The following is a 57,101-nucleotide window of genomic DNA, read 5'->3' as shown; positions in this document are numbered from 1 at the left end:
CGTCGGTCATCGCGACGGCAGGCATTTTGGCTTTGGCAGCGGCGGCAACGAGATTCGGAACGGAAATCGTCGATTGGAGCACCGAAAATTGTGTGTGATTGTGAAGATGCGCGAAAACGGCATCGGTCAAATCGGCCGAAACCGAAATGTCGTCGAGACCGGCATCGGCTTCGTCCTGCTTTTGACGCAATCTTTCACGGATCGCATCCGAAGCCGCTTTCAGGTTGACGTGGCGCAATCCTATCGATTTGATTTCCGATGGATTCTGCGTCTTGAAATTTGCGTAATAATCGGTTTGGACGCCCAATTCCTCTTTCGTGAAAATCTCGCGTCGGATCAATTCGAGGAAACAGCGCGTCGTGGCTTCAACGTCGGCAGTCGCGTTGTGCGCTTCGGCAAACGGCGTGTTGAAAAGATACTGGTGCAATTCGGTCAAGGTCGGAAGCTTGAATTTTCCGCCACGACCTCCGGGAATCTTCAACAATTCCGCAGTCACTTCGGTACAAGTATCCAAAACCGGCAATTCCGCGAGTTTGTTCGCGACGCCCAAACGGTAGAATTCGCACCCCATGATGTTCACGTCGAAACCCACGTTCTGCCCGACGATGAATTTGGTTTTGGAAAGCGCTTCGTTGAATTTCTCGAGAGCGTCCGAAAGCGAAATCCCGTCTTCGATCGCAAGTTCGGTCGAAATCCCGTGGATGCGTTCGGCGTCGTACGGAATGTTGAATCCGTCAGGTCTTATCAGAAAATCCTGATGTTCGACAAGGTTGCCCAACTCGTCGTGCAGCTGCCATGCAATCTGGATGGCGCGCGGCCAATTGGATGTGTCCGAAATCGGGGCGTCCCAACGCTTCGGCAAACCGGTTGTCTCGGTATCGAAAATTAAGTACATAGCTGTAAACGTGGAAGTTTTGGGCGATTGGATTGCAAAACGCAGAATGCCCAAAAATAGTTTTTTTGGAGCTTAGTCAAAAGCCAAAATTATCAACAAAACGCGACGTTTTTCCACTTTGAAGATTTAACAAAATGTACATTTTTTCTGTACTTCGGCAAGTGGTTTTTTCCGCAGGGACACACTCGCCCCTTCCCTGAAGGTAAGATCGGATTTTAAAGGACACGGCCAATACAGAAAAACCGTACTTCTTGTTAAAAGTAGCGACGACAACCCTATCACTAAATCCAGACCATAAAAAAAAGCCACCTTTTCAGATGGCTTCCAAATAGTTTGAATCGCTTTACAAAGCGGGATAAACCGGCACTTTATAGAAATGTCCTTCAATGAAATTCGTGGTTTCGGCCGCGGTAGGATTCTCGGGATCAACAGCATCTTCATCGATAGCGTTGAAACGGAACGTTCCTGTAATGGTCCTTTTGACTTCATCGTACACTTCGATTTCTATCTCTCCGTTTCCGATTCCGGTGCCGGTCGCAAATGTCTTGGTTCCCGAGTCGCCAATCACGACAAAAGTCGCTTTTTTGTTTTCGCTTGTGCCCAAAGTATAGGTTGCAGCGTTGGCCGACGGTACGTTCAACGTCAACGTTTCGAACTGGTTTCCTCCAGAAATCGTAAGGTCGCCTCCAGAACCCAAAGTTGCGGTAACTCCCGGTGCGCGCCAACGGCTTCCGTTTCTCAAACCTTCGAGGGACGGACTGTTGTCGCGGATATCTTCTGTACAAGAACTAAGCGCAACGGCCGTGAACAGGAGTAAAAATATCTTTTTCATGCTTGTAGGTTGTGTTTTTTGTGTGACAAAAATAGCGTTTTGGTCGAAAGACGGACAAAGTAATTAAAAAAAACAAAAGGCCTCATTTTTTTAACATCGCAAAAAACGAGACCTAACTTCTTTGTTTTCAAAAAAAATGTATCTTTGCTCCCTTATTTAACCGGGTCGAGTACCCAAATTTAATCATACGATTATGTCAGTAAAAATCAGATTACAAAGACATGGTAAAAAAGGGAAGCCTTTTTACTGGGTTGTAGCGGCTGATTCCCGCTCAAAAAGAGATGGTAAATACCTAGAGAAAATCGGTACTTACAATCCGAACACTAATCCTGCAACCATCGATTTGAACCTCGACAAAGCTGTCGAATGGCTTCACAACGGTGCACAACCGACAGACACAGCTCGTGCTATCCTTTCTTACAAAGGTGCTTTGTTGAAACACCACCTTGACGGAGGCGTTCGCAAAGGTGCTTTGACTCAAGAAGCTGCCGACGCTAAATTGGCAAAATGGCTTGACGAGAAAGCAGGAAAAGTAACTGCCAAGAAAGACAATCTTGCGTCTGCGAAAGACAAGGCTAAAGCCGAAGCTCTTGCTGCCGAGAAAAAAGTAAACGAAGGCCGTATCGCTGCCGCAAAACAAGCTGAAGCCGAAGCTGCTGCCGCTGCAACCGCAGAGGAAGCGACTGAAGAAGCTACAGAAGAAGCTGCCGAGCCGGCCGCAGAAGTAGACGCTACTACAGAAGCTGTTGCCGAAGAGACTCCTGCTGCTGAAGAAGCTGCTGCCGAAGGCGAAGAAAAAGAAGCTTAATAGTTCGGCGAATGCGCAAAGAAGAATGTTTCTATTTGGGCAAAGTCGCCAAAAAATTCAGTTTCAAAGGTGAAGTTCTGGTCTATCTGGACAGCGACGACACCGAAATGTATGAACAAATGGAATCAGTTTTTGTCGAAATCGGCAAAAATCTGGTTCCATTTTTTATTCAAGACGCCCGATTGCACAAGAACGATTTTCTTCGCGTGAAATTCGAGGATGTCGATTCTGAAGCAGACGCCGAGGCACTTCTCGGAAAAGCGCTTTACCTTCCACTCGATTTATTGCCGAAACTCGAAGGCAACAAATTCTATTTCCACGAAGTCATCGGATTCCATATCGAGGACAAACGTCTTGGCAACGTCGGGACGATTATTTCCATCAACGATTCCGCGGCTCAACCGCTTTTTGAAGTCAAAAAAGGCTATACCGAAATCCTGATTCCGATGATTGACCAATTCATCGTCGAGGTCAACCGCGACCAGAAAAAAATCGTGATGGATTTGCCCGAGGGACTTATCGAGATGTATCTCTAATCAAAAGTTCAACATTCGTTGTTCGTTATTCAACATTCGTTATTCCCGTTTTTTGAAGTCAGAACAACGATTAACGATTAACGAATTTTGAAGTTTCAGTTCAAACAATTTGCCGTTTCCCAAGACCAGACCGCGATGAAAGTCGGCACGGATGGCGTTCTGCTCGGCGCTTGGGCAAAAATCGACCATAATCCTTATTCGATTTTGGACATAGGAACGGGAACAGGTTTGATTGCTTTGATGCTCGCCCAACGTTCATCGGCTGAACAAATCGACGCGCTCGAAATCGACGGAAACGCGTTCGAGCAAGCCGTCGAGAACTTCGAGGAATCACCTTGGAACGACCGCCTTTTCTGCTTCCACGCGTCTTTGGACGACTTCATGGACGATTTGGAAGACGAAGAATACGACCTGATCGTCTCCAATCCGCCGTTTTATTCGGAAAATGTTTCTTCGGGAGATGATGCGAGAGACAAAGCGCGGCAGAACCAATCGTTACCGTTCGAAGATTTGATCGAAGCGAGTGCGGTCTTGCTATCCGACGAAGGAATCCTGTGCGTCATCATCCCATTCAAAGAAGAACAGAGATTCATCGATCTGGCCGAAGCCGAAGGTCTGTTCCCGATAAAAATCACACGCGTAAAAGGAACTCCCGAATCCGAAATAAAACGCAGCCTCCTTGCCTTTTCGAGACAAAAATCCGAAGTTGAAACCGACACTTTCGCGATTGAAAATACGCGTCACGACTACACCAAAGAATATATCGGTCTGACGCAGGATTTCTACCTCAAAATGTAATCAATCCCCAAACTCGACTTCCATCGCAAGCGAATAATTGCGCTGACGCGACCAATGACCGCCAGAATTCGACCAACTTTCTGTGTTGTCGGGATTTTCAAAAGCCGTGATTCCAGGCTCCCAAAACGTGAACGAAGTCGAATTGTATTTCGATTTGGGCGAGCGCTTGTTTTCGTCTATAATCAGCCATTCGATTGCCACGAAAATCCCGTCTCCAGGAACCGGAATGCGCAATTTCTCGAGATTTATCGTCTTGTTCAACGCCAAAGAACCGACAGAAATGATGATGTTCTTGTCGTACAAAAAATCTTTTGGCGAACCGTCTTCATCTACAGAATAAAACCGCAGATTGAACGTCGCATTTTCTGAAGCGCTTGGCTTAATCTTGACTTTCTTTAGGAAAATCGGCTTGTTGCACGTGTTCGGAAAATAACGCGCCATAATCATGGGCGAACCGTTCTTGCCGTCTTTCGAATATTGCAGGAACGAGACTTTCCGGCCTTTGAGCTTGCCGAGTTTGAGCTCGCAACCCTTACCCTTCCCGACTTTGACTTCAGACAGTTCCAAAGGCTTTATCGCGAGAAAAACCGTGTCGTTGTGCTTGATTTCGAGTTTTTCCGTCTCGTAACCGACGGCACTCAAAATGACGTTTTCACCGTTTTTGACCGTTGGCAGCTCAAACGTTCCCAATTCAGTAGTCGTCGTTCCGAAATCGCCGAATTCTTCCCAGACATTTACGAAAGGAATCGGCAATTTCGTTTCAGCATCGACGACCACACCCGAAACTTGAGCGTGTACAAAATCAGTCAACAATAGGAAAAGGAACGCGACAATCCGGATCATCAATTCGGCGATTCTTCCATCACCTGATAACGCTTCATTTCCTCAAGAGGCTCGATCGCGCCGTATTTCGTCCAAAGCGAAGCATCGTATTTCTTGATTTTCTTGTAGGCGAAATCTTCTTCTTTGATACCCGAGAAACTGTCGTCCGAAACTGCCGTGCGCGACATGTTCAGGAATTCGCTTTTGCTCAGAATGTTGCCTTCTATCTTGAAATCGAACGCGACGACATCTTTCTCTTCGTCTGTCAATTCGATGAATTTGAGCGGACGGTTCACGTAGAAATATTGACCCGAAGTTTGGGACGCGTATTGCAGGTAATACCCTTCGGCAACCGGATCTTTCTTGAAAATCACCGTGCCCGAACTCACGTTTTCAGAGTATTTGATGCCCAGAATCAACTTCACGTTCAAGCCTTCGACTTTCCGGCCCGGATACAAATCGTAATCGGCGCGCAATACGGCATAATCGGAATCGGAAACGTAGATTTTACCGCGATAAAGCGCCCGCCCTTTGCGTGGTTCGAATTTGAGGACGTAGGCATAGGAACCGTCCGATAGCAAAACCGTTCCTTCGTAAGTATAGCGATAAATGCTCGGATCGGTCACGAATTCAAGCTTTTGGGAATACAGGAAATTAGAATTCGTACGGATTGACGACAAACGTGTCTTGGCGTTGCTCACATTGCTGACTTTGCTCTTTGCGCTCTTTTTCTTATTGTAATCCTTGCGCAGCGAAACGGTGTCCTTAGAGCCGAACCAGCCGCTTTTTATGCGGTAATATTTGGTCGTGTCGAGGTGTTTGAGCATGAGTTTCGTGGCTTTTTCCTGCATGTCGTCGAGTGAGGACGAGCGGTTTTCGTCTTGCATTTTCGTGGCCTGGACAACGTCGAGCTTGGAGTAATACGACACTTTTTTGGGGTCTTTCGCGTCTGGATCGGTTTTCGGAGACGTGTAATAATTGCCGAGCACGTCGGTGAATCCTTTTGGCGGATGCGTGACCAAACTTTGCATATATCCTTTTATTTCGGAATTCGCTTCTTTGAGGTTTCCTTTGGTAAACCCTGTCGATTTCGTGATTTCGACTTCGAATTTGGACGGATTGAACTGGTTGATCTCGCGCAAAAACAACTGGTCTTTGGCCAAAGTCGGATGCAAGGAATAATTCGCTTTAAGATTCGCCTTGACTTGCGCCATGATGGATTCGGCCGTCGGACGTTCGGCGAGGTTTACGTTATTGAGCTCGTATGAAACTTCGTCCAATTTGATTACGGAATCCCTTGATTGAAGCTGTCCGACGGTAATCTGGATGCCGCCGTAACCCATACACGTAATCTGCAGAACGGTTTCTTCGGATGAACTCGAGGCGGGAATCGTGAAATAACCTTCGCCGTTCGAAATCTGGTTGTCTGAATTGTTGATGAGGATGTTGGCGTACGGAATCGGCTCACCCGATTTTACGTCTACGACACGTCCGCGGATTTGTGCAAAAGCGGCCTGTCCGAAAAGGAAAGCGATAAAAAGCAAGAGTAGATTTTTCATTTTGATCGATGTGTTTGTTTGGTAGACGAAAGTAAATGGGATTTCGTTGCATGCAACTTAAAAAAAAATTCGTTTGGGCTGGATTGGAATTTGGTGAGTGGATGGATTTTAGGATTGGGCGGAGGTTTTGGATTTTAATGTTCGGAATTTATTGGGGATGTTGATTTTAACAATATGTGTAGTTTTTCTGTATGGGAGCCGATGTGAATCGAGGTAAATTGTGGGTGGGCGGTGGTGGTAATTTCTGCCGGGAAAAATCGAATTTCGAACAACGCAAACGAAATCGGTTTCGTAAACTTGCCAACCCAAAAAATCTCCCTACTTTTGCCGCGCAAAAATCACGTAAACAATGAAACCAGATTTGTTCCAAGCGCCTGATTATTATCTTCTCGACGAATTGCTTAACGACGAGCACAAACTCGTACGCGATTCGGCTCGTGAGTGGGTAAAGCGCGAAGTTTCCCCAATCATAGAAGATGCTGCACAGGACGCGAAATTCCCGATGCACCTGATTAAAGGACTTGCCGAAATCGGTGCGTTCGGACCTTATATCCCCGAAGAATACGGTGGCGCAGGCCTTGACCAGATTTCGTACGGATTGATCATGCAGGAAATCGAAAGAGGTGATTCAGGCGTGCGTTCAACGGCTTCGGTACAATCTTCTTTGGTTATGTATCCGATCTGGAAATACGGAAACGAGGAACAACGCAAAAAATACCTTCCGAAATTGGCTTCGGGTGAATTCATGGGCTGTTTCGGCTTGACCGAGCCCGACTTCGGATCGAATCCCGGCGGCATGGTCACCAACTTCAAAGACAAAGGCGACCACTATCTTTTGAACGGCGCCAAAATGTGGATTTCGAACGCTCCGTTTGCCGACATCGCCGTCGTTTGGGCGAAAGACGAATCGGGACGCATCCACGGACTCATCGTAGAACGCGGAATGGAAGGCTTCACAACACCTGAAACCCATAACAAGTGGTCGTTGCGCGCTTCATCTACAGGTGAATTGATTTTCGACAACGTGAAAGTTCCGAAAGAAAACTTGCTTCCGAACAAATCTGGACTTGGCGCACCGCTAGGCTGTTTGGATTCGGCTCGTTACGGCATCGCATGGGGCGCAATCGGAGCGGCAATGGATTGTTACGACACGGCTTTGCGTTATTCTAAAGAGCGCATCCAGTTTGACAAACCAATCGGTGCGACCCAATTGCAACAAAAGAAACTGGCCGAAATGATCACCGAAATCACGAAAGCGCAATTGCTGACTTGGCGTTTGGGCGTTCTTCGCAACGAAGGCAAAGCCACGTCAGCACAGATTTCCATGGCGAAGCGCAACAACGTGAACATGGCAATCGAGATTGCTCGCGAGGCACGTCAAATCCTTGGCGGAATGGGCATCACGGGCGAATATTCAATCATGCGCCATATGATGAACTTAGAATCTGTTATTACCTACGAAGGCACGCACGACATCCACTTGTTGATTACAGGTATGGACGTGACGGGTTTCGCTGCGTTCAAATAATAGAAAATACAGCATATCAGAATCGGGAAGCGCTATCGTGTTTCCCGATTTTTTTATGGGTTGATTTAACAAAAAGTACATTTTTTCCGCACCTGCCCTATTCCGGGAATCGTGAACTTCGCTGCGGGGAAGGGACACACCGTACCCTGTGTGGAAATCAGGATTAATGTCGGTATAGAAAAACCGTACATTTTTGTTAAATGTGTCGATAAGAAGTTTTCCTGCCGACCCGCTACTAGCATTCTTTAAAACGGCTTGTCCCGAAGCTTCGGAAGGGCTAAAACCCTAGTTTCCAAAACCTCGTATCTGCAAAAAAGAAATCATGGGCTGGGAAGAACGAAATCGATTAATGTTAATCCCACACAAACACATCCGATTTTACATCATCATTTCTACATTTGCGATTCCACAACAAACAACGCTATTTCAATGTCGACCCTAGAAATAAACCAGGCCATCCAGCCTCAAAAAGAAATCCTGCTCCAACATTCGCTTTATAACAAGATCAAGACCGTAGAAGATTTACACGTTTTCCTCGAAAACCACGTGTTTGCGGTATGGGATTTCATGTCGCTTCTAAAGGCTTTACAGCAAAAATTGACGTGTACGACAACGCCTTGGTTCGCTTCTAAAAATCCCGAGACACGCTATTTGATCAATGAAATCGTACTGGCCGAAGAATCGGACGTAGCTTTGGACGGAAGCCGCAAAAGCCATTACGAAATGTACCTGTCGGCCATGGAAAGTTGCGGAGCCGACACGTCTGCAATCAAACGTTTCATAGACGACGTACTCGCTTTGAAAAATGTGTTCGTGGGCATCCGACATAGCCATCTGCATCCCGACGTGAAGGCGTTCCTCGAGTTCACATTCCGTGTAATTGAGGAAGGAAAGGCGCACAAGATTGCCGCGGCTTTCACCTTTGGGCGCGAAGATTTGATTCCGGATATGTTCACGCAAATCCTCAAGAATTTCCAACGACAATTTCCCGAAACCGATTTGAGCGAATTGGTCTACTATTTCGAAAGACACATCGAACTCGATGCCGACGAGCACGGTCCGATGGCGATGAAAATGATAGACGAGCTTTGCGGACAGGACGAAATCAAATGGCGGGAATCCGAAGAAATTTCGATTGAAGCACTCGAAAAACGCATCGGTTTATGGAATGCAATCGAGGAACAAATCCTCATGAAACCGGAACTTGCGTGATTTACCTTAAAAATTCTCCATTTAGCCTCATTTACTGCATTTTATTGTGAGAATTGTGTTATTTTCGCCGTCCGTCGATAAAAAACGGGCGCTTGTAGCGAGAATCACGCATTGCGCCTATTTTGGTTTGACGCAATACGTTTAACATTTAGGTTTGCCAAAAAACTAGAAAACTATGAAAAAAATTACTCTTGCCACCTTGGCCTTGTGCAGTTTTGCCGTTTCCCAGGCTCAAACGGGACGTACCGTTTTCGGAAGTCCTGTCAGAAGTGTGAATCCTGCAACAGGTCAGATCCGTTGCGTTTCGGATGAATACGAAGCGTCCCTTCAACAAAAAAATTCTAACCGCGCCAATACAGAAGCTTTCGAAACCTGGATCGCAGCAAAAGTCGAAGCCGCGAAGCAACGCCTCATGAATTCGAAAAGCGTAGCCGAGGTCGTTCACATCCCGGTCGTCGTACACGTAATCCACAACGGTGATGCCGTAGGTACGAACGAGAACATTTCGGATGCGCGCGTAATTTCACAAATCACGGTATTGAACAACGACTTCAGGAGAATCCTTGGAACGCCGGGTTACAACACCAATGCGGTCGGAGCCGATGTAGAAGTAGAATTTTGTCTTGCCCAGAAAAAACCGGACGGAAGCGCCACCAACGGTATCGACCGCGTCAATTTGAATACGGCACAATGGTCGACCGAAGCCAGTATAGAAAACAACCTGAAGCCAAACACGATTTGGGATCCGACGCAATACTTCAACATTTGGGTATGTCAGTTCAGCTCATCGCCTTCGGCCGAAATGTATGGTATTTTGGGTTACGCTCAATTCCCGAGCAACTCTGGCTTAGGCGGATTGAACGCAGACGGCGGATTGGCCACTACCGACGGCGTAATCATCGACTGGCATTGTTTCGGATCTTCCGATTACTCGACCGGAAATTATTATTCGGGTTACGACAAAGGCCGTACGGCTACGCACGAAATCGGACATTGTTTCGGATTGCGCCACATCTGGGGCGACAGCTCGTCTTGTACGGTAAACGCTACCGACAGTTTCAAAGATTTCTGTCCTGATACGCCTGCCGCAGCCGAAGAGAATTACGATTGTGACGCCGTTTACAATTCGTGTGCGTTGTCTCCAGGAAACGATATGGTCGAAAACTACATGGATTATACGTACGATACGTGCATGAACATTTTCACGTTGAACCAGAAGGCCCGTATTTTGGCCGTATTGCAGAATTCGCCGAGACGTTCGACACTTCCGGCATCGACGGCTTGTCAGGCTTTGGCTACTCCGGATTTCGATAAGTTCGAAGGATTGAACTTGTATCCGAACCCGGCCGATTCTTTCGTGACGATTGGAATTTCGGGCGATTTGCCACAGTCTTACGAAGTCGTGAACGCTTTGGGCCAGATGGTTGCCGTGCGCAACATTTCGAACGATTCAGATTTGACGATTTCGACTGCCTCTTTCGCAAACGGTGTCTACTTTGTAAAAGTGACCAAAGAAGGAGCTACCAAAACATTGCGCTTTATCAAGCAATAAAAATACGCATTGATTAATTTCGGGAAGAGGACAGATTGATTTCTGTCCTTTTTCTATTTATGGAAATGACTTATCGGAATAGACTGAAGGAATCCGAAAAATATCGATTGCCTATTCCGGCGCCAATTCTATCTCAAGCCCTTCTATTTCGGGCGTGATATTGATTTGACAACCCAAACGGCTGTTGGGTTTTACATTGAAAGCTTCCGACAGCATCGCTTCTTCATCATCGGATTTTTCGGGAAGCGGCACATCGTTCACGACATAACACTGGCACGAAGCGCACATGGCCATTCCGCCGCAGATACCGATTGTGCCTTCGGGCGCAAGTTCGTAAGCGCGCACGAGTTCCATGATGTTCATGTTCATGTCGGTAGGCGCGTCTACCTCGTGTGAAACGCCTTCGCGGTCGATTATGGTGATTTTGATGTCGGACATTTTGGAAAGGCTTCTTGGAAACCGAAGCAAAATTAGGGTTTAGGGAGGAAACCTCAAAGGTTTTGGAAACCTTTGAGGTTTATAGCATCAATCGATTGATTTCACTACGGCTTTTTCTGCTTCTTTACGCGTACCGTCAAATCCGTCGATACCCGAAACCGTCGTGTATTTAAGCACATATTTTTTCCCAGGATTCATGCGTTGGTACACCGATTGGCACATAAGCGTCGCCTCATGGAATCCACACAAAATCAGTTTCAATTTGCCTGGATACGTATTGACGTCACCAATAGCGTAAATGCCTTCTACATTGGTTTGATAGTCGAGAGCGTTGTTGACCTTGATCGCGTTCTTCTCGATTTCAAGTCCCCAATTCGCGATTGGGCCGAGTTTTGGCGTCAATCCGAAAAGCGGAATCAAAAAGTCAGTTTCTAATTTGCGGTGCGCACCGTTTTCGTCTATGTCGATCGATTCGAGTCGCTCGGCTCCGTTAAGACCGACAACTTCGGCCGGTGTGATAAGCCTGATTTTACCTTGATACTTGAGTTCCTGTACTTTCTCTACCGAATCGAGAGCGCCACGGAATTCGTTTCTTCTGTGGATCAACGTGACTTCGGAAGCCACATTCGCCAAGAAAATGCTCCAATCGAGTGCCGAATCGCCTCCGCCCGCAATGACAACACGCTTGCCTCTGTATCTTTCGGGGTCTTTCACGAAATACTCTACACCTTTGTCTTCGTAAAACTCCAGGTCTTCGATGATCGGTTTACGTGGTTCGAAGCTACCCAATCCACCGGCAATCGCGATGGAATTGCAATGGTGTTGCGTGCCTTTGTCTGTAGTGACGATGAACGTGCCGTCTTCCTGTTTCTCGATGGTTTGGGCTTGTTCGCCAAGCGTAAATCCAGGTTGGAACTGCTTGATCTGCTCCATAAGATTGTGGATCAAATCGCCTGCGAGTACTTCCGGAAATCCCGGAATATCGAAAATCGGTTTTTTTGGGTAAAGTTCGGTCAACTGGCCGCCGGGTTGCGGAAGCGCGTCGATGATATGGCATTTGAGTTTGAGAAGGCCGGCTTCGAACACGGCAAAAAGACCGGTCGGGCCGGCTCCGATGATGAGTATGTCGGTTTTGATCATATTTTAGGGTCCGGTTCTTATCCGGACAATCTATTCAACTTTCGTATTTTATTGTTGCCTTCGGTCGGCTTCCGACGGACGGATTTTGAAGTTTTACGGAAACGACCGCAAGAAGGATGCGATCCCGAGGCATCGCAACTTGAGTCCTTCGGCTCCTCGACTGCGCTCGGAGCCAAAAACAACCACAACCCAAAAAAATCAAGCCACGTTAATAACGGTCTCTATTTGGGGCGCGTATTTTTTTATGGTCGTCTCGACTCCGGCCTTGAGCGTCATTTGGTTCACGCTGCAATTCGTGCAAGCGCCTTGAAGGCGTACCGTGACGTGCTTGTCGTCTTCGATCGAAACCAACGTGATGTCGCCTCCGTCGCTGTTCAGGAACGGACGGATTTCCTCGAGTGCTTTTTCTATGGTTTGCGTTAGCTCTGTTGTGTTCATTGTTCTAATTTGGAAATTTGAAAATTTGGAAATTTGAAAATGCGTGCACCATCAAATTCCCGATTTCAAACATTACACATTTGAATGGAAACGAAAATTTGAATTTCTACAGGTATGAGCATTTTCAAATTTCCAAATTTCCAAATTATCTTAATTCTTTTTGACTGCCGAACATCCGGCCATTGTCGTGATCTTGACAGCTTCGGTAGGTGGCAGGGTTTCGTTGCGGTTCACGGTTTCCTGTACGACGTTTCGCGTGATTTCCTCGAAAACCGATTCGATTTTAGACGCCGTTTGCATCGCGGCAGGACGGCCGTAATCTCCGGCTTCGCGTATCGATTGTACGAGCGGCACTTCGCCAAGGAACGGAACGCCAAGGTCTTCGGCGAGGTTTTTCGCACCTTCTTTACCGAAGATATAATATTTGTTGTCAGGAAGTTCTTCTGGCGTGAAATAGGCCATGTTTTCGATGATTCCGAGAACGGGTACGTTGATCGCATCCGAAGTGAACATCGAAACGCCTTTTTTCGCATCGGCAAGAGCCACGGCTTGAGGTGTACTTACCACGACCGCTCCCGTGATCGGCAGCGATTGCATGATGCTCAAGTGGATGTCGCCTGTTCCCGGCGGCAAGTCGAGCAACAAAAAGTCGAGTTCGCCCCAGTTGGCGTCGAAAATCATTTGATTGAGCGCTTTGGCAGCCATCGGCCCACGCCAGATAACGGCTTGAGACGGTGCCGTGAAAAATCCGATGGACAACATTTTGATGCCATAACTTTCGATCGGCTTCATTTTCGATTTGCCGTCTACGACTTCAGAAACGGGTTTTTCCATTTCCACGTCGAACATGATCGGCATCGACGGACCGTAAATATCGGCATCGAGCACGCCAACCTTAAAGCCCATTTTAGACAAGGTCACGGCCAGGTTCGCGGTCACGGTAGATTTCCCGACGCCTCCTTTTCCGGAAGCTACGGCCACGATGTTCGAGATTCCCGGAATTTGCTTGCCTTTGATTTGGTTTTCGGCTTTTTCGGGCACTTCTACTTTCGAATTCACTTTTACGGTGACATCTGGAGAGAACGTCTCGTGGATCAATTTTTTGATGTCGTCTTCGGCTCTTTTGCGGATGTGCATCGCCGGTGTGGAAAGTACCAGATCGACGACGACCTCATCGCCGAAGGTCAGTACGTTTTTGACGGCTCCGCTTTCTACCATGTTCTGGCCTTCTCCGGCTATGGTGATCGTTTCGAGCGCTTTGAGTATTTCTTTTCTGTCGAGTTTCATAATAATGGGACAGCCTTTATTAAGACTGATTTCAGATTGCAAAGATAACGGACAAAACCCAAACCGCAATGCATAATCGACAATCGGAACGGGCAAAAACCGACAAATTATCGTTAATGTTTAAACGTGCGGGCGATGCGAATCGGTTGGTTTGGAAAACCCGTTCAAGAACCGGCACTTCCCGTTGGGATGAAAGCCGCAGCCCGGACAGCAGCGGTTAGCCCACAGGCTTTTTGGCGTGGTTTTTTGAGGATTTGCGCGGCGACCGTAGGAAGCCGTGGCAAAAGCTGCAAAAACCCGCCGAAAAACGAGGACTAAAAGCGGATGGCCGGAATTGCTGCCATAAAAAATTTCGCCGAAAAAAATCACAAAAATTTCAAAATGAGCCTTTTGTACCATTTAAGAAATGTTTAAGAACTTCTGTTTGGCAAGAAAAAACCTTCCCGATACTTTTGCGCCATCATCAATCAAAATCAATCATCATGAAACAAATCATTTGTGCGGCAGTACTTGCCGTATGCACTTTTGGTGTGCAAGCCCAGGAAAAGAAATTCCATTTCGGCGCTAAGGCCGGAGCCCAATCTACTACCATCACCGGAGACGAAGAAGACGTAAGTGCGCGAATCGGCGCCCATGTGGGTGTATTCGGTGAATATATGATCAACGACAAATTCTCTATCCAACCTGAACTCGTATTTTCTATGCAAGGTGCAGACAGCGACGTAGAGGAAAACGTTTTTGGCGAGAACTACAAAGGCGAATGGGTGAAATTGAACTACCTGAATCTTCCTGTCTTGGTGAAATACCATTTTTCTGGAGTGAAAGGACTTAGCGTAGGCGTCGGGCCTCAGGTTGGATTCCTTTTGAGCGCGAAGCAGAAATACACGACGTCTGTAGAAGGCGTGACGACCGAGCACGAAGACGATGTGAAGGACAACCTAAAATCGATCGATTTCGGTTTGACGGCCGGTGCGGAATACGAGCTTCCGGTTCACGTTTTCTTCGGAATAAGAGCGTATCAGGGCTTTATGAACATCAACGATATCGACAACGACAAAGCGTACAACAGCGTGTTCCAGCTTTCGGCCGGATACCGTTTCTAAAATTAATCCGTTTAAAAAACAGTAATTATTGATGATAGGAAAAGCGGTCGCAATGGCCGCTTTTTTATTTGAAACCTGTTAGAAAAACCGCTCGTTTGCTTTCCTTTTCACGAACGGATTTGAGAAAAACGAATCGATCTTTTCATTGAATTCGGTATCGAAACTCACGAGTGTCGCGTGACCCGAATTGGGCAAAATCAACAATTGCGCATTGGGCAACGCTCGGAAAATCGCGATCGTGTGTTCGGGACGGATCATGTCGTGGTCACCTCCTATGACCAAAGTCGGCGCGGTGATCGAAGCCAAATCCTCGGGTTTGAGATTGGGTTGTCCGGCCATGAGTTTCTGCAGTTTGTACGCAAGCGAATCGGCAGGCGTTTGTGGTTTTCGAGTTTTCATTTTGGCTTCGAGCTCGTGGAAGCTTTTCTGCATGTTCGCCCATTCTCCGGGTTCTATCGCGGTTGCGTCGGGCCAGATGTTCGCTCCGGTTATAGCGAGTTTGTTTACTTTTCCGGGATGGCGTTTGGCCAGCAATAAAGCTTCTATTCCGCCGTCGCTCCAACCGATCACGTTTGCTTTTTCTATTTTCATTTGGTGCAGGAGTTCGGCCAGATCGTCGGCCATCATCTCGTAACTCAGCGAATCTTTTTTGTCTATCGATTTGCCTTGTGCGCGGCTGTCGGGCACGATGACTTTATATTTCCTGGAAAAGTAACCGATTTGCATCACGAAATTGGAAATATCGCCTCCGTTGCCGTGGATCATCAGCACGGGTTCGCCTTCGCCATAGGTTTCGCAATACATCCTGAATCCGCGGATGTCGTAATACTTTCCGGCTTTGTCGTTTTTGCCGTACGTATTGTCTTTGAGCGCTTTCTCGAATCGGGTTTGGGGATTTGCTTCGGATTGCGGCCTTTTTTCGGAACAACCAAGCACGACGAGCATCGATAACAACAATAATTTTTTCATGTTTTCGGAATCTGTTTCCAATTTACGAAATGGCTATAAAAAAACGGCGAGAAAATCCCGCCGCTTTCAATCGAAAAAAAACTAAAAACTTATTCGTATTTGAGGTATTTGAGCACGTCCACGCGCGTGGCTTTGTAGGCCTTGGCGACCACGACGACCAACGTGAGCGTACACAAAATCAGGAAGCCCAAAATAAACGGCATCGTCGTGATTTCTATCTGATATGCGAAATCCTCGAGCCATTTGGACAGGAACATGCGCGTCGGGAAAAACGCGATCGCGAACCCGATGATGCAAAACGCAAGATATTGTTTCGACAATTCCTTGAGCAGCGAGCTCGTTTCGGCTCCCAACGTTTTGCGGATCGCGATTTCTTTCATGCGCCTTTCGATAGAGAACGAAGCCAGTGCGAACAATCCGAACAGCGCGATCAGGATCACGACGGCGTTCAACAACTCGAAAAGATTGCGTTGGTTCACGAAAGATTTGTACGTCCTTGCGAAATTCTTGTCGACGAAATCGTAGGTAAACGGATATTCATTGTCTATATTCTTTACCCAGAATTTCTCTATGGACGCCAGCGCCGGTTCCATTTTCTCGGGATCGATCTTCACAAAAATATGGTTGGTATTGTTGAGCATCCAATCGACGGTTTTGTAATGGAAGAAAATCATCGGCGGAATTTCTTGTTGCGGACCTGCGATATGGAAATCGTTGACCACACCCACGATCGTGAATTCCTTTCCGTTCCATTTGAATTTCTTACCGAGCGGCTGCTTTTCCTGCATCTGGCGCAAAGCCGTCTGGTTCACCAAAACAGAACTGATCGTATCTGAAGAATATTCTGCCGAAAGCTTGCGTCCCTCGAGCATCTTGATCTGCATCATGTCGAGGAACTCAAAATCGGCGGCCATGTTCTTGGCTTGCACCTGATGATCGTTGTACGTGAATCCCGACGAGGAATTCGCATCGTTCCCGAACGAGAACGCGCCTCCGGTAAGCGATTGGACACCCGGAACCTTGAGTATTTCCTGCTTGAGCATGCTGTATCTGTTGCGCAGTTTTTTCTGGTAATCGGGTTGCTTCCAATCGTAATCGTTTCGGTAGATGATATCGACGACCTGTTCGCCCTTGAATCCGAGGTCTTTCGTGCTCATATAATGCACCTGTTGGTAAACGATATGCGAACCGATCACGAAAAACGTAGCGATCGCGAATTGCAGTACGAGCATTCCGTTTCGCAGCCAAACGCCGCTTTTGCTTCGGCCGAAGTTGCCTTTGAGTACTTTCAACGTCTCGAAATTCGACACGTAAACCGCAGGGAAAATGCCCGCGACGATTACGACAACTATGAAAATCCCGACGATCTTGAGGAAGAATTCGCTTCCGTTCATCTGCAGTTGCTTGCCCAAAAAGTCGTTGTAAAAAGGAAGTGCGAGTTCTACGATCGCCAAAGCGAGAAGGATCGAGAATACGGTCGTGATTACTGTTTCGGTAAGGAATTGCCATACGATATTGGATTTGCTCGCTCCGATGATACGCCTCACGCCTACTTCTTTCGCGCGTTTGATAGCGCTTGCCGTGGCGAGATTCACATAATTCACGATCGACAGCAGCAAAATCAAAACCGACAATCCCGACATGATCAGTAAAAACTTGTAATTGCCTTTGCCTTCGGGATAACCTTCTACGGTCGAATGCAGTCTGGCCATAGACAACGGTTCGAGCAACACTTTTGTCGTACCGTTTTTCTTGATGAATTCGTCTAGCGGAATGCCTTCTTCTTTGGCATATTTGGCCGTGCGGTTCACGAGATAGACCTGCTCGAGTTGTTTCTCTACTTTTTCCTTATCGTCGGGATTCTTGAGCTTGAGCAACAGGTTGAAATTGAAATTTCCCCATTGGTCTTTATTGTCGCGTAGGTATTGTTCGATTTTACGCGTGATCAGATCGGGCGCCATGGACGATTTGCCAGGAAGGCGATAAACACCTCTCACCACATACGCTTTCTTGGACATGAACACTTGTTTGCCAAGCGCTTTTTCGTTCCCGAAGAGTTTCTTGGCGGTATTTTCCTCGATCGCCATACTGTTTTCGTCCTTGAGTGCCGAATCGGCGCTGCCTTCCAAAAACTGGAACGGGAAATAGTTAAAGAACAATTGTTGGGCTTCGAATACTTTTTCGATAAGTATTTTTTTGTCCTGGAAGCGCACCACATCTTTGTGGTAGCCGGTTTCCGTATAACAGTAGCTCTCTAGCTCAGGACTTACGGCCTTGAGATAGCGACCCGCAGGTTCGTTCGAATACGGCCAACTCATGTCGCTGCTCACGGTGTTGATCAGTTGGAACACATGGTCTTTTTCAGGATTCCAAGCGTCGTACGAGTGTTCTTCGTTCCAATACAAAACCGCGAAAATGATTCCGCTTATACCGATTGCCAAACCCAGCGTATTGAGTATCGAAAACAGTTTATTCTGCCTTAAATGGTAAATGAAAACCTTGATCCAATTCTTTATCATGACAATGCGGTTTTCTTGTTACACTCGAGTTTCGTTGCCGGAAGCGAATCGGCCGGTTTTGCTTTCTCTACACGGATTTCGGGTTTCGGAAGTTGCGGCATCTGCAATTTCGTCTCAACCGTATGGCTCGCCAACGCCGAGGTGACGACCATCGTGAATTTGAAGATTATCTTTTGCATGGCTTACAGTTTTTGGGCGTCCATGAATACGTCTATGTTTCGTTGGTTGTTCTTTTCAGAGAACACCACGCCGTCTTTCATATGGATCGTGCGTTGCGAAAACGAAGCGTCGTAATCGCTGTGCGTCACCATCAGGATCGTCGCGCCTTTGGCATGCAGATCGGTCAACAGTTCCATGACTTCGTTCCCGTTTTTGGAATCGAGGTTTCCCGTCGGCTCATCGGCCAAAATGATTTTAGGATCGGTGACCAAAGCGCGGGCCACGGCGACGCGTTGTTGCTGTCCGCCGGACAATTGTTGAGGGAAATGTTTCAAACGGTGTGCGATTCCTAGTTTTTCGGCGATTTCCTCGACTTTTTTTCTTCTGTCCGAAGACGGGACTTTGTTATAGATCAGCGGCAATTCGATATTGTCGAAAACCGAAAGCTCGTCGATCAGGTTGAAGTTCTGGAAAATGAAGCCGATGTTGTGTTTGCGCACCTCGGCACGGTCTTTTTCCTTTAGCCCGACCATTTCCTTGTCGAGCAACATGTAACTTCCACCGCTTGGGCTGTCGAGCAATCCGACGATGTTGAGCAAAGTCGATTTGCCACAACCTGAAGGTCCCATGATCGACAGGAAATCGCCTTGGTTGATGGTTAGGCTGATGCCGTTGAGCGCCGTGGTTTGCACGTCTTCGGTGCGGAAAACTTTCGATAGGTTATTGATTGTGATCATATTTTTGATTGTTGATTGAATTGTTGTTTTGATTGGTGAACGGTGATTAGTGAACGGTGGTTGGCAAAATGCTTTGTGGACTTAGCTACATGAAATCTCAAATCAAAAGACATTTAATCATTCCAAATTATCCCTTTCACATTTCGCTATTTCCTAATTACTATTCACATTTCACTTCCCACATTTTACATTTTACATTTCACATTTCACATTTCGCTCCAACTACACGTAAACGCGCCTTTCGCTTCCTTGCCTGTAAAAATGAGCCTGTACTCTTTTCCGGCTTCAAGGTCAAACGTTCTTTTGTCTGTATTGACTCCGGTTCCTTTTGCCCCAAGTGCGAGCGAAGCTACTTGTTCAGCGTTCCCATTTCCCGAAAATACGACTTCGCCTTCACCTTTGGTAAGTGCGAGCACATAATCGAGCGTAAGTTTTACGGGCACATCCGAAACGAATGTCACGAATGATTCGCCTGTATAATTACTGAATTTGGCGGCCGTCGATTCGCCGTCGGTCTTGTTGCTCCAGTTTTTGCTGTCGACGCCTTTGTCGAAATGTGTGCCCGAAGCCTTTACGTGCTTGAGTTGTGCATTCATCGAAAATGCGATGAACAGGATTGCGATGAGGATTGGATTTTTCATTTTCTGATTGATTTTGATTTAGATTGATCGATTTTAGATTAACTGATTTTCAGATTAGGTGATTTGTGGGAACTGATTGATTTTTTTTGATTGATTGCGTGATTGAAACCCGATTGTGCAGCGCAACGGAGTGATGAAGTCCGTTGCGCGGTCGTGCTTGATTAGGGCACTTTTTGATTGATGATTGTTTATTGTTATGCTTTATTTCTATTGGAGATTGAGTTCGTCCACGTCCTTATAATCCGCATAAGAGGAAACGACCACTCTTTCTCCGGCTTTCAGGCCCGACAGGACTTCGTAATAGTCGGGGTTTTCACGTCCGAGCTTGATGGCGCGTCTTTCGGCTTTGTCTCCGTTGACCACGAAAATCCATTTGCCCGATGTTTCCTGGAAAAATTGCCCTTTCGAAATCACGAGCTGCTTTTCCTTGCCTGATAAAATAAGCCGGACTCCGAACGTGACGCCTTGCTGCAAAGCCAATTTCGAACCTTCGGGGAATGCGAGCTCGACCTGGAAACGGCCGCCTTTTACCTCGGGAAGCACTTTGATTACGGTGACTTCGACGGTTTGTCCCTTGAATTCGATGTTTCCTTTTTGACCGACGGCTACTTTTTCCAAATAAAATTCGTCTACGTCGGCGACCAATTTATACCCTTGCTGCAAATCGATCTTTCCGATACTTTCGCCTACCTGATACGTTTTTCCGATGATCGGCTCGAACGACGTCAGCGTTCCCGATTGCGTGGCCGTAATCAAAAAGTTCTTTTTGTTGTCGCGCAAGATCTCGAGGCTTTTCTCCATCGTCGCGATCGAACGGTCTATTTGCGCGATCTGGATGCGGTTCGATGCTTTTTCACGTTGCACGCTTTGTTTGATCTGGTCGCGTCTTTCGGTTTGGTAGCGGAAATTTTCCTGGAACGAATTCCAGTCGTTGCGCGAAATCACGTCTTTCTCGAACAGTTTTTTGTTGAGTTCGTACAGTCTTTTCGCGTCGTTGTAATCGTGTTCGATGCTTGCCAGATCCTTGATGAGTCCCAATTCCTGGTTGCGGATGTTGAGTTTCCCCGAATTCAGGTTGTTCATTTGCTCGATGATGGCCGTTTCCTGCGTCATATACGACAATTCCGAATTCGGGTTGTACATCTTGGCGAGTGCCTGCCCTTTCTCGACGTGCGTTCCGTTTTCGGCGAAAATTTCCTGAACCGATCCGCCTTCGACGATATTGACGAACATCGAATGCAAAGGCTCGACACGCGCCTCGAACGTCATGAAATCTTCGAATTGTTCATCGGAAGCCGCCTTGATGATGATTTCGGAAGCCGTCACGTTGAGCGAACGTTTTTTCGTGAACGAGAAATACGCCATAAGCGAAAAGGCCAAAATCGCGATGCCGGCAAGGCTTGCTATCTTTAATTTTTTACTTTTACGGGTGATGACGGTATCCATGATTTATTTTGTTTGCACATAGTCATTTGGCATAATCGTGCCAATCAAAAATAAAATCATAAACAACTGAAAATCAATTTTTTATTTTTCATTCATATTTTTTATGGTGTCCGATATCGGACAGTGAACGTACACATTCGGACAGCGAACGGACATGAGGAAAAAACAGGCCGCGATTTTAGTCGTCGACGATCAGGAAGAAATACTTTTTGCCGCGAAAATGGCGCTCAAGAAACACTTTGAGGCCATCCATACCACGAGCAATCCACGAACGCTCTACCAACTTTTGGCCGAGCACAAACCCGACGTGGTCATGCTCGACATGAATTACCGCATCGGGTTCGAAGACGGGCGCGAAGGCATACATTGGCTACGCGAGATCACAAGCTTATATCCGAACACGGCCGTCGTGCTCATGACCGCTTTCGGAAAGATCGAAACCGCCGTAGAAGGCATCAAGATCGGGGCTTTCGATTATATGATGAAGCCTTGGGAGAACGAAAAATTGCTTGATGTAGTAGAGAAAGCAGTAGCCGAAAGCAGACGCAGGCAGAAAAAACCCGTCGAGTTTTCGGGCGATAAATCGTTCTTCATCGGCACTTCGCCAAAAATCAAACAAGCGTATTCCGTAGCCGACAAAGTCGCCAGAACGGATGCGAACATTTTGCTGCTTGGCGAAAACGGCACCGGGAAATACGTGATGGCCGAATACATCCATCGGCATTCCAACAGAAAAGACCAGCCGTTCGTGCATGTCGATTTGGGTTCGTTGAGCGACAATCTGTTCGAAAGCGAATTGTTCGGATATGCCAAAGGCGCGTTTACCGATGCCAAAACCGACACGGCCGGACGTTTCGAAACCGCTCAAGGCGGCACGATTTTCCTCGACGAGATCGGCAACGTACCGCTTCATTTGCAAGCCAAGCTGCTTTCGGTTTTACAGACGAAATCGGTCGTGAGGCTTGGGGAAAGCAAACCGCGTGCGCTCGACGTGAGGATCATTTCGGCCACGAACATCAATATTTCGGAAGAAGTCAGAAAGAAACATTTCCGCGAAGATTTGTTCTATCGCATCAACACCATGGAAATTACGCTTCCGCCGTTGCGCGAACGACAATCGGATATTTTGCCGCTTGCCGAATTCCTGCTTGCCGACAAAGCCGAGAAATACAACCTGCGCGATCTGGCTTTCGACGGTGAAAACCTCGATTGGCTCGAGCGCTATCCGTGGCCAGGAAATATTCGCGAGATGGAAAACAAGATCGAGCGCGCCGTGATTTTGAACGATTCGGGCAAGATTTCGGTTTCCGATCTCGATGTTTTCGATTACCAACCCCAAGTGAAATTCGACGAGGACAGTCCACTATCCGATTTGGAACGCCAGGCCATAGAAAAAGCTTTGGCCAAACATTCGGGCAACATCTCGAAAACCGCCGACGAATTGGGGCTTTCGCGACCGGCCTTGTATCGTCGTTTAGAGAAATACAACATCGGTCAAAAATAATCGTATGCGCTTCCACACGGCTTTATTCTTGAGGATTTTCCTGTTGGTCGCCTTGCTCGGGCTGGCCGCTTTCCTTTTGTTCGGAAAAATGCCGTACAACGCGTTGTTCGCGATTTTCGTGAGCGCGCTTTGCTTGATCGAACTGTACTTCTACACCAAAAACCGCACGTTGGTTTACGACAAGACAATCCTGTCGATCTTGCACGAGGATTTCTCTTCGAACCTACCCGAAAATTACCAATCGGGCAATTACGCCAACCTGTATACGCTTTACGAGACCATGCGCAAACGCCAGCACGAGCTTTCTTCGCGCGATTTCGTGTTCACGTCTATTTTGGACAACGTAGATACGGCCATCCTGATCTTGAAGAAATCGGAAGGCGATTGGACGGTGTTTTTGATGAACGATTATTTTTCGAGGCTTTTCGGAGCGCCGAAATTTCGCAACTGGCAACATTTGCGTGAAAAAATCCCGTCGTTCGCCCAGATTTTGGAGGAAAGCGATTTTGCCGAAATGAAGTCGTCGGCCGAAATCCGTGTCGAGGAAGGCGAATTGCAGACGTTTTCGATACAAACTTCGAAAACCCAGTCGTTCGAAGACTTGTATTACGTGGTTTTGCTGGATTCCATCCAAAAAGTAATCGAACGCAAGGAAAAGCAGGCTTGGGTGAACCTGATGAACGTGATTTCGCACGAACTCATGAACTCGCTTACGCCGATCCAGTCGCTTTCGCAAAGTCTCAACGATTTGGTAAAAGACGAAACGCCAGATGCCGACGACCTCGACGACATCCGCGAAGGTTTGTCGACGATCCTCAACCGAAGCAATCACCTCAAATTTTTCGTGGAGAATTACCGCAGGCTCACGATGCTTCCGACGCCGATCAAAAAACCCATCAACATCAACCAATTGCTCAAGGAATGCCTGCAGGTGATGTCGCCCATCCTCAAACAGGACGGAATTTCGGTAGAAAACAACGTCAACGTGATTTCGGCTGTAGATTTGGATGCGCAACAGATGGAACAGGTTTTCATCAACCTGATCACGAACAGTATCCTCGCGCTCAAGGACAAAAACGAAAAGAAGATTTACCTCGAATCCTGGACTGAACCGAATCGATTGTTCGTTGCCATTTCGGACACCGGAAAAGGCATAGAGAAAGAAATCCGCGACAAGATTTTCCTGCCGTTTTTCACGACGCGCAAAGACGGAGCGGGAATCGGTCTTACGTTATCGAAAAATATCGTCGAAGCGCATGGCGGATATTTGAGTTATGCGCCTCGCGACGGACGCACCGAATTTCTGGTGTGTCTGATGATCAGTTAGTCGCCACGAATTACACGAATGTCACTAATTGGATAGTTCTAATTAGTGAAGTTCGTGGCAAACAAAAACTTCAATTCAACAGCTGATTTCGGTACGCGACCGGAGTCAAACCCGTTTCCTTCTTGAACAATCTCGTAAAATACGGCGGATTCTCGAACCCAAGCTCGTAAGCGGTTTCGGCGACGGTAATCGAAGACGACTGCAGCAGGTTTTTCGCTTCCTCAACCAGAAAGATATGAATCAGTTCGAGTGCGGTCTTGCCGGTTTCCTGGCGCAGCAAATCGGTTAAATATCGCGAGGACGTATTGAGTTTTTCGGCCATCGATTTTACGCTGGGCAATCCGTTGAGCTTTAATTGGCCCGATTCGAAATACCCTTGCAGATACGCGTTGAATTTGGAAACCGTCACGCCCGACAACTCCGAACGATTGAGGAATTGGCGTTTGTAAAACCGTTGCGAATACTTGAGGATCGAATCGATGTGCGTGAGGATGATCTCGCGGCTGTATTCGTCCTGGTTGTTTTTGTATTCGGCTTCTATCTTGTAATACAGTTCCCAGATGATTTCTTCTTCTCGGGGCGAAAGGTGCAAGGCCTCGTTGGCTTCGTAATCAAAAAATCCGTACTTCTTGATTTCGTGGTGAAGCGTATGTCCGTTAAGGTAATCCTGATGGATGAACATCAAAAATCCTTTTTCCTCAAGCTCGACGTCTCGGATTTCGATGATCTGGCGCGGCTTGAAAAACGAAAGCGAACCGTTGTCGTGATCGTATTTCGTGCGTCCGTAATTGATGAAGCCGGCTTTGAGTTTCTTGAATCCGATCAGGTAAAAATCGCCCGTGAACGAACCTTCTACAATGTTGCACGCCGCTTCGTTCTCGCAGAACACCAATCCCAACAAAGGATTTTCGGGTGGTGAGAAACCTGCCGCGCGACTTGCTTCTATTATGGTTTTGAAATGTTGCATGATGTTACTCAAAAAGGCAGCATCCGAAGTATGCCGAATGCTGCCGTAAAATTACTGAATTTCACTGGTTTATGCGCCATGTGCGGCAACAGCGACCTCATCCCATTTTTGCCAGGTATCAAGGCGCTCCTCGTAGGCTTGTTTGGCGAAAGGCAACGCGTGTTTGCCAAGGAAAAGGCGCAACGGTGGGTTTTCGGAATCGACGAGTTTCAACACCGCCGCAGACGTGGCATTCGGATCACCGAACGTACCTTCTTGGGATGTCGCTTCGTTGAACGCGGCACGTACGCCGTCGTAAACTGGCAAGTGTTGCGTATGTGTAGCGCTGGCTCCGGCCCAATCGGTAGCGAAACCGTTCGGTTCGATCATGGTCACGTTGATGCCGAATTGTTTCACTTCCTGATGCAAGGTTTCGCTCAAGCCTTCGACCGCGAATTTCGATGCGTTGTACACACCGAGCAACGGCAATGTAGTGATTCCGAGGATGCTTGAAAGCTGGATGATGTGTCCGTGTCCTTGTTCGCGGAAAATCGGAAGTACGGCCTGCGTAACCCAAAGCAAACCGAATACGTTGGTTTCGATCTGGGCGCGCGCCTCGGCTTCGGACGTTTCTTCTATCGATCCGAAAAGACCGAAACCGGCGTTGTTGATCACAACATCGAGTGTACCGAAATGAGCTTTCGCTTTTTGTACGGCCGCAAAACTTTGGCCGCGATCGTTAACATCGAGTTGGATTGGTAAAATGGCGTCTCCGTAAGTGGCGACCAAATCGTCAAGCGCTTCTAGATTGCGTGCGGTAGCGGCAACTTTATCGCCTCGTTTCAAAAAGGCCTCGGCCCAAAGCTTCCCGAATCCTCTGGAAGCACCTGTTATTAAAATCGTTTTAGACATGACTTTGTAGTTTTAAGATGATGGTACAAAGTTATGTTTGGGGTTTGCTACGCGACTTATACAAAAGTGCGCGATGCTGATACAAAAAAACGCGATGGCTGTTTAACGCTTAAGCTATCGGACTTCAGGCGTCCAAAGAACCCTTTCAAAATCGACGATCTGGTTGTCGCGTACTTTTATCCCTTCGCTTTCGAGCAATTGCTGCATCAGGTTCGTACCGTCGAAATGGTGTTTGCCCGTAAGCATGCCGACTCGGTTCACGACGCGATGTGCGGGAACGTCTTCGGGACAATTGTTCATCGCCCAACCGACCATTCTTGCCGAACGCGCCGATCCGATAGCTTTTGCGATGGCACCGTAAGACGTGACTTTTCCGTATGGAATTTGCTTTGCGATTTCGTAGACGCGCTCAAAAAAGTTCTCCTCTTTCATCTAATTGTAGTATTGGATGACGTTGCACAGTGTAATCAAAGCGATCAATCCGGTGACGGAACCGATTACGTAATTCATGTGCTTGACGATGAAAGCCGTGCGGTTCTGCATTTTTTCGAAAAACGTGACGAAGCAGTAGAATCCGAATAAAGTTCCGACCAAAATCCCAAAAACGAAAGAGAGTACAAAAGACATCTCGAACGAAAACAGGTTGTAGGACGCAAGTGTAAGGCTTACGAATACGTAAAAAGGAATCGTGAAGAAATTAAGGCCTGAAAGCAACAATCCCCAAAAAAAGCGGCTTTTCTTGCTACGGAATTTCACTTCTTTGTTCTTGGGTGCGGACGATTTCGCGAAAAAGAAAAAATAAAGCGTCAAACCTGTGAATACGGCCAATCCGGCTTCTCGCAACAGGATTATGATTTCGGGATGCCGATCGAGGAATTTGGCGAAAACCACGGCAAGAAAGCTGTGGAAAGCCAGCATGAGCGCTGCTCCGAGCGCAAACACGAATGCGCGTCCGTGGCCTTCGTTTCGATTGATTTTTACTGCCGTCATGTTCAGCAAGCCGGGTGGCATTATCCCGGCAATCGAGGCGAAAAGCCCCATGAACATCGACAGTATGTACTGCATCTTACTTTATTTTGAACCGAATATACGTAATCGGTTTGTCCTGTTCCAAATAAAATTGTTCGTAAAAGGTCTGGATGCCGGTGACTTCTTCGGGAGCGCCTTCGTTGCGGTAAATGTTGTGGTTCGCATACAAGACTTCGTGTCCTTGGCCGTGAAGCAAACCTAAAGTGTATCCGTGCATGAATTCGGAATCGGTCTTGAGGTGCATGATGCCGTCGGCCTTGAGGATTTTTTTGTAACGCGCCAAAAACTCCATGTTCGTCATGCGGTGCTTGGTGCGCTTGTATTTGATTTGCGGATCGGGGAACGTGATCCAGATTTCGGAAACTTCACCTTCTGCAAACAATTTATCGATGAGCTCGATTTGCGTACGAAGAAAAGCCACATTCGAAATGCCTTTTTCAACCGCAGTCTTCGCACCTCTCCAAAATCGTGCACCTTTTATGTCGACACCTATGAAATTCTTCTCGGGATATTTCTCGCCCAAAGCGACCGAATATTCGCCTTTGCCGCAACCGAGTTCCAAAACGATCGGATGGTCGTTGTTGAAGAAATCGGAATTCCATTTTCCTTTTAAGCGGAATGAATCCGAAATCACTTCATCGCGTTCCGGCTGGATGACGTTGGCGAAGGTTTCGTTTTCCTTGAATCTTTTGAGTTTGTTCTTGCTTCCCATTTTTTTTTGCGAATTAAGGCGCGCAAAAGTAGTGATTTTGTGTGGAAGTGACAGAATGGCAAATCTATATCGCAGATGTTTTATGGGCCGAAAGTTTGAAACGACGCAGTATGAGCGTATTTTTAACAAAATGTATATTTTTTCTGTACGCAACCTGTTTTCAAAATTCGGAACTTACCTTCAGGGAAGGGGTCGGTGCTCATCCCTACAAAATATTGGCTGGGCATGATTACAGAAAATCTGTATCTTTTGTTAAGGTTTTGGATGTATTCGATTATTTATTTTTTATTATTCATTGGGTCGAACTTTGACTTTTTCTGTCCGTAGCACTTCAGAGAATTTGGAAATCTGATCAATTGGACATGGACTAAGTTCCATCAACGACTTGCGATATCTGAAATCATCCAATAAAACCTGCCACATCACACTCCCTTAACCATTTAACAAACCTATCCAAATACGGCAACCCTAAAAACTGCTTAAATTGCGCGAAATTTCGACCATGCCCGACAAGAAAAAACGCAACATCCTCGTCGCGCCCCTGAATTGGGGTTTGGGACACGCCACGCGTTGCATTCCGATCATCAAGGCTTTATCTGAAAACGGCTTCAATCCGATCATCGCTTCGGACGGCGTCGCACTCGAAATCCTCAAAAAGGAATTTCCCGACCTGAAGACACTCGAACTTCCGTCATACAAAATCGAATACCCGAAAGACGGCGAAGATTTCAAATGGAAGATGATCAAAGGCATGCCGCGTATGCTCGAAGCGATCATGGACGAGAAAAAGCAGATCAAGCGCTGGGTACGCGAACACAATCTGCACGGCGTGATTTCGGACAACCGTTTGGGCGTGATCTCGAAAAAAGTGCCGTCGGTATTCATCACGCACCAATTGAACGTGCTTACCGGAAACACGAGTTGGATCACCGGGAAATTGCACCGCCAGATCATCAAGAAATACAGTGAATGTTGGGTGCCCGATTTCGAGGAAAAGCCGAATTTGACCGGAAAACTCGGCCATTTGAAGAAACCCGATTTCGATTTGCGCTACATCGGGCCGTTGAGCCGACTCGAAAAACGCGATGTTCCGACAAAATACGACCTTATGGTGTTGCTTTCGGGACCCGAACCTCAACGCACTTTACTCGAAAACAGACTGAAAAACGAGGTCAAACTCTTCGGGAAACGCGTCGTATTCGTCAAAGGCAAAATCGAAGCCGAGCAAAAAACCGAGCAATGCGCCAACGTCACCTACTACAATTACATGACGACGCCCGAACTCGAAAAAACCATAAACGAAAGCGAAATGGTATTGTGCCGCTCGGGTTATACGACCGTGATGGATTTGGCGCAATTGCACAAAAAATGCTTCTTTATCCCGACTCCGGGGCAATATGAGCAGGAATATCTCGCGAAGAAACTCAAGAAAGACGGATTGGTGCCATTCGCCAAACAGGATGAATTCCGGATTGAGAATTTGCTCGAAGCCGATTTATACCAAGGCTTGCCCAAGACCGAAACCAGCATCCACTGGAAAAACTTATTTTGCCTTTTTGAGGGTGAATGAAAATTCGGAACCGACGCCGAATTCACTTTTGACGTAGATCCTTTCGTCGTGGGCTTCGATCAAGTGTTTCACGATCGATAGGCCAAGTCCGGAACCGCCCGCATCGCGAGAGCCGCTTTTGTCGACGCGGAAGAAACGTTCGAACAGACGCGGAATGTATTGTTTTTCGATGCCTTCGCCGTTGTCGTTGACACGTACGATGATCTTGTCGTCGGTCAATTCTTCGATAGAGACTTCGGTCGAGCCTTTTTCCTTGCCGTATTTAATGGAATTCATCACGAGATTGATCAAAACCTGCTCTATTTTTTCAGCATCGCCCATGACTTTGATGGGTTTGCTGTAACGTTGGTCGAACGAAAGCAGGATGTCTTTTTTGACCGATTCGATTTCCAATAAATCAAATACGTTCTGAACGAGCTTTACGATATCGAACTCGGCGATCTCAAGGTTCAGGTCGCCCATTTCGAGTTTGGCGATCATGTCGAGGTCGTTCACTATATAAATGAGTCGTTCGACGCCTTTTTCGGCTCTTTCGAGATATTTTTTACGAACGTTTTTATCGGACATCGCGCCGTCTAGAAGCGTCGAAAGATAGCCTTGTACGGTAAAAAGCGGGGTTTTGAGTTCGTGTGAGACGTTTCCGAGGAATTCGCGACGGTAATCTTCGCGCATGCGTAGCATTTCAATCTCGACTTTCTTGTCTGTGGCGAATTTCTTGACTTCGCGGGTTAAGGTCGCCATGTCGGTCGTCACGTGCTGGCCTTGGAATGTGCTCGCGTCGAGGAACGAAACGTCGTCGTAAATCTTTTTGACGCGTCTGTAAATGAAGCGTTCGACGCGGTACTGCAGCACGAAAAAAGAAAATGCGCCCACTGCGAGCGCAAAATATACACAAGTCATCCAATTGAACACATCGGTCAGCCAAAGTATCGCGCCCATCAATCCGGTAGAGAAAAGCGTGATATACAAAGAGGACTTTACGGCGAACCGATATGTTTTCTTGAATTTTACGGCCATTTATACTTCGATCTTGTAGCCGACGCCTTTGATGGTCTTGAAAAGTTCCTCACCGATTTTTTCACGCAATTTGCGGATGTGGACATCGATCGTACGCCCGCCCACGATGACTTCGTTACCCCAAACCTTGTCGAGGATTTCTTCGCGTTTGAACACTTTTCCTGGTTTCGAGGCCAACAGATAGAACAATTCGAATTCCTTTCGCGGCAGGATGATTTCCTCGTCGTCCTTGATAATCTTGTACTCCTCGCGGTTGATCTCGATTCCGCCGACGTTCAAGGTTTCGGCGTTTTTGCCTTCATCCTTCAAACGACGCAACAACGCTTTCACTTTGCTGACGAGCAATTTCGGCTTGATCGGCTTGGTGATATAATCGTCGGCACCGGCATCGAAACCGGCTACTTGCGAGTAATCTTCGCTACGGGCGGTCAAAAAGGTTATGATGACGTTATTGAGTTCCGGGATCTTGCGGATTGCTTCGGTAGCTTCCATGCCGTCCATTTCGGGCATCATCACATCCATGATGATAAGGTGCGGCTGTTCTTTTTTTGCTTTGGCGATGGCGTCCTTGCCATTTTCTGCCGTTGATATTTGGTAGCCTTCCTGAGAGAGGTTGTACCCCACAATTTCAAGGATATCCGGTTCGTCGTCGACCAATAAAATCCTGATTTCTTTTTTCTTCATTTGTTGCGAAAAAGTTGTTTTGCGGCGTAAAAGTAAAGATAAAAAAATCCGCCAAATCCTGCTTAACAATCATTTAATCTGTTAACAATTCGGTAAACTTTTTCAAACCGAAAGGTAACGAGTTGGTAACATCGCCTTCATAAGCACGCACGTACTTTGCGCCAAAATAAAAAACAGACAAACTCAAATGAGAAAACACCTCCTAGTAGTATTTACGGTATTGGTTTCGGCATTCGCTTTTGCACAAAAAGGCACGCTGAACGGAACTCTTACCGACAAAGACCTCAACAACGAAGCGTTGCCGTTTGCGAACGTTCTCGTTAAAGGTACGACAAATGGCGTAACTACAGACGAACAAGGAAAATACAGCATCAGCCTCGATGCAGGTACGTATACGATCGAGTTCAGCTTTTTGGGATACGAGACCCAAACCGAAACCGTGACCATCGTTGCCGGACAAACCGTAACCGTAGACAAAACCCTCGGCGCCGGAAGCTACACACTTAAAGATGTACAGGTTCAGGCGCAGGCCAACCGCGAAAAAGAATCGGCTTTGCTCGTCGAACAGAAAAAAGCGGTCGAAATCAAACAAAGTATAGGCGCTCAGGAAATGTCGCGCAAAGGCGTCAGCGATGTGGAAGAAGGCCTTACCAAAATTACGGGTATCACTAAAGTAGGTTCGCGCGGTATTTTCGTGCGTGGATTGGAAGACCGATACAACAATCTTCTTATCAACGATCTTGCGGCTCCAACGAACAATCCGTTCAAGAAAATCATCCCGCTCGATTTGTTTCCTACCGACATCGTAGGTGTAATCGACGTGTACAAGACGTTCAACCCGAACATCTATGGTGATTTTGCCGGAGGAACCTTCAACATCGCCACTTCTAAAGTCACGAAACCGATCGCACGCATCACTTTGGGCGTAGGTTACACGACGAACAACAATTTCCGCAAGTTCCTTATGAGCGAGGATACCGATAGCGGGAAAGGATTTTTCGGATTCAACGGCAAAGACCGCGAGCTTCCGTCGGTTTTGGGAAGCCATCCGACAGCACACACGCTTACGGCCCAGGAATCGCTTTCGGCTTTCGACAAGAGCGGATTCGACGTATCTGAAAACAAAAGCCCGCTTAATTCAAGCTTGGGTGTTTTGGTCGGCGACAAATTTTCGTTCGGCGAAAACAACAAGTTCTCTTATTTGGTATCGTTCAATTTCGAGAACGAATACTTGTTCCGCGAAGGCGTTGAAAGAAACTTCAGCAATCCGCCGACAGGGTTCGTTTATAAGAACGATTTCGTGACTACCGAATATAAATACCGTACACAAGGTTCGACTTTGTTGGGATTGAATTATTCGACAGACCGATTGAAATTGACCTGGAACAACTTTTATCTGAGAACTACCGAAAGTTTGATCCAGGACCAGTTCGGGGTAGCCGATTCGTTCAGCAGCACGAACAAGACGCTTATCCGCACGAACCAATTCGACCAATCGGATTATTTCAATTCGCAATTGTTGGGTGAATACGCTTTGACGGCAGACAAGAACCAAAGCGTACGCGCCGGAGTTTCATTTGCCAAGACCGAATACCAACAACCTGACCGTAAATTCTTTTCGGGAACACGCGACGGTGAAAACATCGTGACGTCTATCGCGGGTAACAACTTCATCCGCCAGTATCTTGACATCAACGGCGACACCTATGCTTCGGGAATGGCCGAATACAACTGGAAGTTCGGGAAATCTGAAGAGAAACAGAACAAATTGACGATCGGTTACAACGGAAATGCGTCTATGATGGATTCGAAATACCGTTTCGTTACGCCAATCAACAACACGGCTCCGAACAGCATCACCGTTCCGCTTAACAGCCCGGATGCCCAACTAGATGCATTGTTGGCGAGCAGCGCTTTCAATTTCCGCGAAAGCTCGAACGCTACGTATCAGGCAAAACTCGACGAATTCGCGAATGCAGGTTACGCCAACCTATTGCTCAAATTCGGAGAAAAACTTGAAATCAATGCCGGTGTACGCGCAGAAAGTACTAATCGTGAGACAAAATACCGTCTACAAGGTTCGTTCAACGCACCGTTCGAGAAAATTAAGTATGACAACTTCTATTTACTCCCTTCCTTGAACATAAAATATGGCGTTACCGAAAAGGCCAACATCCGTTTTGCGGCTGGAAAAACGTATACGCGCCCTGTAATCATGGAAGCGTATCCAATCGAGTATGTCAACGCTGACGGCACATCCATGAAAGGAAACCCTTTCTTGAAAAATAGCGATAACTATAATGCAGACTTGAAATATGAATTCTTTCCTACTTCAAAAGAAATGTTTGCCGTAGGAGTATTCGCCAAGAAAATAGACACGCCGATCGAACGTACCATGGTCGCGAACGCTGCTACCTCTATTATTACAACATATTTGAACTCGGACCAGGCTACATTGTTCGGAGCCGAATTAGAGTTCATATTTGACTTTGCCCGTCTGAACAAGTCACTTGACAATTTATCATTAGGATTCAACACATCCCTTATGCACACAGCGGTCGATGTTCCTAAATTAACGGTGAATCCTGACGGAAGCACAACCGAATCAATCGAAACACACCGCCACCGTGATCTTCAAGGTGCTTCAAAATGGCTGATCAACTCTGACTTGAAATACGAGTTCAAGTTTAGCGAAACCTGGACAAATACCGTTTCAATGGTATATTCTTTATTCGGGAAGCGTATTTTCGCAGTTGGAACAAATGACCTCGATCACATTTACGAACTACCTTTCAGTCAGCTTGACTTGGTTTGGGGAAGCAAGCTTTCTGAGCATTTCGACCTTAAATTTTCGGCTCAAAACCTGTTGAACCCGAAAAGACAGTTTGAAATGGGCAGCAATGGCGGCGCTCCGATTAGCGAAGATTCTGCCATCACGCGCAGCTACAAGCGAGGCGTTGGCTTCGGACTTACTTTGGGTTACACGTTCTAATCAAAATACAAGGCAAAACGGGTCGCTTTCGAGCGGCCTTTTTTGTTTACACAAACCTTACATACATAACATTGGGGTTAGGTTTTAATCAATTTGAGGTAACAATACAATAATGCTGCGCTAACGCCTCATTGTGATCGCGAAACTACTTTTGGCATATCAAATTTTAAAACTTTAAAAAAAACAAACTCATGAAAAAATTTCTTTTGGGATTGGCAATTATCGGGTCGGTATTTACAGGATGCGGAAGTGACGACGATACTTCGGTAACACCACCTGCAACAGGAACCATCACTGGTACCATCACGACAGACACTACTTATCCTTATGGCAACTATACGTTGGTAGGTATCGTAAAAATCGCTTCAGGAGTAACGGTAACTTTCGATAAAGGTTCTACAATCACATGTAATAAAACGACCGGAGACAACGCTTTGGTAGTTCTTAACGGCGGTAAATTGGTCGTAAACGGAACAGCTTCTGAGCCAGTAGTATTCACAGAGGCTTCTGCCGTTCCAGGTTCTTGGGGTGGAATCATCATGTACGGTGATGCTCCGATCAACGCTATCGGAGGTGTTGCTTCTTCAACTTCAGAAGACGGAAACGCTCTTCCTTACGGCGGAACGAACGCTGCCCACAACGGTGGAGCTCTTCACTACGTTCGCGTAGAGTACGCAGGTGCTAAACTGGGCGACGGAACTAAAGAAAACAACGCTTTCACATTCTACTCTGTAGGTTCTGGAACTGTACTTGATCACTTGGTCGCTTACAAAGGAGCCGATGACGGATATGAGTTCTTCGGAGGTACTGTAAGTGCTACAGACTTGATTTCTTACGGAAACTACGATGACGCTTTCGACTGGCAAGATGGCTGGAAAGGCGCAAACAACTCTAACTGGTACGGTTACCAGACAGTAAAAGGAAACTTCGGTATGGAAATCGAGGCTTCGAACAACAACAACGCTTTCTTCCCTACCATCTCTAACATCACATTGAAAAGAGCTGCAGGTACGACTCCGGAAGTTGCAGGCGCTATCGAAATCGATGCTATCCAATTCAAGAAAGAAGGAAACGGAAACTTCAACAATGTCGTGATCGACGGTTACGGAAACTACACTGAAGCTTCTGTAACTTACGAAGGTGTAGGTATCAAAATCCAGGATGCCGCTACGAACACTGACCAAGTAAACGCTTCAAAAATCAAAGTTACTAACGTGAAGTTGAGCAACACGACTCACGAAGTAAAAGGTGCTACAGACGCGATCAGCGTATCTTTCCCTTCAGGAAACTACACTACAAGCGCTTCTGCAACCGGAGCCAGCATCACGACTGGAAACTGGACAACTGTAAACGGTGCTTCATTGATCCAATAATCACGCCCGAGGAAACCTCAAAGAGCTGATCATCAATAAAAAACGCCCCTTTATCGAGGGGCGTTTATTTTTGGCATTTTGTTTGCAAATAGTTTTGTACTTTTACACTAGCAAATGGCACCAATGGCAAAGAACTACTTTTATATTATTCTTTTCGTCCTTTTTACTTCTCTGACCGCTTCGGCACAGGAAGGAAAAGACCTTGGTTTCTATCCGAATCCGGTAAGTACGGGCAAGATTTACATTACCTCGAAAACCGCGATGGATAAAGAAGTGACCATTTTCAACGTGCTTGGCAAGCAAGTCCTGCAACAAACCGTAAGCAAGGAATTAAGCATTTCTTCATTGTCGCCCGGGGTTTACATCGTCAAGATACGCGAAGGGGAAGCGACGGTTACAAGGAAATTGATAATCAAGTAATTAAAATAGTCCCGAATTCGCTTCGGGATTTTTTTTTAATACAATTTTTACATAGGATTTTTTTTACGACTCGGAAATCGGGTTATCTTTGCACAAAAATGAACTAAATTTAGAATGATGAGAAAAATTTACTCTTTACTTTTTATCGTTGCAGCTGCGTTCACGGGTACAGCTCAAGTAACCATCTCGCAATGGAATTTTGACGCCGATCTTCCAGGAGCCATGAGCCCAACAACCGGAGGTGGAACTTTTACCACTATCGGCGGTGTTGAAGACAACTTAACCAGTGGTGTTATGCCGGCTGGTAACCCTTCTACCGGAAAAGCTTACAGCATCAAGACTTTCCCTGCTGCAGGAACTGCTTCAGGAACTGCTGGATTCCAATTCATGGTAGTTACCGCAAACTACACCGGAATCACCGTATCGTTCGACCCACGCGGATCGAACACTGCTTCTAAATGGCAACAATACCAGTACACTATCGACGGTGGTGCCAACTGGACAGTTGTAGGAAACAATGCCGGAGCCTTGACAAACGCGTTTACGACTACTCCAATGGTAACCGTAACTTTGCCGGCAGACGCTGCTAACAAAGATGGTTTCGGATTCCGTATCGTTTCAATCTTCGATCCTGCGGGAACTGACTACGCGCCGGTTGCTGCTGCGAGCACGTACGGTCCAGGCGGTGCTTGGCGTATCGACAACTTCACAGTGACAGGTACTTCTTTGGGAACACACCAAAATCAAATCGCTGGCTTGAAATTGTATCCGAACCCAGTTACCAACGGTGTGTTGAACGTTACTACAGACAACAACGAAATCAAAGAAGTTACTGTTTTCGACGTTCTGGGAAAACAAGTAGTTAAAGCTTCTACAGAGCAGGTCGTAAACGTTTCTAACTTGAAAACAGGCGTTTACATGGTGAAAGTTACAGAAGCTGGAAAAACAGCTACACGTAAATTGGTCATCAAGTAATCTTCTCGATACACGATATGAAAGCCTCGTTCCATACGGGGCTTTTTTATTTTTACTTTTGTCATAAAACCGCTTCCCTTGATTTCCCCAGACGACATCTTCAACATCACTTCCCAGAAACAGTTCGAGAAAATCGCGCTCAAAGTTTTCCGGCATCAGCACGAAAACAATATCGTATATCGCGAATTCTGTAACTTCCTCGGGACAGACAAACAGCAGGTGAAATCACTCGAAGCAATCCCTTTCCTACCCATACAGTTCTTCAAAAGCCGAGATGTGATTACAGGCGCCGGCTCCGTGCAGGAAACTTTTACGAGTTCGGGAACAACGGGCGCCATCACAAGCAAACACTTGGTCACCGACGTTTCTTGGTACGAACGCAGTTTCCGCCAGGCATTTTCGCAATTCTACGGAAACATAGAAGATTACGTCGTTTTGGCGCTTCTGCCAAGTTATCTCGAACGTGAGGGTTCGTCGCTCATTTACATGGTGAACGACCTTATCGAAGGCAGCAATAATCCCGATAGCGGATTTTATCTGCACAATTACGACGAGCTAATCCAAAAACTAATCACATTGGACGAATCAGGGCAAAACGTGCTTTTGATCGGCGTCACCTACGCGCTTCTTGACTTGGTCGAAAAGCAACAATTTCAGCTGCAGAACACCGTTATCATGGAAACCGGCGGTATGAAAGGCAAACGAAAAGAAATGATCCGTGAGGAATTGCACGAGATTTTATGTAGTGGTTTCGGCGTGTCGTCGATCCATTCGGAATATGGCATGACCGAATTGTTGTCTCAGGCGTACTCGCTCGGCGACGGGATTTTCGAATGCCCGAATTGGATGCACATCCTCACGCGGGATACCGAAGACGCTTTGTCTTATGTCGGTTTCGGAAAAACCGGAGGCGTGAACGTGATCGATTTGGCGAACATCAACTCATGTTCATTCATCGCAACCCAGGATTTGGGCAAAAAATATCCCGACGGCAGTTTCGAGGTTTTGGGCCGATTCGACAATTCCGACATCCGCGGATGCAATTTGATGGTGTTATAACGATATGAAACACGCGCTTTTCCTTCTGCTTTGGTGTACGATTGCGGCTGCGCAAAAACCATCGCTGCAAATTGCGATCGACAGCATTTCGCATACAGACATCCAAAACGGGGAGCGCAAGTACAAACTGCATTTCCACCTTCACAATCCCGCTAAAAAGCCGATTTCGTTTCTTCTCAAGCCCAATAACTTCTCGTCTATCCAATATGGTTCGATGTCGAATTCGGTACATTACAAGATATACGAAGAAAATCAGGCGCTCGATTTGGGAGATGCTTTCGACCGCTACGATTCAAACAGCAAGTCGAAACGCGTTGAAATCGACGCATCCGATCCGGACAAAATCGAAATCGCAAAAAAAATGCTGCGCGAAAATTTTACGATGACCGAAACGCAGATCGACGAATATATCCGATACGGAAAAATTCAGGACAGCACGATCACCTACAAAAAACGCGACGTGCTTTCGGAAGTTTTGACATTGAAGCCCGGAGAAACCAAATCGTACAGCCAGGTTTTCTTTTGGGACAAGGAGTTGTATTTCCGTTATGACGAAAACGAATTCTACATCGACCCAAAAAAACAGCATTATCTGGAATTGGTCGTCTTGTCGATGCGCGAACCGTTCAAGTCCCAAATGACGGCCGATGATTACAAAAAGTTGGAAACCATGCCCGATTTCGTATCCGGAGTTTTCACGTCGAACCGCATTCTGATCGACTTTACTCCATAAAAAATCCCGGCGTCTACCGGGAAGTTCATTAAGCGTTTATTTTTCGGAATCAGACGAATCTCAATACGAAATAATTCTTCTTGCCGCGTTGCAACAACACGAACGTTCCGTTGATCAGATCGGTTTCGGTTAGCGTAAAACCGTCGGCGACTTTATCGCGGTTCACCGAAATCGAGTTTTCCTGCAACGCGCGTCTCGCCTCGCCGTTCGACTTCATAAACCCTGATTTTTCATTCAAGACCGTCACGATATCCAAACCTTCTTTCAAATCCGATTTTGAAATTTCGGCTTGAGGAACGCCGTCGAAAATCTCCAAAAACGTTTTTTCATCAAGCGATTTCAAGTCGTCCGCGGTTGAGTTTCCGAACAAGATATTTGACGCCTGGATCGCTTTTTCGAGTTCTTCTTTCGAGTGTACGAACGTCGTGATTTCTTCGGCCAAACGTTTCTGCAACACGCGCAAATGCGGCGCCTGACGGTGTTCTTCGATCAACGCGTCGATCGTTTCTTTATCTAGGAACGTAAAAATCTTGATGTATTTTTCGGCATCCTCATCGGACACGTTTACCCAGAATTGGTAGAATTTATAGACCGAAGTTTTGTCGGCGTCAAGCCAAACGTTTCCGCCTTCGGACTTGCCGAATTTAGAACCGTCGGCCTTCGTTACAAGCGGAGTCGTGAGAGCAAAAGCCTTCGCTTCGTGACTGTTCAAACGACGCACCAATTCGGTTCCCGTCGTGATATTTCCCCATTGATCGGAGCCGCCCATCTGGAGTACACAGTTGAATTCTTTGTGCAAATGGTAGAAATCGTAACCTTGTATCAATTGGTACGTAAATTCGGTAAACGACATGCCGTCGCCGACTTCGCCAGACAGACGTTTCTTGACCGAATCCTTCGCCATCATATAATTCACGGTGATTCTCTTGCCGACGTCGCGCACGAAATCGAGGAAAGAAAACGTCTTCATCCAATCGTAATTGTTGACGAGGATCGGAGCGTTCGCATCTGTCGCATCGAAATCCAAAAAGCGTGAGAGCACGTTTTTGATACCGTTCACGTTGTGGTTCAACGTCGCTTCGTCAAGCAAATTCCTTTCGTCAGATTTTCCGGATGGATCGCCGATCATTCCCGTCGCACCTCCGACCAAAGCGATCGGCTTGTGTCCGAAACGGCGCAAATGGCACAGCAAAATGATCTGCACCATCGACCCGATGTGAAGTGAATCGGCAGTAGGATCGAACCCAATATAAGCCGTAGTCGCCTCTTTCAAAAGTTGCTCTTCGGTTCCGGGCATGGCGTCGTGGTAAAGCCCGCGCCACTTGAGTTCTTCTACTAGGTTTTTCATTTGATAAAATTTTAACTTACAGTTCAGTTCGGCCTTCGGCCTCGAGTGTGCAAAAATAGGGATATTAGTCGAAGGGTGGAAATGGAAGTTAATCGCATTGGCTGAACTTGGAATTCTCAAGGATTCCGACGAAGGAGGAATCTGATCAACCACTCAAAGTCCAAACCTTAACATTTGATGCATAAAAACTGTAACCGATTTAAATTTTCACATGCTAACTTCGCTTAGACCTAACAGGTTACACGTCCTCTTCCTCTCTTAACCTGTTAGGTCTAAAAGTGCAGAATCCAATTTTTGAAAAACTGCTGAAAGCTTTCCAATTCCGACGCGAACGACTATCTTTAAACCATGAACCTCATCACCGGAACAACCGGCCTCGTCGGCTCCCATCTCACTTTACGTTTGCTTGAAAAAGGCGAAAAAGTGCGCGGTATCTTTCGTTCTGAAGTTTCGAAATCCAAAACCGAAAACCTGTTCAAACTTTACGGAAAAGAATCGCTTTTTCCTCAAATCGAATGGATTCAGGCCGACATTCTCGACATTCCCGTATTTGAAAAAGCATTCGTCGACGTCGAACGCGTGTATCATTGCGCCGCGTTTATCTCGTTCGATCCGAAAGACGAAGAAAAAATGCGCAAAGTCAATATAGAAGGCACGGCAAACGTCGTGAATTGTTGCATCGACTTCGGCATCAAAAAACTGTGTCATGTGAGTTCGGTTGCGGCTTTGGGCGACCTTAAGGAAGGCGAGAAGATCCTGACCGAAGAGACCGAATGGAATCCAGAGAAACACCATTCCGATTACGGCATCTCGAAATATGGAGCCGAAATGGAAGTGTGGCGCGGTTGGCAGGAAGGCCTTGAAACGGTTTCGGTAGTTCCCGGAATCATCATCGGACCTGGATTTTGGAACGACGGCAGCGGCGCGATTTTCTCGACCATTGAAAAAGGATTCCCGTTCTACACGACGGGTTCGACGGGTTTTGTAGCGGTGAAAGATGTAGTTTCGGCCATGATTTCTTTAATGGAAAGCGATATTTCGGGAGAACGATTTATCCTGATAGGAGAACACCTCGTGTTGCGCGACATGGCGTATAAAATTGCCGACGCTTTATCGGTAAAACGCCCAAAAATCAATGCCGGAAGATGGTTGACGACTTTTGCGGTTTTTGCGGATTGGCTCGCTTCGCTTTTTGGGAAGAAACGCAAATTGTTCGCCGAAACTTCGGATGCGTTCCATCGCCACAGGAAATTTTCAAACGATAAAATCAGGACGGCTTTGGGTTTCGAATTCACGCCGATACATGAATACATCCGTGAAACCGTGCGTATACAAAAAGGAAAAAAGTAGAAATTTTAAGATTTGCTACAGAAAATCTGTAACGGCATTTCGCAAAAAAAGCCGAACTTCGATAAAGACCTAACAGGTTTCCAACTGATTTGCCCAAAAAACCTGTTAGGTCTGGCAAAACCAAAAAAAATTAGCGGATCCGACAAGTCATTTCACCACGCCTTGTTCAGGCAGCTTCACCTCAGGATTCGACTTGTCTTTGTTCAACAAGGAATCCATCTCTTTACTATTGCGTTCCAGCCTTTTGCCAACCCGACTGTACATTTCTTTGTAGCGCTTGATGTCTGTAGCGTAATACCGATTGCTTTGTGCAAATTGCAAACTGTCGATCTTGTATTTCTCGTAAATGTATTTATTCGGATTTTTCGCGTTTTGTATCACACCTGGATTGTGCGCTTTGATCGCTTCGAGCAACGCCAGATCGTAGAAAATATCGACCATAGTATCTTCGTCGATTAGCTTGTTGGGTTTTTCTACACCCGAGCTTCCGCAAGCCGAAAGCAAATACACGAACGTTATGGCGATAATTTTTCTCATCTGTCGAATAAAAGTCGTTGGCCGGCCTTGATTTCCTTAACTTTTCCAGCCGTATACACATGTTGGCCGTTCACGAAAGTATGCATAATGCGCGACTTGAAGCTGAAACCTTCGAAAGGTGACCATCCGCATTTGTATAGAATGTTCGATTTGCTTACCGTCCAAGGTGAACTTGGGTTGACTATGGCCAAATCGGCCTGATAACCTTCACGGATAAATCCGCGTTTTTCAATCTTGAACAATTTTGCCGGATTGTGCGCCATTTTCTCGACGATTTTCTCTACAGAAATTTTCCCTTGGAAATGCGCTTCGAACATCGCCACGACCGAATGTTGCACAAGCGGTCCGCCAGACGGAGCTTTCAGATAGGACTGTTGTTTTTCTTCTAACGTATGAGGCGCGTGATCGGTGGCGATTACGTCGATTCGTCCGTCGAGCAAGGCTTCCCACAACGCATCGCGGTCTTCTTCGGTCTTTACCGCAGGATTCCATTTGATGAAATTGCCTTTGGTCGCGTAATCCTTATCGGTAAACCACAAATGATGCACGCACACTTCGGCCGTGATCTTCTTTTCCTCAAGCGGGATGTCATTGCGGAAAAGCTCCATCTCTTTTGCCGTCGACAAGTGGAAAATGTGTAGCCTCGCCCCAGTTTTCTTCGCTAACGCAACCGCTTTTGAAGATGAAATATAACACGCTTCGGCACTTCGGATCAAATGATGCGCCGTTACCGGAACATCTTCGCCATACTCGGCCTTGAACTTTTCGAGATTGTCTTTTATGGTTTGCTCGTCTTCGCAATGGACGGCGATCAACATAGGCGTCGAGGCGAAAATGCGCTCGAGCACGGCTTCGTTGTCGACCAGCATGTTTCCGGTAGATGAGCCCAGGAAAATCTTGATTCCGGCTACGTTTTTCGGGTTCGTCTTAAGCACTTCTTCCAAGTTATCGTTTGCCGCGCCCATCATGAACGAATAGTTGGCATACGATTTCTGTGAAGCGACCTGGTATTTTTCTTCGAGGATTTCCTGAGTCACGGCATTCGGCACCGTATTCGGCTGTTCGATGAACGAAGTGACGCCTCCGGCAACAGCAGCACGCGATTCGGACGCAATGTCGCCTTTGTGGGTCAATCCCGGCTCGCGGAAATGCACCTGATCGTCGATCGCGCCCGGAATGAGATAGTTTCCTTCGGCATCGATGATTTTGGTATCAGACGATTTGGCGCTGATCGATTCGGCTATTTCTTTGATGATTTCGCCTTCGATCAGTACGTCGCCTTCTACGATTTTACCTTCGTTTACGATTTTGGCGTTTTTAATCAGTATCCTGTTCATTATAGTCTATTCAGCATTTTTTTCCAGCGCAATCCCAAAACACCAACCATAGCTTCTTTGAAGATGGCCGAACTCATTTTGGATTCGCCTTTGGTGCGGTCGGTGAAAATGATCGGCACTTCGACCAGATTGAAACCTTTGGCGAACGCGCGGTATTTCATTTCGATTTGGAACGCATAGCCGACAAATTTTATTTTGTCGATTCCGATGCTTTCCAAAACCTGTCTTTTATAACACATAAAGCCTGCGGTTGCGTCGTTTACGCCCATTCCCATGACCATTTCGACATATCGTGAGGCGTAGTACGACATCAATACGCGGCTTAACGGCCAGTTTACGACATTCACTCCTGTCACGTATCGCGATCCGATGGCCACGTCGCCCGTACCGAAATGACAGGCTTCGTACAGTTTTTCGAGATCAGCAGGATTGTGCGAGAAATCGGCATCCATTTCGAAAATGTAGGCGTAATGACGTGCGAGTGCCCATTTGAAACCGTGCACATAAGCCGTTCCGAGACCCGATTTCGATTGTCGTTGCTCGAGGTGCAGCCTATTTGGGAATTCCGATTGGAGTTCGATGACTTTTTTGGCCGTTCCGTCGGGTGAATTATCGTCTACGATAAGCAAATCGAATTGTCGATGCAAAGAAAGCACCGCTCTCACGATACTCTCGACGTTCTCAATTTCGTTATACGTAGGGATAATGACCAGCCCGTCGCTCATAAAGTGCGTATTTCGGGGCAAAAATAAGGTATTTGACCCACATGAATCCCAAGAAAATTATAATAATTAGGGCGTTGTTTTTAGTACTTTTGCTGCGTTATGAATGAGAGTTTCCTGAATCCGAGATTGATAGAGAACAAAGACTGGGCGATCGTGCTGTTCGTCTTATGCTTCGTGCTTATCGCGTTGACGCGCTCGCTTTTTGAGACGCGCTTCGCAGAGTTCACGAGACTCGGAATTTCAGACAAATACATCAAGGTGTACCGCGACAACAGCAACCTCATGAGTTGGTTCAACGTGTTGCTTTTCGGGTTGCATTTGATTTCGCTGGCATTCTTCATCCAATTGACGTTGTACAATTTCGGATATGCCGACAAAGGCGATTGGCTTTTGTTCATCAGGATTTTCGGATTGCTGGGCGTTTTCATCCTATCCAAATATCTTATCGAGAAAATCATAGCGGCCTCATTCAACATAGATGAGTTCGTCGAGCAGTTCAATTTACAGAAGGTGAGTTATCGCACTTACGTTGGATTGCTGCTTTTACCCGTAGACATCATCTTGTACTTCAACACGGGCACGCCAAAAAACTTATTTTTGGTGTTAATCGGTATGATTTTACTAATCAACGCGCTCACTTATATCGTTTCATTAAGAAATTATCAAAACATCTTGGCGAGCAAGTTGTTCTATTTTATTTTGTATCTTTGCACACTCGAAATAGCACCCTACTATTTCATGTATTATTGGTTTACAAAAAGTTAGAAAATGCCAAACAAAGTGAAAACTATTCTGGTTTCCCAACCGGAACCTAAGGTGGAGAATTCCCCTTACTTTGAGCTCTCGCAGAAGCATAAAGTAAAGATCGATTTTAGGCCTTTCATTCATGTCGAAGGCGTTCCTGCAAAGGAAATCAGACAACAGAAAATCGACATCAGCCAATATACAGCCATCATTTTGACGAGCAAGAACGCGGTCGATCATTTTTTCCGCGTGGCCGACGAAATGCGCTATAAAGTACCTGAAGGCTTGAAATACTTCTGCCAAAGCGAAGCCATCGCGTTTTATCTGCAAAAGTATGTCGTATACCGCAAGCGCAAGATTTATGTCGGACAGAAAGATTTTGCCGACATGTCGCCGTTGATCAAGAAGTACAAGGACGAGAAATTCCTTTTACCGGCTTCAGACCAACAAAACCCAGATGCTCCGCAAACTTTGAATAACCTTAAAGTCGATTGGACAGTCGGGACGTTTTACCGCACCGTCATGAGCGACCTTTCAGACTTGGCCGACGTGTACTACGACGTGCTGGCTTTCTTTAGCCCGACCGGAATCAAGTCGTTGTTCAAAAACTTCCCTGACTTCGCTCAAAACGAGACAAGGATTGCGGTTTTTGGAAGCTCCGTGCAAAAAGAAGCCGAAGCACATGGTTTGCGTGTCGATATTATGGCGCCGTCTCCGGAAGCTCCTTCGATGACGATGGCATTGGATAAGTATATTGCTAAAGTCAATAAAGAGAAATAAACTCCACTCTATAGTTTAAAAGCCGCTCTTCGAGTGGCCTTTTTGTTTGAAAGCTTCGCTTCCAAATCTATTTCTTCTTTTCCTCGCAGAAAAGAAGCAAAATGCGCGACGCCAGAGCATCGCGCGGAACTGCTGTTTTTTGCGGCAAGAGTCATCTTCGCTCGGGCGCAATAATCTTCGACATACACCAAATTAAAAAAGCGCCATCAACGTGTGACAGCGCTTTTTCGTAACCTCTAAAAATCAAAAAAACTAAGACAATTGCGGCCCGGCTTTCACCAGGTTTGCGGCTTCAGACGAATCTGTATATTGTTGGAAATTCTCTACAAAGAGTTTTCCGAGGTTATGTGCTTTTTCTGTCCATTCGGACGCGTTTTGATACGTGTTTCTCGGATCGAGAATGTTTGTATCGACTCCTTCCAATCCTGTCGGTACGCTTAGGTTGAACACCGGGATCTGTTGCATTTCGGCATGCTCGATAGATCCGTCAAGAATCCTGTCGATGATCGCACGCGTATCTTTGATCGAAATACGCTTTCCAGTTCCGTTCCAGCCCGTGTTTACCATGTAAGCCGTCGCGTTGTGCTCTTCCATTTTCTTCACGAGTTCCGCTCCGTATTTAGACGGGTGAAGTGTTAGGAAAGCTTTGCCGAAACAGGCTGAAAACGTGGGTTGGGGTTCGGTTACGCCTCGCTCCGTTCCGGCAAGCTTAGCTGTAAATCCGGATAGGAAATAATATTGTGTCTGTTCTGGCGTAAGCTTCGAAACCGGTGGCATAACACCGAAAGCATCGGCAGTCAGAAAAATTACTTTTGAGGCGTGACCGGCCTTAGAAACCGGTTTTACGATATTATCGATGTGATAGATCGGATACGAAACACGTGTATTCTGTGTCACCGAACCATCGTTAAAATCAATCTTTCCGTTTGCGTCTACCGTTACGTTTTCGAGCAAGGCATCTTTGCGAATCGCATTGAAAATATCCGGTTCGGCTTCTTTATTAAGGTTGATGGTCTTTGCGTAGCATCCGCCTTCGAAATTGAAGACACCTTCGTTATCCCATCCGTGCTCGTCGTCACCGATCAATTCGCGTTTCGGATCGGTAGAAAGCGTGGTTTTTCCGGTTCCGGACAATCCGAAGAACACGGCCACATCGCCCTCTTTTCCTTTGTTGGCCGAACAGTGCATCGACGCGATTCCCTGAAGTGGAAGGTAATAGTTCATCATCGCGAACATTCCCTTTTTCATCTCGCCACCGTACCAAGTACCGCCAATAAGCTGCATCTTCTCGGTAAGGTTGAACGCGATATAAACTTCGGAATTCAATCCGTGGGCTTTGTAATCTTCGAAATGCGTTTTGGAAGCGTTCATCACGATGAAGTCCGGCTCATCGAAATTGTCTAGCTCTTCCTCGGTCGGACGGATGAACATATTCTTCACGAAATGTGCCTGCCAGGCCACTTCCATGATGAAACGCACTTTCAGGCGCGTGTCCTGGTTGGCGCCGCAAAAAGCATCCACCACATATAATTTCTTTCCTGAAAGTTGCTTTAGGGTCGTTTCCTTTAGCGCATTCCAAGTACCTTGCGAAATCGGTTTGTTGTCGTTGGCCGCTTTTTCCGATGTCCACCAAATGGTATCTTTCGTAACGTCGTCCTTAACGATATATTTATCTTTCGGGGAACGTCCTGTGAACTCTCCCGTCATCACATTCACTGCGCCAAGTTCAGACATCTGGCCTTTTTCAAAACCTTCCAAAGAGGAATTCAACTCATCCTCAAACAGTTGCTCGTAACTTGGATTGTAAATGATTTCCGCTGCATTCTCGATTCCGTATTGGGCAAGCGAAATCGATTTCGTAATTTGGGCGTAATTCTCCATGAATTGTTGCTAGTAGTTGTTTGCGTGACAAAAATAGAAATTAAAATTTACGAACTATAACGATTTCGTAATTTTAAGATTTTTGGCGAAAAAAATCGATGAGAAGCACAAACCAACCGATAATTAACAGCATTCCGCCGATCGGAGTTATCGGTCCGATAATTTTGTTAAAGTTTTCGGCCGCGCCCGTCGCCAACAAATAAATCGAGCCCGAAAAGAATATCACACCCGTAAAAATTAACCAAAAGATAATGTTCTTGGACTTTGCCGAAATTCCGGAATACGCGCCTACGAACAACAAGAAAAGCGCGTGATACATTTGGTATTTGACACCGGTTTCGAACGTCTGCAATTGTTCTGCATTTAAGATTTGTTTCAACGCGTGAGCTCCGAATGCGCCCAAAACGATTGCTGTCATTCCGAAAAAAGTACCCGCGATCAACAGTTTTCTGTCCATTTTGATGATTTTCAACAAAAGTAGCGCAAATCGACCCAAATTTTGATTTTAATATTTGCCCGTTTACCTTTGGCGCACTATTCTTTCAAAAATGAGAAACATCCTGATCATAGGAGCCGGCCGTTCGGCTTCGTCGCTTATCCAATATCTGCTCAATAAATCGGACATCGAGAACCTTCACCTGACCATAGGCGACCTTTCGCTTGAACTCGCACAGAGAAAAACCGCGAACCACGCAAACGCTACGGCGATCGCACTCGACATCCGTGACAAGGAACAAAGGATGGCCGAAATCGGGAAAGCCGATATCGTGATTTCGATGCTTCCGGCGCACATGCACATCGAAGTCGCGAAAGATTGTATCGCACTCAAGAAACACATGGTCACGGCTTCCTATATAAGTGAAGCGATGGCGAGTTTGGACGATGCCGCAAAGCAAAACGGCCTCGTTTTCATGAACGAAATCGGGCTTGACCCCGGAATCGACCATATGAGTGCGATGAAAATCATTGACGAAATCCGTGAAAAAGGCGGAAAAATGCTGTTGTTCGAATCGTTTTGCGGCGGATTGGTCGCTCCCGAATCGGACGACAACCTGTGGAATTACAAATTCACCTGGGCACCGAGAAATGTCGTATTGGCCGGACAAGGCGGAGCGGCGAAATTCATTCAGGAAGGAAAATACAAATACATCCCCTACCATAAATTGTTTCGCAGGACCGAATTCCTCGAAGTGGAAGGTTACGGAAAATTTGAGGGTTACGCCAACCGCGACTCGTTGAAATACCGCAGCGTTTACGGACTCGACGACGTTCTTACCTTATATAGAGGAACGATACGTCGCGTCGGATTTTCGCGCGCCTGGAATATGTTCGTGCAGTTGGGAATGACCGACGACACTTATGTCATCGACAATTCCGACACGATTTCGTATCGCGAATTCATCAACCTTTTCCTGCCTTATCATCCGACTGATTCCGTAGAGATCAAGCTTCGCCTGCAACTCGGTATCGAACAGGACGATATCATTTGGGATAAATTACTCGAGCTCGATTTGTTCAATCCGAAGAAAATCGTCGGTTTGCCGAATGCGACTCCGGCACAAATCCTTGAAAAAATACTTTCGGACAAATGGTCGCTCAAACCGGACGACAAAGACATGATCGTAATGTACCACAAATTCGGGTACGAACTCAACGGAGAAGAACACCAAATCGATTCGAAAATGGTGTGCATCGGCGACGACCAAACGTATACCGCAATGGCGAAAACCGTCGGATTGCCGGTTGCGATGGCAACTTTGCAGATCTTGAACGGAAAAATCACCACACCCGGCGTCCAGCTTCCGATCAATAAGGAAGTCTACGAACCGATTTTGGAAGAACTCGAGGAATTCGGCGTGATTTTCAAGGAGACGGAAATGCCGTACATCGGGTACAATCCCGATAAATTGTTGGGGAATTGATGATTCAACGCGTCCGGCTGAGATTTCTCCTACGTCGAAATCCCAACCATTTCCATTTAAAACCAAAATCCTTATCTTCGCTTTCAAACCGAAAGCCATGAAGATAAACTCGTTACAAATTGAAATCGACGGTATCGACAAACAGATTCTGCGCGATTTGATGGAAGACGCGCGCAAACCCATTTTGCAAATTGCGAATAAAATCGGGATTTCGGGAGCGGCGATCCACCAAAGGCTGCGAAAACTGGAACAAGCCGGTGTGATTTCGGGGTCGAAATTCGTGGTCGATACAAAAGTCCTGGGTTATTCGACGATGGCGTTCGTAGGCATTTATCTCGAAAAAGCATCGAGTAACTCTGAGGCGGTACGCGATCTCAAAAAAATCCCGGAAGTACTCGAATGCCACTACACTACCGGAAATTGGTCAATCCTTATCAAGATCATTTGTCGCGATAACGAGCATCTGATGCAGTTGCTCAATAAAAAGATACAGCCGATCGCGGGCGTTTCAAGGACAGAGACATTTATTTCTTTGGATCAGCAGATTGAGAGGCAAATCCAGCTGTAACCTCGTATCATTTACACACATATTTATCAATCCGCATAAAAAATCCGCCACTGCGGACGGACTTTTCATTTATGTCGGTTTTTGCATTATCTGCGGTTGTTGTAGATCGAAATATAGTACAGCAATGTCGCGAGTGACGAAATCGCGGCTACGACATATGTTCGCGCGGCCCATTTCAACGCATCTTTCGCACCGTCGTGTTCTTCTCGCGTCACCATATTTTTGTTTTCGAGCCAGGCCAAAGCGCGATTACTCGCATCGTATTCGACGGGAAGCGTCACGAACGAGAACACCGTCGTCGTCGCAAACAACAAAATCCCGATGAGCAGCAACTGCGGAAACGAATTGAGCAGCAAAATCCCACCGATAAGCAAGAAAGGCATCACTTTAGAAGCCACGTTCACCGCCGGAACAATCGCCGAACGGAACTGCAGCATCGCATACGCCTTTGCATGTTGCACCGCATGCCCGACTTCATGGGCGGCAACGGCTGCAGCGGCCGCATTTCGTTGGTTGTAAACGGCTTCGGAAAGGTTTACGGTTTTATCCGCGGGATTGTAATGGTCGGTCAAACGGCCTGGAGTCGATATTACGCGGACGTCGCGGATTCCGTGGTCGTCGAGCATTTGCTGCGCGATTTCAGCACCGCTCATGCCGTTGCGCAATTGTATTTTGGAATATTTGTCGAATTTGGATTGCAGACGTTGGCCGACAAGCCAGCTCGCAATCATGATTCCGATTATCAGTATCCACATTGGATTCATTTTGATTCAAGTTTTAGGTTTGATTCGCTTCAATCAAATTTGAAACCATTTGCCAAAATGTCACGTTGTAGTTTTGTTAAACTTGAATCATTCTTTTTTGGAAAAACGATCGCGCACGTTCATCATCGGAACCTCAAAATATTTATAAAGTACAGTAGAAATGAGGTATGTAAAAATCCAAAAACAGCAAATCTTTACAACAATAACCAAATAACCGTTTCTGCCTACGAGGATTTCCCAATCCAATCTGTTTATCACCCAGAATTTCACCAGTGAGAAGTTCACGAGATAAATAGAATAAGATATAAGGCTCGTGTACGTGAAAAAACGGAATAACAAACCCGTTCCACTTTTCACGGTTGTAAGGAACGGCAATAACATCAAAGTCGCCAAAGAAGTCAACGTAAATGAGAACACGTAGGTCATCATATCGCCCAAAATACCATATGTGACAATTCTTGCAAACGCGAAAAGCAATAATCCTGCGACAAGCATCGGCAATTTAAAACGCATCCAGACGCTTTGATGGAAAAAAGCGAAATAAGCACCAATCAACCCGAACATGATTCCGTCTATTCGTGTTGAAACCTGTCGCATGAAGAGTAAACCGTATTCTTCGGGCGATGTCTGACCCAAATTGATGAAGCGGTAATATCGGAAGGCGGTCACGGTCACGATCAAAACGACCGCCAACACCGGAAGATCGCGCTTTGGCCGGATTTTCACAAAAAAACCCAATCCGAACAGCAGTAAAGGGACGATGATGTAAAACCATTCCTCGACGCTCAGACTCCAGGCTTCAGGAAAAAAAGGCGGGTGATACGCGAACAAGTTCTGCGAAAAAACGTAATAATCAGCATAGTTCAAAGGGTTGAAGCCTGTGCGGAAAATACCCGAAAGCGTCAAAAGAAGCGTCAGCACCAAAATATAATTCGGTAAGGTCCGGAACCAACGCCTGGCCCAAAACGAAAACAGTTCCCGAAAACCGAACTTTCGGTTTTGGATGATCTTGATCAGGATTCCGCCGATCAAAAATCCGCTAAGCACAAAAAATATCCCAACCCCATCGAATATGAAAGCACTCAAATACTTGAATTTCTCGCTTGGGATCATCGTTTCGCAATGGTGCATCATCACGAAAAGAATGGCAAAAGCACGTAATATATCAAGTCCGTAGATGCGATTTGGACTCATTTCGATGTGCAGGATCTTCCTTATCATTCAAAGTTCGTCTTTTGCCTCAGAACGGCCAGGAAATCATCTTCCTCATCTGGTGAAATCAATACTTTCTCGCTTCCTACTTCTATCATGATGACGTTGCTTCTGTGCGTCACGTACCATTTCATCGCACCGAATTCCGTGTTCGAAAAATAGCCGTAATAACCGAAGAATCCACCGCTTCCCATGGTTCGGATTAGGCCTTTGCTCGGGATTTTCTCGACCTTTCGAGCAGACTTTATTTTGTCGAACGGAATGAAAACGTCCGTCCAGAAACGACGGATCGTAATGCCTTCGTCGCCTAACGCAAAACGCGTCGGCGCAAACGAAAATCCGAGCGTTAGAATAGCGGTCATCATGCAAGTGACCCAAATCCGGACGCGGATTCCTTCGCCGTCTTCGGGCGCGACCCAAACGCTTACCGCAATTGTAATGAGGACGACGGCAACGCAAACCGTGATGATTTTTGCCGTCAGGTCTAGCGATGCCGTGTATTTCTTCATTTTAAAGTACGATGTTGATGATTCTTCCCGGAACGACGATCACTTTCTTCGGAGCATTTCCGCCGAGTTGCGTAATCGTTCGCTCGTCTTTCAAGATGATTTCCTCGATTTGTTTCGGATTCAAATCCAAACCAAGCTCAATCGAAAATTTCGTCTTTCCGTTGAACGAAACCGGATATTCCTTGCTGCTTTCGATCAAATGTTCCGGATTAAATGTCGGGAAAGGCGCAGTCGAAATGCTGGTTTGGTGACCCAATTGGTGCCACAATTCCTCGGCGATGTGAGGCGCGTAAGGCGAAATCAAGATCGCGAGCGGCTCGAGAATCGTGCGCTCGTGGCAATTCATCGCGGTGAGTTCGTTCACGGCGATCATAAATTGGGAAACCGATGTGTTGAACGAAAATCCTTCGATGTCGTCCTGCACTTTTTTGATGGTTTTGTGCAACGTCTTCAAAGCGTCTTTGCTCGCTTCGTTCGAGGTCACGACCAATCCGTTGTCGTCGAAATACAGTTTCCACAATTTTTTGAGAAATCCGAAAACGCCCGTGATTCCCGCGGTATTCCACGGTTTGGCTTGTTCGAGAGGCCCGAGGAACATTTCGTACAGTCGCAACGTGTCTGCTCCGTATTCTTCGCAGATATCGTCGGGGTTGACGACGTTGTATTTGGATTTGGACATTTTTTCGACTTCGCGTCCAGTTATATATTTTCCATCTTCAAATAAAAAATCTGCTTCAGCAAATTCATCTCTCCAAAGTTTGAATTTCTCAACGTCCAACTCGTCCGAAGTACCAATTAAAAGTGATACATCTACGTGAAGTTTTTGCAAACTGAAGTCAGGCTCATGACCTTCAAAAACACTTGGATTTCTTTCTTCCAACTTTCTGACGACTTCATAATGTTCTTCTTTCCAAATCAAATCTTCAGGATCAACGTAAGCATTTAATCCACCTTTAGAAATTCTTTCATCGAGCTTTTTTTGAATTTTTTCGTAGTATCGATAAGATACCAATAATGGTTTCTCAGGCCTAGATATCGTTACGGAGCCAGCGGTTTCATTTCTTAAAATAACACTGTATGCAAAAGCGCTCATCCCCAAAATCATTCCCTGATTAATCAACTTCTTAAACGGCTCGTCTTTCGAGATAAAACCGCGGTCAAACAGGAATTTATTCCAGAAACGCGAATACAACAAATGGCCCGTCGCGTGTTCGCTTCCGCCGATGTACAGGTCGACGTTTTGCCAATACTGCTCGGCTTGCTCAGAGACGAAACGCTCGTTGTTGTGCGCGTCCATATAACGCAGCCAATACCACGAACTGCCCGCCCAGCCCGGCATGGTGTTCAATTCTAGCGGGAAAATGGTCTTTTCGTCAATCAGATCGTTTGAGACGACTTGGTTGGTTTCGGTATTCCAAGCCCAAACGGAAGCGTTTCCGAGTGGCGGTGAACCGTCTTCGGTCGGCAAATATTTTTCTACTTCGGGAAGCACGATTGGCAAATGCTGCAAATCGATCATCTGTGGCAAACCTTCCTTGTAATACACCGGGAACGGCTCACCCCAATAGCGTTGACGTGAGAAAACGGCGTCGCGCAAACGGTAGTTCGTCTTGCCTTTTCCGGCATTGATTTGCTCAAGTTCTTCGACAACTTTTTTCGTGGCGGACTTGTAATCCAAACCGTTCAAAAAGTCGGAATTCTTGAGTTTTACGTTGTCTTTGCTCGCGTATGCTTCTTTCGAAATATCAATGCCTTCGAAAATATTCTCGATCGGAATCTTGAAATGCGTCGCGAAGTCGTAATCGCGTTGGTCGCCCGCAGGAACGGCCATCACGGCGCCGGTTCCGTAACCTGCCAAAACGTAATCGCCAATCCAAATCGGAATCGGCAAACCGGTAAACGGATGAATCGCGTAAGCGCCCGTAAAAGCTCCCGAAATGGTTTTCACATCGGCCATTCTTTCACGCTCTGAACGCTTGGAAGTCGCGTCGATATAGGCGTCGATTTCGGCTTTTTGTTCTTCGGTGACGATTTTGGAAACGAGTTCGTGTTCGGGAGCAAGCGTCAAAAACGTGACCCCGAAAATGGTGTCAGGACGAGTCGTAAATACTTCAATAATTGGATCGTCCGGATCGGCGACCATTTCGGCTTCGTATCCGACAACCTGGAATTTGACCGAAGCGCCGACCGATTTTCCGATCCAGTTCGTCTGAGCGTCTTTCAAAGATTGCGTCCAGTCGATGTCGTTCAAACCTTGCAGCAAGCGTTCCGCGTAGGCAGAAATCCGCATGCTCCATTGCGTCATTTTCTTGCGGATGACGGGGAATCCGCCGCGCTCCGAAACGCCGTTCACGATTTCGTCGTTGGCGAGAACCGTTCCCAGACCCGGACACCAGTTCACTTCGGTTTCGGCGAGATAAGTCAAACGATATTTTAGTAGAATCCTGTCTTGCGCTTTTGGAGAAAGTGAATTCCAGAAAGCAGCGTCGAAGATTTCAATATTGTCGTCGGAAGCCGCATTCACGTTGGCATTTCCTTCTTTTTCGAATTTGTCGATAAGCGTGCAGATCGATTCCGCACGGTTCGAATCGAAATTGTACCACGAATTGAAAAGCTGGATGAAAATCCATTGCGTCCATTTGTAGTAATCGGGATTCGAGGTGCGTACTTCGCGTTCCCAATCGAACGAAAATCCGATTTTGTCTAACTGTTCGCGATAACGGGCGATGTTTTCTTTGGTAGTCTTTTCCGGATGTTGACCGGTTTGGATCGCATACTGTTCAGCCGGCAATCCGAAACTGTCGTAACCTTGCGGATGCAACACGTTGAAACCTTGGTGACGCTTGTATCTCGCGTAAATATCACTGGCGATGTAACCCAGCGGATGACCTACGTGCAAGCCTGCTCCCGATGGATACGGAAACATGTCGAGCACGTAATATTTTGGTTTTTCGGAATGGTTCGAGGCGGCGAATGTGTTGTTTTCGGCCCAGTATTTTTGCCAGCGGGCTTCGATTTCGTTCGGATTGTACTTCATAGTTTTTGCCACAAAGGCAGATTTTGTTTTTTTAGCCGCGAATGACACAATTACTATTGGTGAAATTCGTGTAATTCGTGGCAAACTTCAAGCTTTACAGCAAAGCCGCACAAAGTTACGTTTTGCATACGAATCTTAAAACTTTGTCCGTTAGTTTATCAAGCTTTTGCCACGTAACCCGATTTTCTTTTTTATTTTTACCGCAATTTCAACGCCTATGATCTCAAAATTTGACCGGTTCCAGAAACGCAGGTTGATTTCCTCCTATTTTTCGGTTGTCCTGAGTATTTTTTTGATGCTGTTTTTGTTGGGCGTCCTCGGGCTTTTCGTAATCAATTCCAAAAACCTTACGAACGACTTCAAGGAAACCGTGCCTTTGACCGTATATTTCAAAGACGAGGCGCAAGATTCGACGCACACCGCTTTTCGCGAGGAATTGCGCACAGCGCCTTGGGTAAAGGATTTCGCGTTCGTTTCTAAAGAACAGGCTGCAGAATTGCATCAAAAGGAAATCGGTGAGAATTTCATGGAATTTTTGGGGATCAACCCGCTTTTGAATTCTTACGACATCCATTTGCGCGCGCCTTATGTGGTGAACGACAGCATAGAGAAAATCCAAAGCCATTTGCGCGAAAACCCGATGCTCGCCGACGCGTATTACGACAAACAGCTCGTGACGATGGTCAACGACAACGTCGAGAAAGTGAGTATGTGGGTGCTTATCATCAGCGGAATTTTGGCGTTGATCGCGGTATTGCTGATCAATTCGTCTATGCGCTTGTCGATCCACTCCAATAGATTCATCATCAAGACGATGCAAATGGTCGGAGCGACCAAATCGTTCATTCGCCGACCGTTCATTTGGAGAAGCATCCGTTTGGGTATTATCGGCGCGGTTTTGGCCGTGATCGCACTCATCGGATTGCTGTATTACCTCGACACGAATTATCCGGGATTGGGCGTGATGCGCGACCAAATCATGACCGGAGCGGTGTTGTTGGGCGTTCTTTTGGCGGGAATCCTCATTACGTGGATCAGTACGTTCATCGCGACGCAACGATTTTTGAATTTGCGTACGGACGATTTGTATTAGAGTACCTGAGTACCTGAGACTGTGACAAATATTGAAAACCGATGTCTTTTCAGAAATAAAATCATACGAAATGGAAAACAATCAAGACAACAAAGACTTTCTTTTTGAAAAGGTCAACTATAAAATCCTGCTGATCGGGATTGCGGTAATCGCACTCGGCTTTATCCTTATGGCCGGCGGCGGAAGCGACGACCCGAAAGTGTTCAACGATTCGGTATTCGATTTCAGGAGAATCCGCCTTGCGCCGACTTTGGTTCTGATCGGATTCGGCGTGACGATTTACGGCATTTTGAAAAACCCTAAAAAATAGATTTCAAGATCTTCGGATTTCCAGATCATCAGATAATCGGCAGACGAATCTGAAATCTGTAAATCTGCAAATCCAACAAAAATGACCTACTTCCAAGCCATCCTCATCGCCATCATCGAAGGATTGACCGAATACCTGCCGGTTTCCTCGACGGCCCACATGATTTTCACGAGTTCGTATTTCGGAATCCAGGATGACGATTTTACGAAATTGTTCCAGGTCGCGATCCAATTCGGGGCAATTTTGGCCGTCGTGGTTTTATATTGGAGGAAATTCTTCGACTTCAAACGCTTCGGATTTTACATCAAACTC

Annotated in this window: 56 protein-coding genes (2 of these 56 cut by a window edge); 24 read left to right on the top strand and 32 right to left on the bottom strand. The window is 46.5% G+C overall.

Translation table 11 applies throughout. The features are described from left to right. Positions 1 to 895, bottom strand: the 5' portion of a protein-coding gene (gene dnaE / locus HZF10_RS07020; protein ID WP_176005488.1) for a DNA polymerase III subunit alpha. The gene continues 3,626 nt to the left of window position 1, outside the view; the window shows 895 of its 4,521 coding nt (coding positions 1-895); it begins with the start codon at positions 893 to 895; the stop codon falls past the left edge of the window. A gap of 343 nt (positions 896 to 1,238) precedes the next feature. Further along, positions 1,239 to 1,727, bottom strand: coding sequence for a DUF6252 domain-containing protein (locus HZF10_RS07015; RefSeq protein ID WP_176005487.1), 489 nt, complete (start codon positions 1,725 to 1,727; stop codon positions 1,239 to 1,241). Between the two features lie 193 nt (positions 1,728 to 1,920). On the opposite strand from HZF10_RS07015, the gene HZF10_RS07010 reads away from it, so the two are divergent. The 3 genes from HZF10_RS07010 to HZF10_RS07000 all read left to right on the top strand — a co-directional run bounded on the left by HZF10_RS07010 (position 1,921) and on the right by HZF10_RS07000 (position 3,869). Then, positions 1,921 to 2,535: a 30S ribosomal protein S16 gene (locus HZF10_RS07010; RefSeq protein ID WP_176005486.1), complete on the top strand. Its 615-nt coding sequence runs from the start codon at positions 1,921 to 1,923 to the stop codon at positions 2,533 to 2,535. An 11-nt stretch (positions 2,536 to 2,546) separates the two neighbouring features. Beyond that, positions 2,547 to 3,071: a ribosome maturation factor RimM gene (gene rimM / locus HZF10_RS07005; RefSeq protein ID WP_176005485.1), complete on the top strand. Its 525-nt coding sequence runs from the start codon at positions 2,547 to 2,549 to the stop codon at positions 3,069 to 3,071. A 135-nt stretch (positions 3,072 to 3,206) separates the two neighbouring features. Continuing rightward, positions 3,207 to 3,869, top strand: a complete 663-nt coding sequence (locus HZF10_RS07000) for a tRNA1(Val) (adenine(37)-N6)-methyltransferase (protein ID WP_176005498.1) — start codon at positions 3,207 to 3,209, stop codon at positions 3,867 to 3,869. Here HZF10_RS07000 and HZF10_RS06995 read toward each other — a convergent pair whose 3' ends face one another. Next, a complete protein-coding gene (locus HZF10_RS06995) occupies positions 3,870 to 4,712 on the bottom strand; it encodes a carboxypeptidase-like regulatory domain-containing protein (protein WP_176005484.1) in 843 nt (280 codons plus the stop codon). Next, entirely contained in the window at positions 4,712 to 6,250 is a 1,539-nt protein-coding gene (locus HZF10_RS06990) for a carboxypeptidase-like regulatory domain-containing protein (RefSeq protein WP_176005483.1), read from the bottom strand. Before HZF10_RS06990 ends, HZF10_RS06995 begins: the two co-directional genes overlap by 1 nt. A 349-nt stretch (positions 6,251 to 6,599) precedes the next feature. Here HZF10_RS06990 and HZF10_RS06985 point away from each other — a divergent pair, with 349 nt between their 5' ends. From HZF10_RS06985 to HZF10_RS06975, 3 genes are all read left to right on the top strand, one after another. Further along, positions 6,600 to 7,778, top strand: a complete 1,179-nt coding sequence (locus HZF10_RS06985) for an acyl-CoA dehydrogenase family protein (RefSeq protein ID WP_176005482.1) — start codon at positions 6,600 to 6,602, stop codon at positions 7,776 to 7,778. 429 nt (positions 7,779 to 8,207) lie between these two features. Next, positions 8,208 to 8,990, top strand: a complete 783-nt coding sequence (locus tag HZF10_RS06980) for a DUF3050 domain-containing protein (protein WP_176005481.1) — start codon at positions 8,208 to 8,210, stop codon at positions 8,988 to 8,990. 175 nt (positions 8,991 to 9,165) lie between these two features. Beyond that, the gene (locus HZF10_RS06975; RefSeq protein WP_176005480.1) at positions 9,166 to 10,542 is read left to right on the top strand and encodes a T9SS type A sorting domain-containing protein; all 1,377 of its coding nucleotides are present in this window, start codon (positions 9,166 to 9,168) and stop codon (positions 10,540 to 10,542) included. Positions 10,543 to 10,653: 111 nt separating this feature from the next. On the opposite strand, the gene HZF10_RS06970 is transcribed toward HZF10_RS06975, so the two are convergent. The 5 genes from HZF10_RS06970 to HZF10_RS06950 form a co-directional block, all read right to left on the bottom strand. Further along, the gene (locus HZF10_RS06970; protein WP_176005479.1) at positions 10,654 to 10,980 is read right to left on the bottom strand and encodes a 2Fe-2S iron-sulfur cluster-binding family protein; all 327 of its coding nucleotides are present in this window, start codon (positions 10,978 to 10,980) and stop codon (positions 10,654 to 10,656) included. Between the two features lie 87 nt (positions 10,981 to 11,067). After that, positions 11,068 to 12,120 carry an NAD(P)/FAD-dependent oxidoreductase gene (locus tag HZF10_RS06965; protein ID WP_176005478.1) on the bottom strand — a complete coding sequence of 351 codons (1,053 nt, stop codon included), beginning with the start codon at positions 12,118 to 12,120 and terminating at the stop codon, positions 11,068 to 11,070. A 198-nt stretch (positions 12,121 to 12,318) separates the two neighbouring features. After that, positions 12,319 to 12,558, bottom strand: a complete 240-nt coding sequence (locus HZF10_RS06960) for a NifU family protein (RefSeq protein ID WP_176005477.1) — start codon at positions 12,556 to 12,558, stop codon at positions 12,319 to 12,321. A 150-nt stretch (positions 12,559 to 12,708) separates the two neighbouring features. Then, the gene (locus HZF10_RS06955) at positions 12,709 to 13,845 is read right to left on the bottom strand and encodes an Mrp/NBP35 family ATP-binding protein (protein WP_176005476.1); all 1,137 of its coding nucleotides are present in this window, start codon (positions 13,843 to 13,845) and stop codon (positions 12,709 to 12,711) included. 120 nt (positions 13,846 to 13,965) lie between these two features. Beyond that, the gene (locus HZF10_RS06950) at positions 13,966 to 14,244 is read right to left on the bottom strand and encodes a hypothetical protein (RefSeq protein ID WP_176005475.1); all 279 of its coding nucleotides are present in this window, start codon (positions 14,242 to 14,244) and stop codon (positions 13,966 to 13,968) included. Between the two features lie 83 nt (positions 14,245 to 14,327). Between HZF10_RS06950 and HZF10_RS06945 the strand changes: the two genes are divergently transcribed. Continuing rightward, a complete protein-coding gene (locus HZF10_RS06945; protein ID WP_176005474.1) occupies positions 14,328 to 14,948 on the top strand; it encodes a porin family protein in 621 nt (206 codons plus the stop codon). A gap of 78 nt (positions 14,949 to 15,026) precedes the next feature. Here HZF10_RS06945 and HZF10_RS06940 read toward each other — a convergent pair whose 3' ends face one another. The 6 genes from HZF10_RS06940 to HZF10_RS06915 form a co-directional block, all read right to left on the bottom strand. Further along, complete coding sequence (locus HZF10_RS06940) at positions 15,027 to 15,917, bottom strand: alpha/beta fold hydrolase (protein ID WP_176005473.1); 891 nt, start codon at positions 15,915 to 15,917, stop codon at positions 15,027 to 15,029. Positions 15,918 to 16,006: 89 nt separating this feature from the next. Then, entirely contained in the window at positions 16,007 to 18,436 is a 2,430-nt protein-coding gene (locus tag HZF10_RS06935; protein WP_176005472.1) for an ABC transporter permease, read from the bottom strand. Further along, positions 18,433 to 18,615 (bottom strand): hypothetical protein, encoded by a 183-nt coding sequence (locus HZF10_RS06930; RefSeq protein ID WP_176005471.1) that lies wholly within the window; start codon positions 18,613 to 18,615, stop codon positions 18,433 to 18,435. Before HZF10_RS06930 ends, HZF10_RS06935 begins: the two co-directional genes overlap by 4 nt. A gap of 3 nt (positions 18,616 to 18,618) precedes the next feature. Further along, on the bottom strand, positions 18,619 to 19,332 hold the full coding sequence (locus HZF10_RS06925) for an ABC transporter ATP-binding protein (protein ID WP_176005470.1): 714 nt from the start codon (positions 19,330 to 19,332) through the stop codon (positions 18,619 to 18,621). A gap of 206 nt (positions 19,333 to 19,538) precedes the next feature. After that, positions 19,539 to 19,973, bottom strand: coding sequence for a hypothetical protein (locus HZF10_RS06920; protein ID WP_176005469.1), 435 nt, complete (start codon positions 19,971 to 19,973; stop codon positions 19,539 to 19,541). Between the two features lie 207 nt (positions 19,974 to 20,180). Next, complete coding sequence (locus HZF10_RS06915) at positions 20,181 to 21,419, bottom strand: efflux RND transporter periplasmic adaptor subunit (RefSeq protein WP_176005468.1); 1,239 nt, start codon at positions 21,417 to 21,419, stop codon at positions 20,181 to 20,183. Between the two features lie 154 nt (positions 21,420 to 21,573). Between HZF10_RS06915 and HZF10_RS06910 the strand changes: the two genes are divergently transcribed. Beyond that, positions 21,574 to 22,923, top strand: coding sequence for a sigma-54-dependent transcriptional regulator (locus HZF10_RS06910; protein ID WP_176005467.1), 1,350 nt, complete (start codon positions 21,574 to 21,576; stop codon positions 22,921 to 22,923). A gap of 4 nt (positions 22,924 to 22,927) precedes the next feature. Further along, positions 22,928 to 24,250, top strand: a complete 1,323-nt coding sequence (locus HZF10_RS06905) for a sensor histidine kinase (protein WP_176005466.1) — start codon at positions 22,928 to 22,930, stop codon at positions 24,248 to 24,250. Positions 24,251 to 24,320: 70 nt separating this feature from the next. Here HZF10_RS06905 and HZF10_RS06900 read toward each other — a convergent pair whose 3' ends face one another. The 5 genes from HZF10_RS06900 to trmB form a co-directional block, all read right to left on the bottom strand. Further along, positions 24,321 to 25,217, bottom strand: a complete 897-nt coding sequence (locus tag HZF10_RS06900; RefSeq protein WP_176005465.1) for a helix-turn-helix domain-containing protein — start codon at positions 25,215 to 25,217, stop codon at positions 24,321 to 24,323. Positions 25,218 to 25,286: 69 nt separating this feature from the next. Next, positions 25,287 to 26,108 carry an SDR family oxidoreductase gene (locus HZF10_RS06895; protein ID WP_176005464.1) on the bottom strand — a complete coding sequence of 274 codons (822 nt, stop codon included), beginning with the start codon at positions 26,106 to 26,108 and terminating at the stop codon, positions 25,287 to 25,289. Positions 26,109 to 26,222: 114 nt separating this feature from the next. Continuing rightward, the gene (locus tag HZF10_RS06890; protein ID WP_176005463.1) at positions 26,223 to 26,540 is read right to left on the bottom strand and encodes an MGMT family protein; all 318 of its coding nucleotides are present in this window, start codon (positions 26,538 to 26,540) and stop codon (positions 26,223 to 26,225) included. Continuing rightward, complete coding sequence (locus HZF10_RS06885; protein ID WP_176005462.1) at positions 26,541 to 27,173, bottom strand: LysE family transporter; 633 nt, start codon at positions 27,171 to 27,173, stop codon at positions 26,541 to 26,543. 1 nt (position 27,174) lies between these two features. Beyond that, positions 27,175 to 27,849 (bottom strand): tRNA (guanosine(46)-N7)-methyltransferase TrmB, encoded by a 675-nt coding sequence (trmB, locus tag HZF10_RS06880; protein ID WP_176005461.1) that lies wholly within the window; start codon positions 27,847 to 27,849, stop codon positions 27,175 to 27,177. Between the two features lie 502 nt (positions 27,850 to 28,351). Between trmB and HZF10_RS06875 the strand changes: the two genes are divergently transcribed. Then, complete coding sequence (locus HZF10_RS06875; protein ID WP_176005460.1) at positions 28,352 to 29,419, top strand: glycosyltransferase; 1,068 nt, start codon at positions 28,352 to 28,354, stop codon at positions 29,417 to 29,419. On the opposite strand, the gene HZF10_RS06870 is transcribed toward HZF10_RS06875, so the two are convergent. Continuing rightward, on the bottom strand, positions 29,393 to 30,436 hold the full coding sequence (locus HZF10_RS06870; RefSeq protein WP_176005459.1) for a sensor histidine kinase: 1,044 nt from the start codon (positions 30,434 to 30,436) through the stop codon (positions 29,393 to 29,395). The genes HZF10_RS06875 and HZF10_RS06870 overlap by 27 nt on opposite strands. Beyond that, complete coding sequence (locus HZF10_RS06865; protein ID WP_176005458.1) at positions 30,437 to 31,120, bottom strand: response regulator transcription factor; 684 nt, start codon at positions 31,118 to 31,120, stop codon at positions 30,437 to 30,439. A 187-nt stretch (positions 31,121 to 31,307) separates the two neighbouring features. Between HZF10_RS06865 and HZF10_RS06860 the strand changes: the two genes are divergently transcribed. The 6 genes from HZF10_RS06860 (at position 31,308) to HZF10_RS06835 (ending at position 38,672) form a co-directional block, all read left to right on the top strand. After that, positions 31,308 to 34,112, top strand: coding sequence for a TonB-dependent receptor (locus HZF10_RS06860; protein ID WP_176005457.1), 2,805 nt, complete (start codon positions 31,308 to 31,310; stop codon positions 34,110 to 34,112). A 191-nt stretch (positions 34,113 to 34,303) separates the two neighbouring features. Further along, on the top strand, positions 34,304 to 35,485 hold the full coding sequence (locus tag HZF10_RS06855; RefSeq protein WP_176005456.1) for a beta-helix domain-containing protein: 1,182 nt from the start codon (positions 34,304 to 34,306) through the stop codon (positions 35,483 to 35,485). Between the two features lie 123 nt (positions 35,486 to 35,608). After that, positions 35,609 to 35,905: a T9SS type A sorting domain-containing protein gene (locus tag HZF10_RS06850; RefSeq protein ID WP_176005455.1), complete on the top strand. Its 297-nt coding sequence runs from the start codon at positions 35,609 to 35,611 to the stop codon at positions 35,903 to 35,905. 117 nt (positions 35,906 to 36,022) lie between these two features. Beyond that, entirely contained in the window at positions 36,023 to 36,880 is an 858-nt protein-coding gene (locus HZF10_RS18080) for a T9SS type A sorting domain-containing protein (RefSeq protein ID WP_246282500.1), read from the top strand. 78 nt (positions 36,881 to 36,958) lie between these two features. Next, positions 36,959 to 37,939 carry a LuxE/PaaK family acyltransferase gene (locus tag HZF10_RS06840; RefSeq protein WP_176005454.1) on the top strand — a complete coding sequence of 327 codons (981 nt, stop codon included), beginning with the start codon at positions 36,959 to 36,961 and terminating at the stop codon, positions 37,937 to 37,939. A gap of 4 nt (positions 37,940 to 37,943) precedes the next feature. Beyond that, entirely contained in the window at positions 37,944 to 38,672 is a 729-nt protein-coding gene (locus HZF10_RS06835) for a hypothetical protein (RefSeq protein ID WP_176005453.1), read from the top strand. A 49-nt stretch (positions 38,673 to 38,721) separates the two neighbouring features. On the opposite strand, the gene tyrS is transcribed toward HZF10_RS06835, so the two are convergent. Then, entirely contained in the window at positions 38,722 to 40,020 is a 1,299-nt protein-coding gene (gene tyrS / locus HZF10_RS06830) for a tyrosine--tRNA ligase (protein ID WP_176005452.1), read from the bottom strand. A 348-nt stretch (positions 40,021 to 40,368) separates the two neighbouring features. On the opposite strand from tyrS, the gene HZF10_RS06825 reads away from it, so the two are divergent. Beyond that, positions 40,369 to 41,370 carry an NAD-dependent epimerase/dehydratase family protein gene (locus HZF10_RS06825; protein ID WP_176005451.1) on the top strand — a complete coding sequence of 334 codons (1,002 nt, stop codon included), beginning with the start codon at positions 40,369 to 40,371 and terminating at the stop codon, positions 41,368 to 41,370. A gap of 147 nt (positions 41,371 to 41,517) precedes the next feature. Here the strand turns inward: HZF10_RS06825 and HZF10_RS06820 are convergent, their stop codons facing one another. From HZF10_RS06820 to HZF10_RS06810, 3 genes are read right to left on the bottom strand one after another with little or no spacing between them, the layout of a single operon-like run. Next, entirely contained in the window at positions 41,518 to 41,907 is a 390-nt protein-coding gene (locus tag HZF10_RS06820) for a DUF4296 domain-containing protein (RefSeq protein ID WP_176005450.1), read from the bottom strand. Next, complete coding sequence (locus HZF10_RS06815) at positions 41,904 to 43,244, bottom strand: dihydroorotase (RefSeq protein ID WP_176005449.1); 1,341 nt, start codon at positions 43,242 to 43,244, stop codon at positions 41,904 to 41,906. Before HZF10_RS06815 ends, HZF10_RS06820 begins: the two co-directional genes overlap by 4 nt. Continuing rightward, entirely contained in the window at positions 43,244 to 43,969 is a 726-nt protein-coding gene (locus HZF10_RS06810; protein WP_176005448.1) for a polyprenol monophosphomannose synthase, read from the bottom strand. Before HZF10_RS06810 ends, HZF10_RS06815 begins: the two co-directional genes overlap by 1 nt. Positions 43,970 to 44,068: 99 nt before the next feature. Here HZF10_RS06810 and HZF10_RS06805 point away from each other — a divergent pair, with 99 nt between their 5' ends. Together HZF10_RS06805 and HZF10_RS06800 are read left to right on the top strand one after the other, a co-directional pair. Further along, on the top strand, positions 44,069 to 44,734 hold the full coding sequence (locus tag HZF10_RS06805) for a DUF4271 domain-containing protein (RefSeq protein WP_176005447.1): 666 nt from the start codon (positions 44,069 to 44,071) through the stop codon (positions 44,732 to 44,734). A 3-nt stretch (positions 44,735 to 44,737) separates the two neighbouring features. Then, positions 44,738 to 45,493 carry a uroporphyrinogen-III synthase gene (locus tag HZF10_RS06800; protein WP_176005446.1) on the top strand — a complete coding sequence of 252 codons (756 nt, stop codon included), beginning with the start codon at positions 44,738 to 44,740 and terminating at the stop codon, positions 45,491 to 45,493. Positions 45,494 to 45,745: 252 nt separating this feature from the next. Here HZF10_RS06800 and pckA read toward each other — a convergent pair whose 3' ends face one another. Together pckA and HZF10_RS06790 are read right to left on the bottom strand one after the other, a co-directional pair. Further along, on the bottom strand, positions 45,746 to 47,374 hold the full coding sequence (gene pckA / locus HZF10_RS06795; RefSeq protein WP_176005445.1) for a phosphoenolpyruvate carboxykinase (ATP): 1,629 nt from the start codon (positions 47,372 to 47,374) through the stop codon (positions 45,746 to 45,748). A gap of 73 nt (positions 47,375 to 47,447) precedes the next feature. Next, a complete protein-coding gene (locus tag HZF10_RS06790) occupies positions 47,448 to 47,831 on the bottom strand; it encodes a DUF423 domain-containing protein (RefSeq protein ID WP_176005444.1) in 384 nt (127 codons plus the stop codon). Between the two features lie 91 nt (positions 47,832 to 47,922). On the opposite strand from HZF10_RS06790, the gene HZF10_RS06785 reads away from it, so the two are divergent. Both HZF10_RS06785 and HZF10_RS06780 read left to right on the top strand, forming a co-directional pair. Beyond that, positions 47,923 to 49,296, top strand: a complete 1,374-nt coding sequence (locus HZF10_RS06785) for a saccharopine dehydrogenase family protein (protein WP_176005443.1) — start codon at positions 47,923 to 47,925, stop codon at positions 49,294 to 49,296. A 97-nt stretch (positions 49,297 to 49,393) separates the two neighbouring features. Then, positions 49,394 to 49,864, top strand: coding sequence for an Lrp/AsnC family transcriptional regulator (locus HZF10_RS06780; RefSeq protein ID WP_176005442.1), 471 nt, complete (start codon positions 49,394 to 49,396; stop codon positions 49,862 to 49,864). Between the two features lie 86 nt (positions 49,865 to 49,950). On the opposite strand, the gene HZF10_RS06775 is transcribed toward HZF10_RS06780, so the two are convergent. From HZF10_RS06775 to HZF10_RS06760, 4 genes are all read right to left on the bottom strand, one after another. Next, complete coding sequence (locus HZF10_RS06775) at positions 49,951 to 50,619, bottom strand: zinc metallopeptidase (protein WP_371315642.1); 669 nt, start codon at positions 50,617 to 50,619, stop codon at positions 49,951 to 49,953. Between the two features lie 96 nt (positions 50,620 to 50,715). Beyond that, positions 50,716 to 51,849 (bottom strand): acyltransferase family protein, encoded by a 1,134-nt coding sequence (locus HZF10_RS06770; RefSeq protein WP_176005440.1) that lies wholly within the window; start codon positions 51,847 to 51,849, stop codon positions 50,716 to 50,718. Beyond that, positions 51,846 to 52,349, bottom strand: a complete 504-nt coding sequence (locus HZF10_RS06765) for a PH domain-containing protein (RefSeq protein ID WP_176005439.1) — start codon at positions 52,347 to 52,349, stop codon at positions 51,846 to 51,848. The genes HZF10_RS06770 and HZF10_RS06765 overlap by 4 nt, the downstream gene beginning before the upstream one ends. 1 nt (position 52,350) lies before the next feature. Next, a complete protein-coding gene (locus HZF10_RS06760) occupies positions 52,351 to 55,386 on the bottom strand; it encodes a leucine--tRNA ligase (protein WP_176005496.1) in 3,036 nt (1,011 codons plus the stop codon). A 217-nt stretch (positions 55,387 to 55,603) separates the two neighbouring features. On the opposite strand from HZF10_RS06760, the gene HZF10_RS06755 reads away from it, so the two are divergent. The 3 genes from HZF10_RS06755 to HZF10_RS06745 all read left to right on the top strand — a co-directional run. After that, a complete protein-coding gene (locus HZF10_RS06755; RefSeq protein WP_176005438.1) occupies positions 55,604 to 56,479 on the top strand; it encodes a cell division protein FtsX in 876 nt (291 codons plus the stop codon). A 70-nt stretch (positions 56,480 to 56,549) separates the two neighbouring features. Then, positions 56,550 to 56,789 (top strand): DUF3098 domain-containing protein, encoded by a 240-nt coding sequence (locus tag HZF10_RS06750; RefSeq protein WP_176005437.1) that lies wholly within the window; start codon positions 56,550 to 56,552, stop codon positions 56,787 to 56,789. 81 nt (positions 56,790 to 56,870) lie between these two features. Continuing rightward, a protein-coding gene (locus HZF10_RS06745; RefSeq protein WP_176005436.1) for an undecaprenyl-diphosphate phosphatase crosses the window boundary here: on the top strand, positions 56,871 to 57,101 show its beginning. The gene runs 576 nt beyond the window's last position; only the first 231 of its 807 coding nucleotides appear in the window; its start codon is at positions 56,871 to 56,873; the stop codon falls past the right edge of the window.

This window comes from Flavobacterium agri (assembly GCF_013401995.1).
Taxonomy (GTDB): Bacteria; Bacteroidota; Bacteroidia; order Flavobacteriales; family Flavobacteriaceae; genus Flavobacterium; species Flavobacterium agri.
The sequence above is the reverse complement of the archived record's forward strand: the minus strand, read 5'-3'. Positions and strand labels throughout refer to the sequence as shown.

Excerpts from the sequence above, each read along its gene's own strand:
- HZF10_RS06870 (WP_176005459.1), bottom strand. The coding sequence starts at position 30,436 with ATGGCCGTAAAATTCAAGAAAACATATCGGTTCGCCGTAAAGTCCTCT.
- HZF10_RS06775 (WP_371315642.1), bottom strand. The coding sequence starts at position 50,619 with ATGTGGATACTGATAATCGGAATCATGATTGCGAGCTGGCTTGTCGGC.
- HZF10_RS06970 (WP_176005479.1), bottom strand. The coding sequence starts at position 10,980 with ATGTCCGACATCAAAATCACCATAATCGACCGCGAAGGCGTTTCACAC.
- HZF10_RS06875 (WP_176005460.1), top strand. The coding sequence starts at position 28,352 with ATGCCCGACAAGAAAAAACGCAACATCCTCGTCGCGCCCCTGAATTGG.
- HZF10_RS06890 (WP_176005463.1), bottom strand. The coding sequence starts at position 26,540 with ATGAAAGAGGAGAACTTTTTTGAGCGCGTCTACGAAATCGCAAAGCAA.
- HZF10_RS06810 (WP_176005448.1), bottom strand. The coding sequence starts at position 43,969 with ATGAGCGACGGGCTGGTCATTATCCCTACGTATAACGAAATTGAGAAC.
- HZF10_RS06770 (WP_176005440.1), bottom strand. The coding sequence starts at position 51,849 with ATGATAAGGAAGATCCTGCACATCGAAATGAGTCCAAATCGCATCTAC.
- HZF10_RS06920 (WP_176005469.1), bottom strand. The coding sequence starts at position 19,973 with ATGAAAAATCCAATCCTCATCGCAATCCTGTTCATCGCATTTTCGATG.
- HZF10_RS06955 (WP_176005476.1), bottom strand. The coding sequence starts at position 13,845 with ATGAAACTCGACAGAAAAGAAATACTCAAAGCGCTCGAAACGATCACC.
- HZF10_RS06850 (WP_176005455.1), top strand. The coding sequence starts at position 35,609 with ATGGCAAAGAACTACTTTTATATTATTCTTTTCGTCCTTTTTACTTCT.
- HZF10_RS06935 (WP_176005472.1), bottom strand. The coding sequence starts at position 18,436 with ATGATAAAGAATTGGATCAAGGTTTTCATTTACCATTTAAGGCAGAAT.
- HZF10_RS06800 (WP_176005446.1), top strand. The coding sequence starts at position 44,738 with ATGCCAAACAAAGTGAAAACTATTCTGGTTTCCCAACCGGAACCTAAG.
- HZF10_RS06780 (WP_176005442.1), top strand. The coding sequence starts at position 49,394 with ATGAAGATAAACTCGTTACAAATTGAAATCGACGGTATCGACAAACAG.
- rimM (WP_176005485.1), top strand. The coding sequence starts at position 2,547 with ATGCGCAAAGAAGAATGTTTCTATTTGGGCAAAGTCGCCAAAAAATTC.
- HZF10_RS06950 (WP_176005475.1), bottom strand. The coding sequence starts at position 14,244 with ATGGTACAAAAGGCTCATTTTGAAATTTTTGTGATTTTTTTCGGCGAA.
- HZF10_RS06805 (WP_176005447.1), top strand. The coding sequence starts at position 44,069 with ATGAATGAGAGTTTCCTGAATCCGAGATTGATAGAGAACAAAGACTGG.
- HZF10_RS06930 (WP_176005471.1), bottom strand. The coding sequence starts at position 18,615 with ATGCAAAAGATAATCTTCAAATTCACGATGGTCGTCACCTCGGCGTTG.
- HZF10_RS06790 (WP_176005444.1), bottom strand. The coding sequence starts at position 47,831 with ATGGACAGAAAACTGTTGATCGCGGGTACTTTTTTCGGAATGACAGCA.
- tyrS (WP_176005452.1), bottom strand. The coding sequence starts at position 40,020 with ATGAAAAACCTAGTAGAAGAACTCAAGTGGCGCGGGCTTTACCACGAC.
- HZF10_RS06960 (WP_176005477.1), bottom strand. The coding sequence starts at position 12,558 with ATGAACACAACAGAGCTAACGCAAACCATAGAAAAAGCACTCGAGGAA.
- HZF10_RS06785 (WP_176005443.1), top strand. The coding sequence starts at position 47,923 with ATGAGAAACATCCTGATCATAGGAGCCGGCCGTTCGGCTTCGTCGCTT.
- HZF10_RS06910 (WP_176005467.1), top strand. The coding sequence starts at position 21,574 with ATGAGGAAAAAACAGGCCGCGATTTTAGTCGTCGACGATCAGGAAGAA.
- HZF10_RS06900 (WP_176005465.1), bottom strand. The coding sequence starts at position 25,217 with ATGCAACATTTCAAAACCATAATAGAAGCAAGTCGCGCGGCAGGTTTC.
- HZF10_RS06940 (WP_176005473.1), bottom strand. The coding sequence starts at position 15,917 with ATGAAAAAATTATTGTTGTTATCGATGCTCGTCGTGCTTGGTTGTTCC.
- HZF10_RS06855 (WP_176005456.1), top strand. The coding sequence starts at position 34,304 with ATGAAAAAATTTCTTTTGGGATTGGCAATTATCGGGTCGGTATTTACA.
- HZF10_RS06825 (WP_176005451.1), top strand. The coding sequence starts at position 40,369 with ATGAACCTCATCACCGGAACAACCGGCCTCGTCGGCTCCCATCTCACT.
- HZF10_RS07000 (WP_176005498.1), top strand. The coding sequence starts at position 3,207 with ATGAAAGTCGGCACGGATGGCGTTCTGCTCGGCGCTTGGGCAAAAATC.
- HZF10_RS06975 (WP_176005480.1), top strand. The coding sequence starts at position 9,166 with ATGAAAAAAATTACTCTTGCCACCTTGGCCTTGTGCAGTTTTGCCGTT.
- HZF10_RS06760 (WP_176005496.1), bottom strand. The coding sequence starts at position 55,386 with ATGAAGTACAATCCGAACGAAATCGAAGCCCGCTGGCAAAAATACTGG.
- HZF10_RS06895 (WP_176005464.1), bottom strand. The coding sequence starts at position 26,108 with ATGTCTAAAACGATTTTAATAACAGGTGCTTCCAGAGGATTCGGGAAG.
- HZF10_RS06865 (WP_176005458.1), bottom strand. The coding sequence starts at position 31,120 with ATGAAGAAAAAAGAAATCAGGATTTTATTGGTCGACGACGAACCGGAT.
- HZF10_RS06755 (WP_176005438.1), top strand. The coding sequence starts at position 55,604 with ATGATCTCAAAATTTGACCGGTTCCAGAAACGCAGGTTGATTTCCTCC.
- HZF10_RS06815 (WP_176005449.1), bottom strand. The coding sequence starts at position 43,244 with ATGAACAGGATACTGATTAAAAACGCCAAAATCGTAAACGAAGGTAAA.
- HZF10_RS06750 (WP_176005437.1), top strand. The coding sequence starts at position 56,550 with ATGGAAAACAATCAAGACAACAAAGACTTTCTTTTTGAAAAGGTCAAC.
- HZF10_RS06765 (WP_176005439.1), bottom strand. The coding sequence starts at position 52,349 with ATGAAGAAATACACGGCATCGCTAGACCTGACGGCAAAAATCATCACG.
- HZF10_RS06985 (WP_176005482.1), top strand. The coding sequence starts at position 6,600 with ATGAAACCAGATTTGTTCCAAGCGCCTGATTATTATCTTCTCGACGAA.
- HZF10_RS06905 (WP_176005466.1), top strand. The coding sequence starts at position 22,928 with ATGCGCTTCCACACGGCTTTATTCTTGAGGATTTTCCTGTTGGTCGCC.
- HZF10_RS18080 (WP_246282500.1), top strand. The coding sequence starts at position 36,023 with ATGAGAAAAATTTACTCTTTACTTTTTATCGTTGCAGCTGCGTTCACG.
- HZF10_RS06945 (WP_176005474.1), top strand. The coding sequence starts at position 14,328 with ATGAAACAAATCATTTGTGCGGCAGTACTTGCCGTATGCACTTTTGGT.
- HZF10_RS06885 (WP_176005462.1), bottom strand. The coding sequence starts at position 27,173 with ATGCAGTACATACTGTCGATGTTCATGGGGCTTTTCGCCTCGATTGCC.
- HZF10_RS06925 (WP_176005470.1), bottom strand. The coding sequence starts at position 19,332 with ATGATCACAATCAATAACCTATCGAAAGTTTTCCGCACCGAAGACGTG.
- HZF10_RS07010 (WP_176005486.1), top strand. The coding sequence starts at position 1,921 with ATGTCAGTAAAAATCAGATTACAAAGACATGGTAAAAAAGGGAAGCCT.
- HZF10_RS06965 (WP_176005478.1), bottom strand. The coding sequence starts at position 12,120 with ATGATCAAAACCGACATACTCATCATCGGAGCCGGCCCGACCGGTCTT.
- HZF10_RS06980 (WP_176005481.1), top strand. The coding sequence starts at position 8,208 with ATGTCGACCCTAGAAATAAACCAGGCCATCCAGCCTCAAAAAGAAATC.
- HZF10_RS07015 (WP_176005487.1), bottom strand. The coding sequence starts at position 1,727 with ATGAAAAAGATATTTTTACTCCTGTTCACGGCCGTTGCGCTTAGTTCT.
- HZF10_RS06915 (WP_176005468.1), bottom strand. The coding sequence starts at position 21,419 with ATGGATACCGTCATCACCCGTAAAAGTAAAAAATTAAAGATAGCAAGC.
- HZF10_RS06860 (WP_176005457.1), top strand. The coding sequence starts at position 31,308 with ATGAGAAAACACCTCCTAGTAGTATTTACGGTATTGGTTTCGGCATTC.
- trmB (WP_176005461.1), bottom strand. The coding sequence starts at position 27,849 with ATGGGAAGCAAGAACAAACTCAAAAGATTCAAGGAAAACGAAACCTTC.
- pckA (WP_176005445.1), bottom strand. The coding sequence starts at position 47,374 with ATGGAGAATTACGCCCAAATTACGAAATCGATTTCGCTTGCCCAATAC.
- HZF10_RS06835 (WP_176005453.1), top strand. The coding sequence starts at position 37,944 with ATGAAACACGCGCTTTTCCTTCTGCTTTGGTGTACGATTGCGGCTGCG.
- HZF10_RS06820 (WP_176005450.1), bottom strand. The coding sequence starts at position 41,907 with ATGAGAAAAATTATCGCCATAACGTTCGTGTATTTGCTTTCGGCTTGC.
- HZF10_RS06990 (WP_176005483.1), bottom strand. The coding sequence starts at position 6,250 with ATGAAAAATCTACTCTTGCTTTTTATCGCTTTCCTTTTCGGACAGGCC.
- HZF10_RS06995 (WP_176005484.1), bottom strand. The coding sequence starts at position 4,712 with ATGATCCGGATTGTCGCGTTCCTTTTCCTATTGTTGACTGATTTTGTA.